General features: G+C 40.5%; 63 protein-coding genes (1 of these 63 running past the window's edge). 20 read left to right on the forward strand and 43 right to left on the reverse strand.

Translation table 11 applies throughout. The features are described 5' to 3' along the window. The 3 genes from ACRRMM_RS05225 to ACRRMM_RS05235 all read left to right on the forward strand — a co-directional run. Window positions 1–317 (forward strand): arsenate reductase (locus ACRRMM_RS05225; RefSeq protein ID WP_432450800.1); only part of this gene is annotated, 317 nt, incomplete at its 5' end. A gap of 198 nt (window positions 318–515) precedes the next feature. Next, a complete protein-coding gene (locus ACRRMM_RS05230) occupies window positions 516–1,079 on the forward strand; it encodes a Pycsar system effector family protein (protein WP_106035476.1) in 564 nt (187 codons plus the stop codon). Between the two features lie 3 nt (window positions 1,080–1,082). Next, window positions 1,083–1,841, forward strand: a complete 759-nt coding sequence (locus ACRRMM_RS05235; protein ID WP_432450801.1) for an adenylate/guanylate cyclase domain-containing protein — start codon at window positions 1,083–1,085, stop codon at window positions 1,839–1,841. Window positions 1,842–2,319: 478 nt separating this feature from the next. On the opposite strand, the gene ACRRMM_RS05240 is transcribed toward ACRRMM_RS05235, so the two are convergent. Together ACRRMM_RS05240 and ACRRMM_RS05245 are read right to left on the reverse strand one after the other, a co-directional pair. Next, a complete protein-coding gene (locus ACRRMM_RS05240) occupies window positions 2,320–2,874 on the reverse strand; it encodes a sugar O-acetyltransferase (protein WP_046527314.1) in 555 nt (184 codons plus the stop codon). A 2-nt stretch (window positions 2,875–2,876) separates the two neighbouring features. After that, window positions 2,877–4,040, reverse strand: coding sequence for an isocitrate/isopropylmalate dehydrogenase family protein (locus ACRRMM_RS05245; protein WP_046527313.1), 1,164 nt, complete (start codon window positions 4,038–4,040; stop codon window positions 2,877–2,879). Window positions 4,041–4,117: 77 nt separating this feature from the next. On the opposite strand from ACRRMM_RS05245, the gene ACRRMM_RS05250 reads away from it, so the two are divergent. The 3 genes from ACRRMM_RS05250 (at window position 4,118) to ACRRMM_RS05260 (ending at window position 5,988) form a co-directional block, all read left to right on the forward strand. After that, a complete protein-coding gene (locus tag ACRRMM_RS05250) occupies window positions 4,118–5,290 on the forward strand; it encodes an MFS transporter (protein WP_046527312.1) in 1,173 nt (390 codons plus the stop codon). A gap of 195 nt (window positions 5,291–5,485) precedes the next feature. Further along, the gene (locus ACRRMM_RS05255) at window positions 5,486–5,833 is read left to right on the forward strand and encodes a hypothetical protein (protein ID WP_008343786.1); all 348 of its coding nucleotides are present in this window, start codon (window positions 5,486–5,488) and stop codon (window positions 5,831–5,833) included. Window positions 5,834–5,862: 29 nt separating this feature from the next. Next, window positions 5,863–5,988 carry a hypothetical protein gene (locus tag ACRRMM_RS05260; RefSeq protein WP_008343787.1) on the forward strand — a complete coding sequence of 42 codons (126 nt, stop codon included), beginning with the start codon at window positions 5,863–5,865 and terminating at the stop codon, window positions 5,986–5,988. A 52-nt stretch (window positions 5,989–6,040) separates the two neighbouring features. On the opposite strand, the gene parC is transcribed toward ACRRMM_RS05260, so the two are convergent. From parC to ACRRMM_RS05275, 3 genes are all read right to left on the reverse strand, one after another. Continuing rightward, complete coding sequence (gene parC / locus ACRRMM_RS05265; protein WP_052320280.1) at window positions 6,041–8,482, reverse strand: DNA topoisomerase IV subunit A; 2,442 nt, start codon at window positions 8,480–8,482, stop codon at window positions 6,041–6,043. A gap of 2 nt (window positions 8,483–8,484) precedes the next feature. Continuing rightward, the gene (gene parE / locus ACRRMM_RS05270) at window positions 8,485–10,452 is read right to left on the reverse strand and encodes a DNA topoisomerase IV subunit B (RefSeq protein ID WP_017367329.1); all 1,968 of its coding nucleotides are present in this window, start codon (window positions 10,450–10,452) and stop codon (window positions 8,485–8,487) included. Window positions 10,453–10,867: 415 nt separating this feature from the next. Next, the gene (locus ACRRMM_RS05275; protein WP_052320281.1) at window positions 10,868–11,281 is read right to left on the reverse strand and encodes a CoA-binding protein; all 414 of its coding nucleotides are present in this window, start codon (window positions 11,279–11,281) and stop codon (window positions 10,868–10,870) included. Between the two features lie 154 nt (window positions 11,282–11,435). Between ACRRMM_RS05275 and plsY the strand changes: the two genes are divergently transcribed. Next, window positions 11,436–12,017 carry a glycerol-3-phosphate 1-O-acyltransferase PlsY gene (gene plsY, locus ACRRMM_RS05280; protein WP_008343794.1) on the forward strand — a complete coding sequence of 194 codons (582 nt, stop codon included), beginning with the start codon at window positions 11,436–11,438 and terminating at the stop codon, window positions 12,015–12,017. 96 nt (window positions 12,018–12,113) lie between these two features. Next, complete coding sequence (locus ACRRMM_RS05285; RefSeq protein WP_008343795.1) at window positions 12,114–12,401, forward strand: HesB/YadR/YfhF family protein; 288 nt, start codon at window positions 12,114–12,116, stop codon at window positions 12,399–12,401. Window positions 12,402–12,442: 41 nt separating this feature from the next. Here ACRRMM_RS05285 and ACRRMM_RS05290 read toward each other — a convergent pair whose 3' ends face one another. The 7 genes from ACRRMM_RS05290 to acnA form a co-directional block, all read right to left on the reverse strand. After that, window positions 12,443–12,751 (reverse strand): hypothetical protein, encoded by a 309-nt coding sequence (locus ACRRMM_RS05290; protein ID WP_008343798.1) that lies wholly within the window; start codon window positions 12,749–12,751, stop codon window positions 12,443–12,445. Window positions 12,752–12,754: 3 nt separating this feature from the next. After that, window positions 12,755–13,177 (reverse strand): acyl-CoA thioesterase, encoded by a 423-nt coding sequence (locus tag ACRRMM_RS05295; RefSeq protein ID WP_008343800.1) that lies wholly within the window; start codon window positions 13,175–13,177, stop codon window positions 12,755–12,757. Between the two features lie 103 nt (window positions 13,178–13,280). Next, window positions 13,281–13,523, reverse strand: a complete 243-nt coding sequence (gene tlp / locus ACRRMM_RS05300) for a small acid-soluble spore protein Tlp (RefSeq protein ID WP_017359579.1) — start codon at window positions 13,521–13,523, stop codon at window positions 13,281–13,283. A gap of 15 nt (window positions 13,524–13,538) precedes the next feature. Next, the gene (locus ACRRMM_RS05305) at window positions 13,539–13,682 is read right to left on the reverse strand and encodes an acid-soluble spore protein N (protein ID WP_008357830.1); all 144 of its coding nucleotides are present in this window, start codon (window positions 13,680–13,682) and stop codon (window positions 13,539–13,541) included. 51 nt (window positions 13,683–13,733) lie between these two features. Next, window positions 13,734–13,859, reverse strand: coding sequence for an FbpB family small basic protein (locus ACRRMM_RS05310; RefSeq protein WP_003211002.1), 126 nt, complete (start codon window positions 13,857–13,859; stop codon window positions 13,734–13,736). Between the two features lie 76 nt (window positions 13,860–13,935). Further along, a complete protein-coding gene (locus ACRRMM_RS05315) occupies window positions 13,936–14,439 on the reverse strand; it encodes a TlpA family protein disulfide reductase (protein ID WP_052320282.1) in 504 nt (167 codons plus the stop codon). Window positions 14,440–14,505: 66 nt separating this feature from the next. Next, window positions 14,506–17,235 (reverse strand): aconitate hydratase AcnA, encoded by a 2,730-nt coding sequence (gene acnA / locus ACRRMM_RS05320; protein ID WP_008343808.1) that lies wholly within the window; start codon window positions 17,233–17,235, stop codon window positions 14,506–14,508. 220 nt (window positions 17,236–17,455) lie between these two features. Between acnA and sspO the strand changes: the two genes are divergently transcribed. From sspO to ACRRMM_RS05340, 4 genes are all read left to right on the forward strand, one after another. Beyond that, window positions 17,456–17,602: a small acid-soluble spore protein O gene (gene sspO / locus ACRRMM_RS05325; RefSeq protein ID WP_017359581.1), complete on the forward strand. Its 147-nt coding sequence runs from the start codon at window positions 17,456–17,458 to the stop codon at window positions 17,600–17,602. A 17-nt stretch (window positions 17,603–17,619) separates the two neighbouring features. Continuing rightward, window positions 17,620–17,766 carry a small acid-soluble spore protein P gene (locus tag ACRRMM_RS05330; protein WP_003211331.1) on the forward strand — a complete coding sequence of 49 codons (147 nt, stop codon included), beginning with the start codon at window positions 17,620–17,622 and terminating at the stop codon, window positions 17,764–17,766. 102 nt (window positions 17,767–17,868) lie between these two features. Continuing rightward, window positions 17,869–18,258: an Hsp20/alpha crystallin family protein gene (locus ACRRMM_RS05335; protein WP_017359582.1), complete on the forward strand. Its 390-nt coding sequence runs from the start codon at window positions 17,869–17,871 to the stop codon at window positions 18,256–18,258. Between the two features lie 260 nt (window positions 18,259–18,518). Continuing rightward, window positions 18,519–18,947, forward strand: a complete 429-nt coding sequence (locus ACRRMM_RS05340; RefSeq protein ID WP_007499335.1) for a DUF2621 domain-containing protein — start codon at window positions 18,519–18,521, stop codon at window positions 18,945–18,947. A gap of 21 nt (window positions 18,948–18,968) precedes the next feature. Here ACRRMM_RS05340 and ACRRMM_RS05345 read toward each other — a convergent pair whose 3' ends face one another. Both ACRRMM_RS05345 and ACRRMM_RS05350 read right to left on the reverse strand, forming a co-directional pair. Then, complete coding sequence (locus tag ACRRMM_RS05345; protein ID WP_007499337.1) at window positions 18,969–19,451, reverse strand: CcdC family protein; 483 nt, start codon at window positions 19,449–19,451, stop codon at window positions 18,969–18,971. Window positions 19,452–19,545: 94 nt separating this feature from the next. Next, on the reverse strand, window positions 19,546–20,253 hold the full coding sequence (locus ACRRMM_RS05350; protein ID WP_008343813.1) for a cytochrome c biogenesis CcdA family protein: 708 nt from the start codon (window positions 20,251–20,253) through the stop codon (window positions 19,546–19,548). Window positions 20,254–20,461: 208 nt separating this feature from the next. Between ACRRMM_RS05350 and ACRRMM_RS05355 the strand changes: the two genes are divergently transcribed. Further along, the gene (locus ACRRMM_RS05355) at window positions 20,462–20,635 is read left to right on the forward strand and encodes an aspartyl-phosphate phosphatase Spo0E family protein (RefSeq protein WP_369810454.1); all 174 of its coding nucleotides are present in this window, start codon (window positions 20,462–20,464) and stop codon (window positions 20,633–20,635) included. Window positions 20,636–20,903: 268 nt separating this feature from the next. On the opposite strand, the gene ACRRMM_RS05360 is transcribed toward ACRRMM_RS05355, so the two are convergent. The 6 genes from ACRRMM_RS05360 to yneA form a co-directional block, all read right to left on the reverse strand. After that, on the reverse strand, window positions 20,904–21,122 hold the full coding sequence (locus ACRRMM_RS05360; protein WP_003212379.1) for a YneF family protein: 219 nt from the start codon (window positions 21,120–21,122) through the stop codon (window positions 20,904–20,906). Between the two features lie 84 nt (window positions 21,123–21,206). Then, window positions 21,207–21,653 carry a sporulation inhibitor of replication protein SirA gene (gene sirA, locus ACRRMM_RS05365; protein ID WP_007499339.1) on the reverse strand — a complete coding sequence of 149 codons (447 nt, stop codon included), beginning with the start codon at window positions 21,651–21,653 and terminating at the stop codon, window positions 21,207–21,209. Window positions 21,654–21,851: 198 nt separating this feature from the next. After that, window positions 21,852–23,855 (reverse strand): transketolase, encoded by a 2,004-nt coding sequence (gene tkt / locus ACRRMM_RS05370; RefSeq protein ID WP_052320284.1) that lies wholly within the window; start codon window positions 23,853–23,855, stop codon window positions 21,852–21,854. 188 nt (window positions 23,856–24,043) lie between these two features. Continuing rightward, window positions 24,044–24,274, reverse strand: coding sequence for a DUF896 domain-containing protein (locus tag ACRRMM_RS05375; protein ID WP_008343816.1), 231 nt, complete (start codon window positions 24,272–24,274; stop codon window positions 24,044–24,046). 69 nt (window positions 24,275–24,343) lie between these two features. Then, window positions 24,344–24,991, reverse strand: coding sequence for a YneB family resolvase-like protein (locus tag ACRRMM_RS05380; protein WP_025207396.1), 648 nt, complete (start codon window positions 24,989–24,991; stop codon window positions 24,344–24,346). A 17-nt stretch (window positions 24,992–25,008) separates the two neighbouring features. Then, window positions 25,009–25,320, reverse strand: coding sequence for a cell division suppressor protein YneA (gene yneA, locus ACRRMM_RS05385; protein WP_007499348.1), 312 nt, complete (start codon window positions 25,318–25,320; stop codon window positions 25,009–25,011). 158 nt (window positions 25,321–25,478) lie between these two features. Between yneA and lexA the strand changes: the two genes are divergently transcribed. Beyond that, a complete protein-coding gene (gene lexA, locus ACRRMM_RS05390) occupies window positions 25,479–26,099 on the forward strand; it encodes a transcriptional repressor LexA (RefSeq protein WP_007499350.1) in 621 nt (206 codons plus the stop codon). 47 nt (window positions 26,100–26,146) lie between these two features. On the opposite strand, the gene ACRRMM_RS05395 is transcribed toward lexA, so the two are convergent. Further along, window positions 26,147–26,590, reverse strand: a complete 444-nt coding sequence (locus ACRRMM_RS05395; RefSeq protein ID WP_008343821.1) for a hypothetical protein — start codon at window positions 26,588–26,590, stop codon at window positions 26,147–26,149. Between the two features lie 296 nt (window positions 26,591–26,886). Here ACRRMM_RS05395 and ACRRMM_RS05400 point away from each other — a divergent pair, with 296 nt between their 5' ends. Next, window positions 26,887–27,429: an IseA DL-endopeptidase inhibitor family protein gene (locus tag ACRRMM_RS05400; protein ID WP_007499353.1), complete on the forward strand. Its 543-nt coding sequence runs from the start codon at window positions 26,887–26,889 to the stop codon at window positions 27,427–27,429. 32 nt (window positions 27,430–27,461) lie between these two features. On the opposite strand, the gene ACRRMM_RS05405 is transcribed toward ACRRMM_RS05400, so the two are convergent. The 8 genes from ACRRMM_RS05405 to ACRRMM_RS05440 all read right to left on the reverse strand — a co-directional run bounded on the left by ACRRMM_RS05405 (window position 27,462) and on the right by ACRRMM_RS05440 (window position 39,321). Further along, window positions 27,462–28,310, reverse strand: coding sequence for an STAS domain-containing protein (locus tag ACRRMM_RS05405; protein WP_017359585.1), 849 nt, complete (start codon window positions 28,308–28,310; stop codon window positions 27,462–27,464). Between the two features lie 143 nt (window positions 28,311–28,453). After that, window positions 28,454–28,834 (reverse strand): NucA/NucB deoxyribonuclease domain-containing protein, encoded by a 381-nt coding sequence (locus ACRRMM_RS05410; RefSeq protein ID WP_224559893.1) that lies wholly within the window; start codon window positions 28,832–28,834, stop codon window positions 28,454–28,456. 227 nt (window positions 28,835–29,061) lie between these two features. Beyond that, window positions 29,062–31,056, reverse strand: a complete 1,995-nt coding sequence (locus tag ACRRMM_RS05415) for a glycosyltransferase family 39 protein (RefSeq protein WP_428828951.1) — start codon at window positions 31,054–31,056, stop codon at window positions 29,062–29,064. Window positions 31,057–31,202: 146 nt separating this feature from the next. Beyond that, window positions 31,203–32,111, reverse strand: a complete 909-nt coding sequence (locus ACRRMM_RS05420) for a trypsin-like serine peptidase (RefSeq protein ID WP_045034804.1) — start codon at window positions 32,109–32,111, stop codon at window positions 31,203–31,205. Window positions 32,112–32,354: 243 nt separating this feature from the next. Further along, a complete protein-coding gene (locus tag ACRRMM_RS05425) occupies window positions 32,355–35,498 on the reverse strand; it encodes a bifunctional cytochrome P450/NADPH--P450 reductase (RefSeq protein ID WP_428828950.1) in 3,144 nt (1,047 codons plus the stop codon). A 21-nt stretch (window positions 35,499–35,519) separates the two neighbouring features. Then, entirely contained in the window at window positions 35,520–36,101 is a 582-nt protein-coding gene (locus ACRRMM_RS05430; protein WP_428828949.1) for a TetR/AcrR family transcriptional regulator, read from the reverse strand. 228 nt (window positions 36,102–36,329) lie between these two features. Further along, a complete protein-coding gene (locus tag ACRRMM_RS05435) occupies window positions 36,330–37,040 on the reverse strand; it encodes a DUF421 domain-containing protein (protein WP_017359590.1) in 711 nt (236 codons plus the stop codon). 64 nt (window positions 37,041–37,104) lie between these two features. Continuing rightward, on the reverse strand, window positions 37,105–39,321 hold the full coding sequence (locus ACRRMM_RS05440) for an RNA ligase (protein WP_052320289.1): 2,217 nt from the start codon (window positions 39,319–39,321) through the stop codon (window positions 37,105–37,107). Window positions 39,322–39,428: 107 nt separating this feature from the next. Between ACRRMM_RS05440 and ACRRMM_RS05445 the strand changes: the two genes are divergently transcribed. Continuing rightward, window positions 39,429–39,620, forward strand: coding sequence for a hypothetical protein (locus ACRRMM_RS05445; protein ID WP_052320290.1), 192 nt, complete (start codon window positions 39,429–39,431; stop codon window positions 39,618–39,620). A 13-nt stretch (window positions 39,621–39,633) separates the two neighbouring features. Here the strand turns inward: ACRRMM_RS05445 and ACRRMM_RS05450 are convergent, their stop codons facing one another. From ACRRMM_RS05450 to ACRRMM_RS05485, 8 genes are all read right to left on the reverse strand, one after another. Further along, the gene (locus tag ACRRMM_RS05450) at window positions 39,634–40,542 is read right to left on the reverse strand and encodes a DMT family transporter (protein ID WP_039167701.1); all 909 of its coding nucleotides are present in this window, start codon (window positions 40,540–40,542) and stop codon (window positions 39,634–39,636) included. A 330-nt stretch (window positions 40,543–40,872) separates the two neighbouring features. After that, window positions 40,873–41,595, reverse strand: a complete 723-nt coding sequence (locus ACRRMM_RS05455; protein ID WP_428828948.1) for a LutC/YkgG family protein — start codon at window positions 41,593–41,595, stop codon at window positions 40,873–40,875. Further along, a complete protein-coding gene (locus ACRRMM_RS05460; protein ID WP_060781072.1) occupies window positions 41,592–43,016 on the reverse strand; it encodes a LutB/LldF family L-lactate oxidation iron-sulfur protein in 1,425 nt (474 codons plus the stop codon). Before ACRRMM_RS05460 ends, ACRRMM_RS05455 begins: the two co-directional genes overlap by 4 nt. Window positions 43,017–43,037: 21 nt before the next feature. Next, window positions 43,038–43,754 carry a (Fe-S)-binding protein gene (locus ACRRMM_RS05465; protein ID WP_144740177.1) on the reverse strand — a complete coding sequence of 239 codons (717 nt, stop codon included), beginning with the start codon at window positions 43,752–43,754 and terminating at the stop codon, window positions 43,038–43,040. Between the two features lie 247 nt (window positions 43,755–44,001). Next, window positions 44,002–45,540 carry a M48 family metallopeptidase gene (locus ACRRMM_RS05470; protein WP_428828947.1) on the reverse strand — a complete coding sequence of 513 codons (1,539 nt, stop codon included), beginning with the start codon at window positions 45,538–45,540 and terminating at the stop codon, window positions 44,002–44,004. Between the two features lie 284 nt (window positions 45,541–45,824). Next, window positions 45,825–46,676, reverse strand: coding sequence for an SDR family oxidoreductase (locus tag ACRRMM_RS05475; protein WP_008343941.1), 852 nt, complete (start codon window positions 46,674–46,676; stop codon window positions 45,825–45,827). A gap of 135 nt (window positions 46,677–46,811) precedes the next feature. Continuing rightward, complete coding sequence (locus ACRRMM_RS05480) at window positions 46,812–47,225, reverse strand: Rrf2 family transcriptional regulator (protein WP_035700902.1); 414 nt, start codon at window positions 47,223–47,225, stop codon at window positions 46,812–46,814. Window positions 47,226–47,273: 48 nt separating this feature from the next. After that, entirely contained in the window at window positions 47,274–47,747 is a 474-nt protein-coding gene (locus ACRRMM_RS05485) for a VOC family protein (protein WP_051626170.1), read from the reverse strand. 159 nt (window positions 47,748–47,906) lie between these two features. Between ACRRMM_RS05485 and ACRRMM_RS05490 the strand changes: the two genes are divergently transcribed. After that, the gene (locus ACRRMM_RS05490) at window positions 47,907–48,350 is read left to right on the forward strand and encodes a DUF2188 domain-containing protein (protein WP_098680466.1); all 444 of its coding nucleotides are present in this window, start codon (window positions 47,907–47,909) and stop codon (window positions 48,348–48,350) included. 28 nt (window positions 48,351–48,378) lie between these two features. Here the strand turns inward: ACRRMM_RS05490 and ACRRMM_RS05495 are convergent, their stop codons facing one another. Next, window positions 48,379–49,227 (reverse strand): Ku protein, encoded by an 849-nt coding sequence (locus ACRRMM_RS05495; protein ID WP_007499384.1) that lies wholly within the window; start codon window positions 49,225–49,227, stop codon window positions 48,379–48,381. A 115-nt stretch (window positions 49,228–49,342) separates the two neighbouring features. On the opposite strand from ACRRMM_RS05495, the gene ACRRMM_RS05500 reads away from it, so the two are divergent. Beyond that, entirely contained in the window at window positions 49,343–51,208 is a 1,866-nt protein-coding gene (locus tag ACRRMM_RS05500; protein WP_057079497.1) for a DNA ligase D, read from the forward strand. Between the two features lie 34 nt (window positions 51,209–51,242). After that, the gene (locus tag ACRRMM_RS05505; RefSeq protein WP_008343947.1) at window positions 51,243–51,938 is read left to right on the forward strand and encodes a YoaK family protein; all 696 of its coding nucleotides are present in this window, start codon (window positions 51,243–51,245) and stop codon (window positions 51,936–51,938) included. Between the two features lie 39 nt (window positions 51,939–51,977). On the opposite strand, the gene ACRRMM_RS05510 is transcribed toward ACRRMM_RS05505, so the two are convergent. The 5 genes from ACRRMM_RS05510 to ACRRMM_RS05530 all read right to left on the reverse strand — a co-directional run bounded on the left by ACRRMM_RS05510 (window position 51,978) and on the right by ACRRMM_RS05530 (window position 56,632). After that, window positions 51,978–52,199: a hypothetical protein gene (locus ACRRMM_RS05510; protein WP_008343948.1), complete on the reverse strand. Its 222-nt coding sequence runs from the start codon at window positions 52,197–52,199 to the stop codon at window positions 51,978–51,980. Window positions 52,200–52,661: 462 nt separating this feature from the next. After that, complete coding sequence (locus tag ACRRMM_RS05515; RefSeq protein ID WP_035391960.1) at window positions 52,662–53,774, reverse strand: tetratricopeptide repeat protein; 1,113 nt, start codon at window positions 53,772–53,774, stop codon at window positions 52,662–52,664. A gap of 244 nt (window positions 53,775–54,018) precedes the next feature. Continuing rightward, complete coding sequence (locus ACRRMM_RS05520; protein ID WP_432450803.1) at window positions 54,019–55,515, reverse strand: BclA C-terminal domain-containing protein; 1,497 nt, start codon at window positions 55,513–55,515, stop codon at window positions 54,019–54,021. A gap of 44 nt (window positions 55,516–55,559) precedes the next feature. Next, on the reverse strand, window positions 55,560–55,904 hold the full coding sequence (locus ACRRMM_RS05525; RefSeq protein ID WP_008343952.1) for a DUF3992 domain-containing protein: 345 nt from the start codon (window positions 55,902–55,904) through the stop codon (window positions 55,560–55,562). Between the two features lie 74 nt (window positions 55,905–55,978). Beyond that, window positions 55,979–56,632: a CotZ-related putative spore coat protein gene (locus ACRRMM_RS05530; RefSeq protein WP_017367305.1), complete on the reverse strand. Its 654-nt coding sequence runs from the start codon at window positions 56,630–56,632 to the stop codon at window positions 55,979–55,981. A gap of 386 nt (window positions 56,633–57,018) precedes the next feature. Between ACRRMM_RS05530 and ACRRMM_RS05535 the strand changes: the two genes are divergently transcribed. Continuing rightward, window positions 57,019–57,308 carry the 5' portion of an iron chaperone gene (locus ACRRMM_RS05535; protein ID WP_008343954.1) on the forward strand. The gene runs 82 nt beyond the window's last position, so the window shows 290 of its 372 coding nt (coding positions 1–290); its start codon is at window positions 57,019–57,021; the stop codon falls past the right edge of the window.

Genomic DNA, 57,308 nt, shown 5'->3' on the forward strand with positions numbered 1-57,308 from the left:
ATAGTGCTGGTATCGAAGCTCATGGATTAAATCCGAATGCTGTAAAAGCAATGAAAGAAATAGGGATTGATATTTCTAATCAAACGTCTGACCTGATTAATCAGAAAATATTGCATCACGCTGACTTAGTCGTAACACTATGCGGGGACGCAGCTGATAAATGCCCGATGACTCCACCTCATGTCAAACGTGTCCATTGGGGCTTTGATGATCCAGCAAAAGCAGAAGGAACAGAAGAAGAGAAGTGGGCATTTTTCCAAAGGGTAAGAGATGAAATTGGAGATCGATTGAAACAATTTGCTGAGACTGGAGAATAAGTTTTGAGTTTGACACAAATTCAATTAAAAATTTAATAAAAAAGAGGACTTAGACATATTGCTACTGGCAAATTGTCAAAAGTCCTCTTTTTTAAATTTTTGATCATTTTGATCCTCTATATTTGAAAAAATATCCATAGAACAAAGGAATAAGGTATAATAATAGTCTACATAATATACTGGAAGAAGTGATTGATAATGCCAGAAAATAGTATTAAAGATAATTTGATTCAAAGACTAGATAGACAACTTGATTGGATAAAGAGTTGTGATACAAAAGCATCTATTGTTTTAGCAATGGTTGGCATATTTTTGACTTTATTTTTATCTGAGCAATCTTTGGTAATGATTAAAAGAATATTAACAGAATCAATCTTTAGTATTAATTTCTCTAATGTGTTATATCTCACCTTTTTTATATGCTCCTGGTCACTATTTATTTACGGAGCTCTATCATTAGTTAAAGTCCTTGTTCCTCAAAATAAAAAAGTATTGGATGGGGAAGGCCTGCATCAGGAATCTCTGTATTACTTTGAAACAATTTCAGCAAACAGTTTTAATGAATTTAAACAAAGAGTGCAGTCGCAAAATGAAGATGAAGAGGTAGAGGATATTCTGAGCCAAATATATGTAAATGCACAAATCTGCACACTGAAATATAAATACTTTAGTAGAGGAATTAAATTCACTTTTATAGGTATGGCCAGTACTGTTGCAGTTTATTTAATTGGAGTTCTTTTAAGTTATTCAGGAGGTTTCTAATCAATGAAGATTAAAGGATATGACTACTTGACGAGAAAAAAGAAAGTAGAGGAAATTTTAGATAATACAGATGCCGTAAAAGAAGTTGAAAAATTCCCTCAGAATGATGATGATTTCACCTATACCAATGGATATAAGGCGTGGGCTGGAGCAATCTTTGTAGATTTGCGAGACTCTACAAAATTATTTTCACAAGATGAGGTGGAAGTTGCTAAAGTTATACGCGGTTTCACCTCTGAAATTATAGAAATTCTAAAAAAAGACACTGATGACAACTTGATTGAAATAGGAATAAGAGGTGACTGCGTTTATGCAATTTATTCAGTACCGTATAGGCAAGATATTCTCGATATTGCTCACAGGTCTTTTTACATTAATACTTATATGAAAATGTTAAATAAATTATTAGAAGAAAGAAAGTTACCTAATATTAAGGCTGGAATAGGTTTAGCTGCAAAAGAAACTTTAGCTGTAAAAGCAGGAAGAAAGTCTTCGGGGATAAATAATTTAGTATGGATCGGAGAGGCTGTGACACACGCGTCTAAATTATCTGATTTAGGTAATAAACTTCTTGTAGGGCCAATAGTTATGTCCAAAATCTTTTATTCAAATTATATAGAAGAACAAATGAAGAATATTGAGAATGCTGAAAATTGGTGGAAACTCAAGAACGACCAAAATTTAGGTGATATATATCATGGAAGTGTAATTATTGAGGATTTTAATGATTGGATTAATAATGGAATGAATGAGACAAATTAAATTAACCTTATACATGGCCCTGAACATTAAACGGGTTTTAGAGGGACAAAGATTTTATTGTTAATTCAAAAATCGCCGCAGGTTCGTAGATGTTAATATTATGGGGATTTTATTCAAGTCCTATAGGTAACTCATTTAGGCAATAATTAAATTCAAAAACTTTTATGGCTGATTTAATATATTGGACATAGAGGTTTTTGATTTTTGATATTACATACAAAAGGGTAGTTGGAGATGGATAAGAGGGAGTGCACAATGGATCCACATTTACCTTCCGAATGGATCTACATTTACCTTCTAGTACAACAAACTGTTCATAAACAAAAATGTAAACTAGGTTAAATTTTCACTCAGTTTACATAATATATATTCTAGGAAGTTAAGAAACAATTGAATTTTCTTTGTCTCATTATTAAGTATACTTATCTTATTGAGATAAAATAAAAAATGAAAATCCAACGGTTGATTCGTCAGATTTTCATTCCTCTAAATGTTTTAAGATTTTTGCAGGATTCCCGCCAACAATCACATTTGACGGAACATCTTTTGTCACAACGGATCCTGATGCAATGACAGCATGATCTCCGATTGTCACACCTGGATTGATAATGGCACCACCGCCAATCCATACATGATGTCCAATTGTGACTGGTTTGCCGAATTCAATACCTGTTTGACGTTCTTCTGGATTTAACGGATGTCCAGCTGTATATATATGGACATTCGGACCTAACAAACAATGATCTCCAATTGTAATCTTGCAAACATCTAATAACACAGCATCAAAATTTGCAAAAAAATGCTCGCCAACCTCGATATTGTATCCATAATCACATTGTATTCTGCCTTCAAATACCACATCATCTCCGCAAGCGCCTAAAAGCTCCTTTAAAATGGCCATTCTCTGTGATGGCTCATTTGTTTGCTGATAGGCAAATGTCAATTGTCGCGCTTTTGCTCGATCTTTCATCAATGTGTGGTCATTTGGGTGATAGTATTCTCCCTTGATCATCTTTTCTTTTTCTGTTTTCATGTTCATCTCCCTTTTATTGAAACTTCATTCATCGTTTGAATGAATGCCTCGGTGAATTGTGTCGTCGTCTCATTTCCTCCTAAATCCTTCGTTTTCAAGTTCTTTTTTAAGGTCTCACCAAGAGTATGTTCGATCAGACTGGCTGTCTGTTTTAATCTTTCATCTTGATATTTCACATGTAGCCAGTTACAAAGCATCACTGTAGAAAGAATCATGCCCATTGGATTGGCGATATTTTGACCAGCTATATCAGGTGCTGATCCATGTGCCGCCTGTGCCATCGCTTGATTTTCGTTACAATTTAATGAGGGTGCCATTCCTAAACTGCCGACTAGTTCCCCTGCAAGATCAGATAATATGTCGCCAAACATATTTTCTGTCACAATCACATCAAAATCACCTGCACGTCTCACTAAATGAGCAGCCATCGCATCAATATGAATATCCTCAACCTCCACTTGTGGATATGCTTTCGCTACCTCTTGACATGTTCGTAAAAACAAGCCAGATCCTAATTTGATCACGTTCGCTTTATGAACAATGGTGACTTTCCCCCTCCTCTCCACTGCACGTTGAAAGGCTGCGTGGGCAATACGGGTAATTGCTTTTTTTGTAAACACACCTGTAGATATGGCGACATCTGGTGTAATCATCCACTCTCCTGTCCCCTGATACATATTCCGGTCTGGATAAAAGCCTTCTGTATTTTCTCGAAAAATGACAAGGTCGACGCCACTGGCAACGCTTTTCACACCTGGCAGCGATTGCGATGGACGAATATTTGCAAATAAATCAAATGTATGACGCAGTTCTCCACTTGGATTTCTTCTTTCTTTCAATTGATCAGGATATGAAGCTGAATCATGAGGTCCTAATATCCAGCCATGGCATTTTTTCAAGGCGGCTATAGTAGATGCTGGCACTGGATCTTGATGAGAATGAATGGCTTCAGCACCGATAGGACACTCTACAAATTCCACAAATGGTTCATTGAACTGTGACAGCGCTGTCTTTAAAATACGCATACTAGAATTAACAATTTCCGGTCCAATCCCGTCTCCCTTTAAAACACCTATTCGATATGACATATGTATCGCCCCTTTTGTCTTTATTCTATCAAAGAATGATGAAGTTGGAATATTTTCTTCATGATGATCCTCCCTCATGTTATTTACGAATCAGGAAGTCTCCTTTATAATCGAGTAGATTTGTTCTGTATGACTACATAGATATGAGGGATTAGATGAAATTAAAGTGGTATAAAGCGATCATTGTTATTTTTACGATGTCTGGGATCTCCATCTCCACTTGGTTTTCAAGAACACCAGAAGTGAGAGATTTGTTGCAAGCAGATACAGGCACTATGGGACTCATTTTACTCGGCCTATCTGTAGGTTCCATTGTCGGGCTGATTCTTTCCAATGTATTCGTTCGCAAAAAAGGCGGCCGAGTGGCGATTGTGGTCAGCGCTTTTTTGATGTTTATTGGATTCTCAACCCTTGCAATCGGAGCCGCCCTCTCTTCTACGCTAATTGTCACTGCTGGCCTTTTTCTTTTTGGTTCAGGATCAGGCATGTGCAATGTAGCCATGAACTTAGAAGGAACGGAGATTGAGTATCAGATCAAGAGAACGATCCTGCCGATTTTGCATGCTTCTTTCAGTATTGGAACGTTAATTGGTGCAGGTGCCGGAATTCTCTTTATTTATTTAGGTGTGTCTGTCCTCATTCACCTTCTCACCATTGCACTCCTTTTCTTTCTCAGTATCCTGATTTGTACACGGTTTATTCCGCACGGGACAGGAAAAGATCCGGATGAGACGCAGTCAGAATCAGTTGAGGCTTGTCAAACATCATGGCTGAACAAACGGACGATCTCATTAGCGATGATTGCCTTATGTCTCGCATTTGTAGAAGGTTCTGCAAATGATTGGATTCCACTAGCAATGGTTGATGGCTATCAGGTTTCTCATTCAATGAGTACGGTCATCTATGCATTATTTTTGTGCGGGATGATTAGTGGCAGACTACTGAGCGGACGTTTCATTGATCGCTTTGGCAGGGTGCTATTGCTAAGAATCGCGATCTTATCTGCTGCCGCCGGACTATTCTTGGTGATTTTAAAGATTTCACTCGTCGTGTGTATGATATCTATCTTTTTATGGGGACTTGGCGCGTCCTTAGGCTTCCCGCTGACCATTTCAGCAGCTGGTGATGATAGCCGCTATGCTGTCAAGCGTGTCAGTATCGTCACTTTATCTGGGTATACAGCCTCTCTATCAGGGCCCCCTGTTTTAGGACTGCTCGCCAATCAAGTCGGTCTGCTTCATGCGTTTATTTTTGTTCTGTTTGCCATTTGTATTGCAGGAATCTTTACAAAAGCTGTTGCAAAACCGACATCAATACATTCTTTTTGAAAAGTGCCAGATCTTTGATCTCGGTACTTTTTTTAAATTTAAAAAATAAAATTGAAACCTTTCATGAAGTGAAACAGTCCTATAGATGTCTTGATGTTTAGCGCTTTTTTAAAGAGGGAAAGTAAAAAAATAAGACTTTTCAAATAACTGAAAACGTGGTAAGATCATGAAAATAAACAGGAAGGGGTGAGAAAAATGAAAAAAAATATGCTGTTAAAATTAGCAGTCTTATTCATAGCACTTGCAAGTTTTCATTTGTTCTCAATGCCTCATTCCGTTCAGGTGTACCATCATGCAAAGGTGGTTGCTGATCAAGAATCACATGAAATGAAAATCGTTCAGACAGCAGGCGATGAAAAGAAACAAAAACATGTGAACGCAGTATTTGCGGCATTTACAGCACTGCTAGTCATTGGCAGTATGGCAGCTGGATTTGCACGCATCACTTATACTGATCGATTTGACCGGAAAAAGAAGCATTTACTTGCAGTGTTCTACCAGTCTTCGAATTTCCGAGTAGCTCGTGTTAACCCAACCATTTAAATCAAACAAAAATTGGGAGGTTTTACACGATGTTATTTTTCTTAAGAGTATTCATTCTAGGTCTGTTCTCTGTCACTTCACTTTCTCTTTTCGTTTACCAAGGAATTGAAGTAGTGCATGCCATCACAAGCATGTTTGGCAATCACGAGAGTTAAATTGACCTCATCATAAAAACCCCCTGCCTTACGCAGGGGGTTTTCGTTATGCTTATTTATTGTCATATTGGTCAGATGCAGCAGGTGATAAAAGAACTTGAGTTACTTCTCCCTGCTCTTCCTCATCTAAAATAAACGATCCATTGCTATAACGATCATTCGCCCTTAGTGTGGAAATATCGAGCGGGATCGTGGCACCCTTTTCCGTATCAATCTCAAGTGTATCGTGCAGTGAAGCAGCAATCACAGCAACAATTCTGTGAGGGTTTTTCTTTAATTCTCTTAGCATGATCACTCCACGTTTTGCTCTTGATGTCTTATCAAATTCAGAGAGGTTCATCCGCTTCACAGCACCTCTTTGTGTCGTGAGAACAAGCACATTGTTCTTCGGATCAATGATTTGTCCAGAAACCACCTCGTCTCCGTCCTTCAAATTGATGCCTTTCACACCAGCCGCTCTCGGACCGACCACACTCACTTCTTCTTCATCAAACCATAATCCATAGCCATTTTTCGTTGCAATAAACAATTCTTGCTGACCTGTTGTAACATGAACATCTACAAGTTCATCATCACCTTTTAAATTCAAGGCGACAAGCGGTTTTGAATAGCGCTGCGCTTTATATTGGAGAAGCTCTGTTTTCTTCACCATACCGCCTTTTGTGAAGAACAGGAGATACGATGATTCATCAAATTCTTTAATTGGGATCGCTTTTTGAATGGATTCATCGCGATCAATCGAAATAATATTCGTAATGTGCTGCCCCATGTCTTTCCAGCGTATATCTGGCAACTGATGAACTGGACAGTAAATGTAGCTCCCTTTATTCGTAAATAGCAGAAGAACATCTGTTGTATTCATTTCAAACTGGTGAATCAGTCGGTCTGTATCCTTCATACCGAAGTCCTTACCGTTTGATGCAGCATATGAACGCTGGCTTGTCCGTTTGATGTATCCATCTTTTGTGACTGTGACGTACACGTCCTCTGATGCGATCATCACTTCAAGGTTAATCTTAATTTCTTCAATTTTTTCCTCAATGACAGATCGTCTTTCATCAGCATACGTCTTTTTCAACTTCTTCAAGTTGTTCGTAATGACTTTAAACAGCTTTTTCTCATTCGCTAAAATGTCTTCCAGCTCTGCAATTCGCACGTCAAGCTCTCTTGCTTCGTCTCTTAGTTGAGTGATATCTGTATTTGTTAAACGATATAACTGGAGAGAAACAATCGCTTCTGATTGAGCTTCTGTAAAATCATATTTCTCCATCAAATTGTTTTTCGCATCACGCTTATCATTAGACGAACGAATCGTCGCAATGACTTCATCTAAAATGGAAAGAGCTTTAATTAATCCATCTACAATATGATGACGTTCTTTTGCTTTTCGAAGCTCGTATGCTGAGCGGTTCGTCACCACTTCTTTTTGATGAGCAATGTAAGCGTCTAGTACAGTTGTAAGCGTCATTAAAGTCGGTCTTCTGTTATGTATCGCGACCATATTAAAGTTATATGGGATTTGCAGATCAGAATTTTTATATAAGAAATTCAAGACACCATTCGCATCCGCTTCTTTTTTCAGCTCTACAACAATCCGAAGGCCGGTACGATCCGTCTCATCCCGAACCTCAGAAATTCCTTCTACTTTTCTTTCAATGCGGAACTCGTCCATCTTTTTGACAAGATTGGCTTTATTCACTTCATAAGGAATTTCTGTGATCACGATTTGCTGGCGTCCACCGCGGATGGTTTCAATCTCCGCTTTTCCGCGAATCATAATCTTTCCTTTTCCTGTTTCATATGCCTTCTTAATACCATCCACACCTTGAATGATCCCGCCTGTTGGGAAATCAGGCCCTTTGATGACTGTCATTAAATCTTCAACCGTACAATGCGGCTGTTCGATTCGCTTAATCACGCCATCAATTACTTCTCCTAGATGGTGCGGCGGAATATCAGTCGCATAACCGGCTGAAATCCCTGTTGACCCGTTCACAAGAAGGTTGGGAAACATCGCTGGTAAGACAACAGGCTCTTTGCTTGTATCATCAAAGTTCGCGACAAATTCGACTGTCTCCTTGTCGAGGTCCTTTAAAAGCTCTGATGCAATGGCAGAAAGCCTTGCTTCGGTATAACGCATGGCAGCAGGAGGATCTCCGTCGATACTCCCGTTATTTCCATGCATCTCAATCAGCACATTTCGCACTTTCCAATCCTGGCTCATTCTCACCATGGCTTCATAAACAGATGAATCACCATGCGGATGATAGTTACCAATGACGTTACCGACTGTTTTGGCAGCTTTACGGAAGTTTTTATCTTGTGTATTTCCTTCTGCATACATCGCATATAAAATTCTTCGTTGTACAGGCTTTAATCCATCACGTGCATCTGGAAGTGCACGATCTTGGATAATATATTTACTATAGCGACCAAAACGGTCCCCAATCACTTCTTCTAACGGTAAATCATGAAATCGTTCTTGTTGTGCCATGTTTAAACCTCCTCAGCTAGCGACAAGTTTTCATTTTCAAGAATGTTGCTTTCCTCATCAAGTCCAAAGGCGACATTCTTTTCAATCCATTTACGGCGTGGTTCTACTTTGTCACCCATCAGTGTCGTGACGCGGCGCTCCACCCGTGCAGCATCATCGATCTTCACCCTGACAAGCGTTCTCGACTCTGGATTCATTGTCGTTTCCCATAGCTGGTCGGCATTCATTTCACCTAAACCTTTATAGCGCTGAATCGTATATCCTTTTCCAACTTTCTTTAGTACGTCATCCATTTCTTCATCAGACCAAGCATATTCAATGACTTCTTTCTTCCCTGAGCCTTTGCTGACTTTATATAAAGGCGGAAGGGCAATGAATACTTTGCCATGCTCAATCAGCGGCTTCATATAGCGGTAGAAGAATGTAAGCAATAGAACCTGAATATGCGCGCCATCTGTATCAGCATCTGTCATAATGACAATTTTGTCATAATTGATGTCTTCTACATTAAAATCGACACCAACCCCGCCGCCAATAGCATGGATAATGGTGTTGATTTCTTCGTTTTTGAAAATATCCGCAAGCTTTGCTTTCTCTGTATTAATGACCTTACCTCGAAGCGGCAGCACCGCTTGGAATTTCCGATCACGTCCTTGCTTGGCTGATCCACCCGCTGAGTCGCCCTCTACAAGATACAGTTCGTTTCTTGCCGGGTTTCTAGATTGAGCAGGTGTTAATTTTCCGCTGAGTGTTGCTTCAGATTTTTTCCGTTTCTTGCCGCTCCTTGCTTCTTCTCTTGCTTTTCTAGCCGCTTCTCTTGCCTGCTGCGCTTTAATCGCTTTTTTGACAAGCAGTGTTGCCGTTTCGCGGTTTTCTTCAAGGAAATAAGCCAATTTTTCAGAAATTACGGCATCAACAGCTGACCTTGCCTCACTCGTTCCAAGCTTTCCTTTTGTTTGCCCTTCAAATTGAAGAAGTTCTTCAGGAATTCTGACAGAAATAACAGCTGACAAGCCTTCACGAATATCCGTACCTTCTAAATTTTTATCTTTTTCTTTTAAAAGGGTCACTTTGCGTGCATATTCATTAAAGGCTCTCGTCATGGCCGTTTTTGCACCAGACTCATGCGTACCGCCATCTTTGGTTCTTACGTTATTGACGAACGACAAAATATTTTCTGAATATCCGTCGTTAAATTGAAAGGCAAAATCGACTTCAATGGACTGATGTTCGCCTTCAAACGAAACGACTTCACTAAGTACATCCTTTTCCTCGTTTAAATAAGCAACGAACGCTTCAATACCTGTCTCATAATAAAAGGTTTCCTGCACATCATGGCGCTCATCAATCAGCTCTATTTTTAGCCCTTTTAATAAAAAGGCTGATTCTCTTAAACGCTCTGATAATATATCAAAATTATAGGTGGTGACACTGAACATCGTTGGATCTGGCTTAAAATGAATCAGTGTACCGGTCTTTTTCGTTTTCCCGATTTTTTCAAGTGATGTGACTGGCTTTCCGCCATGTTCAAAGCGCTGGTGATAAATAAATCCATCGCGTTCTATCGTCACGGTGAGCCACTCTGAAAGTGCGTTCACAACGGACGCCCCAACCCCGTGAAGTCCACCACTTGTTTTATAACCACCTTGACCAAATTTTCCGCCTGCGTGCAGGACAGTTAAAATGATCTCAGGTGTCGGTTTTCCAAGCTTATGCATACCAGTAGGCATTCCGCGCCCTTTATCTTGGACGGAAATGCTGTTATCTTTATGTATTTTGACAATGATATGATCTCCATGGCCAGCGAGCACTTCATCGACAGAGTTGTCTACAATCTCATAGACAAGGTGATGAAGACCGCGGGAATCCGTCGATCCAATATACATCCCTGGACGTTTACGGACCGCTTCAAGCCCCTCTAGCACCTGAATAGAATCATCGTTATAATCTACTTGCTGCTTTTTAACCAAATGCTTAATCCCCTTTCACTAACAAACATAACCGGCTAATCATCAATGATCTCTCTAGATTTTAATGATGATCATGCTGCTCATTACTGTCCACTTTAATAAGCTGCATCATCACCATGCATGTGTGATTCAGCGATACATGCTCTTTTGCACGGTTATGAGAATGTTCTACATTCTGCAATCAGAACTAGAAGTCCATTATAAACAAGACTGTTTCATAAGCCAAATGCAATCATATGATGGTTTTAGCAAAACAGAACAAATGTTCTATATTTATCTTATCGCTCTTTTTCTCGATATGCAAGGTCACCGATAGGTCCCTGTCGCCTTATTTTATCGCTTTCTTCTAGAATCGCAAATATATTTCTGCAACAAAAAAGCAAAAATCCTTGAAAAACCAAGGATTTTTGACGATTTAATGAGTTTTTGTCATCGCATGAGCCACTTTGATACATAAATCCATGATGGCGACCTTGCCATTTTCCTCAATCAGCCTTTTCGCCTCTTCATGATGTACGCCTTGCTGCGCCCAAAAAACAGGTGCGTCTATTTCAAGAAATTCTTTCGCCACCTCAGGCAAAAACTCTGAACGTCTAAAGACATTGACGATATCAACAGGCCCATCTATGTCTTTTAAAGAGTCGACCGCTTTTACCCCAAGTGCTTCATCAATCGTTGGATTGACAGGAATGATGTCATAACCGGCATCCTGCATGGCTTTTGAAACCATATAAGACGTTCGGTGCGGCTGATCTGACAAACCAACAACCGCAATTCGCTTACTGCTTTTTAATATGCGCCCAATTTCTTGTTTTGAAGGATGATTCATCCAGACACTCCTTTTCTTCTATTTTAGCGAATTTCTTGTTAAAAACAAAGCTGAATTCATCGGCCATCGTTTTTTTCAAAAAAAGATCGCCATGTTTTTCATAAGATCATGTTAAAATGTAAGACAAGAGGGAGAATATAAAGGAGTTATGCAGATGTTAATTGCTTTGATGTTTATTTTGGCTTATCTTCTCGGCAGTATTCCATCAGGTCTCATTGTCGGGAAAGCTGCAAAGGGAATCGATATCCGTGAACATGGCAGCGGGAACCTAGGTGCGACGAATGCATTCCGTACACTGGGTGTGAAAGCAGGGTCCATCGTTATCACTGCTGATATTTTAAAAGGGACTCTTGCTTCGGCTTTACCGTTTTTCATGCAACTGGACATTCATCCCTTATTAGCAGGAGTTGCTGCTGTTATCGGTCACAGCTTTCCTGTCTTTGCAAAATTTAAAGGGGGAAAAGCGGTCGCTACATCAGGCGGCGTGCTGTTATTTTATGCCCCGTTCTTATTTATCACGATGATCGCTGCTTTTTTCTTATTTTTATACATTAGTAAATATGTTTCATTATCATCTATGCTGACTGGGATCTACACATTCATTTACAGCATATTCACCCAAGATCTATTTTTAATTATTGTTGTTGCCGTTCTTGCTGGCTTTGTGATCTTCAGACACATCGCCAACCTCAAACGAATTCTCAACAAAACTGAACCGAAAATCAAATGGCTTTAGCCGTTTCATCAATTTAAATATGTGGTAAAAGTAAAGAAAAGCTGTTTTTGCATCCTGCATTTAAAAACAGCATGACTTCAAAAAGGGGCGATCACATTGAAATTAACGATAAAAGATGATGCACTCAATTGGTACAAGAATGAACTGGATTTAGAAAAAGGTGATCATGTTCGCTTTTTTGTCAGATATGGCGGGTGCAGTAATGTACAAAAAGGCTTTTCTCTCGGCGTCGCAAAAGATGAACCTCAAAATGCCGGCGCAACCGCTGAAGTAGAAGGCATTACTTTCTTCGTGGAAGAAAGTGATATTTGGTATTTTGACAACCATGATCTGCATATTGATTATAACGAGTCCGTGAAAGAACCAGAATTTCATTATGAATAAACAAAAAAGATACCTCATCCCTCGGGTATCTTTTTTGTTTATCACTCAATATAAAGTCCATACTCCTGAATGTTTCCTAACGACCGCTCTTTTTGCAAAATCCGTTTTTGCGAATCACCGATGAGATCAAAATGAGGAAAACCTTCGCGAACATGGATCCATTCTTTCTTCAATCCATGCTTTTGTCCCCAAGCGATTAATTGCTCCATATCCTGACAGGCTGCCTTTGTAACAGTATTCGCATGCGGAAAACGGTCATCAAGCCAATAGTGTGTCAAAAAGGCCACATTCCCTTGCCGAACAGCTGATTTCCAAGCATGTAGATCCTTTCTTTTAATTCCAAATGCCATGGATCAAACCTGCTTCTTGGACTGTTCGTAAACGCTGTGCCATGCAGGGAAAGCTTTTCTAAATTGAATCGGTCTAAAGGTTTCTTTGTCCACACAAATATGTGAGGTGGTCCCTGTAATAGCCGTTTGTCCATCAGGTTTTTGTATTTCATAGCCATACACTGTTTTCACGCCGTTATATTCTTCTATCCATGTGTGAACTGTAGCCGTTTCACCGTACAGTAGTGGTTTCTTATATTGAACCTGAAGATCGACAACAGGTGCAAGGACACCGTCTGCCTCTAACTGGGCATAGGAAAAGCCTAATTCTTTAATTAACGCTGTTCTGCCGACTTCCATCCAGATTAAATAGTTGGCATGATACACAATACCCATTTGATCTGTTTCTGCATAACGGACTTCTATTTCTTTTTTAGATACATACACGTTTTCATCGCTCTCCTATCAAAACCTAACGTCTCTGACATTTTACCACATTCCAAATGGTTCTTCTAAAAAGAGGCAATAAAATAAACCAGGAATCCCTGGTTTATTCAGTGTAACCGCTCTTTCTTGCTGCTTCCTCGTCCTTTATTTCAGAACGCATTGCGTCAATACTTGTTCTACGGTTTTCATTTTTTTGCTTGATCATCTGCTTTTCTTCCTCTGTTGAAAGACCCATTGCTGCTTCAGATTCATCAATATTTTCAAGTGTGTTTTCGATCATATCCTGCAGCTTCTCAACATTGTCAGAACGATCATCTGGATTGGATTGATATGACTTGTCATTCATCATGCTTCCCTCCTATTATTCGCCCTTCGTCTGTATCACATCAGGCTGTTCATTCGATTTATTATGCATCTTTTTGCCTTTATTTCGTTTGTATGCTACAGGTTTTGTCCCTAAATGGTCTGGTGTAAACTGCGCTTGTTTATCATGCTCTCTACCCATCATTCATCCCTCCCTCTTCTTTAGGATGAACGAAAAAGGTCAAAACATAACTTATTTCTGTCTAAATCGCTCTTCCAACTTTTCTTCAAGCTGGTTTAAAAATTCCTCATTGCTTAATAATTCTTTTTTATTTTCAAGCACAAGTTCTTCAAATGTACGGCGCTTTCTTCTTCTCATGTCTATCACCACCTCCACTCTGTTCATACCATTTTCGCCAAAACATTTAGAAAATAAGCAAAAAAGAGCTGAATCATTATAGATCCAGCTCTTTTTCAATTTCTTTTTTTGTGAGCATTTGATGCTTTACAGTCAGGATACGCCCTTTTTCATCTAGTATGTATGTCGTCGGATAGGAAAGTACCTGATATCTCGCTTGAATACCTTTTTGATCTAATAAAACAGGAAAACTGACCTTAAGTTCATCAATAAAAGAGGCGACGTGATCCACACTCTTTTCAGTGTTCGTCAAATTCACCGCTAGTACCTCAACTTGCTCATTTTCACTTCTAATTGCGTCTAGATCTGGCATTTCTGTTCGGCAAGGCTTACACCATGTCGCCCAAAAATTGAGGAGTACTTTTTTCCCTCGATAATCAGATAACGATGCCGTTTTGCCATCAAGGGTTTTGAGCTCAAAATCAGGGGCTTTGTCCCCTATTTCAAGGCCGATGGCAGGTTCTTTTGGTCCGAATACATTCCATGCAAGTAAACCAATCAACACAAGTAAAACAGCGCTTGCCATTCCTTTTTTCCACATGATTGATCCTCCACTATGTTAAAAAAGAAGAGAAAGCTGTCTAAGCGCCTTCTCTTCTTTGCTTTATTAGTTGCTTGCCAATTTTTCACGCAATACCATTTGAAGGATACCACCATGACGGTAGTAGTCAATTTCGACTTCACTGTCAAAGCGAACAATTACTTCAAATGTTTTCTCGTTGCCATCTGTATCAATTGCTTTTACAGTGACAAGATCACGCGGACGAACTGTTTCATCAACATCTACTTCGAATGTTTCTGTTCCTGTTAGTCCATAAGTTTCTGCACTTTCTCCATCTTTAAACTGTAAAGGAAGTACACCCATGAAGACAAGGTTACTTCTGTGGATACGCTCAAAGCTTTCCGCTAGAACGAATTTAATTCCAAGAAGATTTGTTCCTTTTGCAGCCCAGTCACGAGAAGAACCCATTCCGTAATCTTTACCTGCTAAGATCGCAAGACCAGTTCCATCTTCTTTATAACGCATGCATGCATCATAAATCGATGTCACTTCACCAGTTGGCCAGTACGTTGTATACCCGCCTTCTGTTCCTGGTGCGATTTGGTTCTTAATGCGGATGTTTGCAAAAGTACCTCTCATCATAACATGGTGGTTACCACGGCGAGATCCGTATGAGTTAAAGTCTCTAGGCGATACGCCTCTTTCTTGCAAGTATTTACCTGCAGGTGTGTCTTTACCAATCGCTCCAGCAGGAGAAATATGGTCTGTTGTGACAGAATCACCGAACTTCGCCACTACGCGCAATCCTTTAAGTGGTTCAACTTTACCAGGTTCAACTGATAAGTTTTCAAAAAATGGCGGGTTATCAATGTATGTGGAATTTTCATCCCATTTATACAATGCATCATCCGTCGTTTTAATTTCATTCCAGCGGTCATTGTTGTCAAAAACAGTTTCATACTCTGAACGGAATAGCTCAGGTGTGACAGTGCTTTTCACGACGCTGTTGATTTCATCCATTGATGGCCAAATGTCATTGAAATAAACGTTCTCGCCATTTTTATCGACACCGATCGGATCTTTTGTTAAATCAATATTCACCGTACCAGCAAGTGCATAAGCCACAACTAATGGTGGAGATGCAAGGTAGTTTCCTTTTACAAGCGGGTGGATACGACCTTCGAAGTTACGGTTACCTGATAAAACAGAAGTGATCAGCAGATCATTTTCAGAGACAGCATCTTCAATTTCTTTTTCAAGCGGTCCGGAGTTTCCGATACATGTTGTACAGCCATACCCAACAATGTTAAATCCGAGGTCTCTTAAATATGGAAGAAGTCCCGAATTCACAAGGTACCCTGTTACAACTTTAGAACCCGGTGCTAGTGACGTTTTCACGTAATTTGGCACCTTCATACCGAGCTCACTTGCTTTTTTCGCAACAAGACCTGCTCCGATTAAGACGTATGGGTTCGATGTATTCGTACAGCTCGTAATCGCTGCAATCGCAATCGCACCTGTCTTCATCACAGCCTTTTCACCATTTGCTAGATCAAATTCGATTTGTTTATCCAGCTCTGATTTTTCTAAGCCAAAACCTTGGTTACCAGCTGGGCTTTCGATGTGTTTATGGAACGTCTCTTTCATTTGAGAAAGTGGAATCAAATCTTGTGGACGTTTAGGACCAGATAAGTTTGATTCAATTTGAGAAAGATCAATTTCCACAACATCAGTAAAGATTGGCTCCTCTGCATCTGGCGTATAGAATAAGCCATTTGCGCGAGAATATTCTTCAACGATATTAATTTGCTCTTCATCACGTCCAGTAAGGCGAAGGTAAGCTAGCGCTTCTTCATCTACTGGGAAGAATCCGCAAGTTGCACCGTATTCTGGCGCCATGTTCGCAATTGTTGCACGATCTGCTAACGGCAATTGTGCAACACCAGGTCCGAAGAACTCGACGAACTTGTTCACTACGCCTTTTTCACGAAGAACTTGTGTCACTTTTAAGGCAAGGTCAGTTGCAGTCGTTCCGTTTGGAAGCTCTCCAACTAATTTAGCACCAATGACTTCTGGTACTGGGAAGTATGAAGGCTGACCGAGCATTCCAGCTTCTGCTTCGATACCGCCAACGCCCCATCCAAGTACACCGATACCGTTAATCATTGTTGTATGTGAGTCAGTACCAACTAATGTATCTGGGTAAGTGATGATCTCGCCATCTTCTTCGATTGCATGAACAACACTTGCAAGATACTCTAAGTTCACTTGGTGAACGATCCCTGTTGCAGGCGGAACAGCTTGATAATTGTTAAACGCTTTCTTTGCCCAGCTAAGGAAATTATAACGCTCTGCGTTACGTTCGAATTCTAAATCCATGTTAATGTTTAATGCATCTTCAGTTCCAGCTTTATCGACTTGTACAGAGTGGTCAATGACTAGGTCAACTGGAATTTCAGGGTTGATTTTATCTGGGTCTCCGCCCACATCTGCCATTGCTTTTCTTAAAGAAGCAAGGTCAACGACAGCTGGCACACCCGTGAAGTCTTGTAAAATAACACGAGAAGGTTTAAATGGAACATCAATTTCTTTTACCTCGGCAGTTCCCCATTTTGCCAAGTTTTCAACGTGTTCCTTCTTGATCACTCTACCGTCTACTTGGCGAAGCACTGATTCTAACAGTACCTTAATGGAATAAGGCAATTTAGAAACATTTCCGATTCCTTGTTTCTCGAGTGCTTCTAACGAATAATAGTGATACGTTTTCCCATTTGTCGAAAACGTTTTTCTAGATTGAAAAGCGTCTTGTTTAGCGACTTGCTGCTGTTTCGACATGTCCAAAATCCCCCTTTTGATGATCAAGATCAATTTCAATTCTCAGAAAAATCGTCGTATTTCACCACAATTTTCTCACAATTTCATCTTAAAACAAATTCATACATAAGTAAATAACAATGCTTTTATTAAATTCAATAAGTTTAGCTTATCACAAGGAAATGATTACTCCTCATAAACTGAGCAGCACGGGTTCATACTAATGCTGAGGTGATAGAACATGACAAAAAGAAAAGCAAATCATGTCATTGACGGCATGAACGCAGCCAAAAGCCAAGGAAATGGTGCAGGCTATATAGAAAATGATCAGCTCGTTTTAACAGAAGAACAAAAGCAAAACAATAAAAAGCGTAAAAAAAACCAATAAGAAAGGAGTGAGAAATGATGACGAACAAGAACACTGGGAAAGACATACGTCAAAACTCTCCTAAAGAGCATCAAGGCGGGCAGCCTGAGCCACTATCAGGCAGTAAAAAAGTGAAAAACCGCAACCATACAAGACAAAAGCACAATTCACATCATGATATGTAAACATTTTCTCTTAAGCCCGTGACCAAACGGGATGTTTTAGGTCTTTCACACATTTCAGCTTTCATCATATGATTTATTATGAGATGTGATGGAGGAGTGTTTATGGAGAATGAAAAGCAAGTGAATTCCTCTGATTTTCTTGAAATAGATGATTGGCTGAGTGTATTAATGGATGATCCTTTTGCATGGTATGACGAACAACTCCCAATAGATCTTTACGAAACAAGCCGTGATTATATTATTGAGATCGACCTCTCCACCCTATCGATCACTGATTTAAAACTGACCTTTTCCGGATGTGAGCTCATCCTCGCTTATTTGATTGATGAAAGAGAACAGCCGATTGAAAAAAGTGTCATGCTCCCTTTTTATTTGAATGACAAAGACATTGATACAGATTACGAAAACAGAATCATATCAATAAAAATCAAAAAGGAAGCCCATCGTCAAGACGGAGCATTTTCCTTTCAAATGCCGCACTTCAAACATTAAGAGCCCACCTGTATACAGGTGGGCTCTCTTCCGTTCGTTTCAAGTCAATACCTTGTGCGAACCACCATGGCCAAATAGTAGAGTCGCTATACAATAATGTATTCCTTTTCTACTAAATGGTTTGGGTCATTCTAGTAAATGGGCGTCTCTTTATCAAAAAAGGCATTTATAGAGAAAAAAACACATAGATTTTTGTTATTTTCTTCTACCTTCTCTTCATGTAAAATAGAATAGAGAGAAGGGATATAGGGAGTGAGAACATGTTAAGCGGCTGGTTTTTGTGGTTCATTTTATTTTGGGGTACAGTGATGATTGGATTACTAGCAATCGGTGGCTTTTTTATGTTTCGCAAGTTTTTAAAACGATTGCCGAAAGAAGACGGGAAATCAGAGCTTGATTGGCAGGATGAATATATTCAAAAGAGCCTGCACCTATGGCGCGATGAAGACAAACAGCTATTAAATGAGCTAGTATTACCGGTTCCAGAGTTGTTTAGAGATGTCGCCAAAGAAAAAATCGCCGGTAAAATTGGCGAACTGGCACTAAAAGAACAAGCGGCCAGCATTAATTTAGACTTAATCATTCGCGGCTATATTATCGCTACACCGAAGCGGGATCATAAATTTCTACTAAAGCGCCTTCAAGAAAAAAAGATCGACCATTCACCATATGAATCTTTATTAAAATAACCTCCTTTTTAAAAAGGAGGTTTAATTTATTTGGGCCTGCTGCAGATCTAATTGTTTAGACATCTTTCTAAACGACAAATACATCGCAACCCGCCATGGGACAATCATGCCAAAGGCTAGAATCCAAAACATCCCGCTGAGCGCACCATAATCAATGGAAGAGCTTAAAATCGTCTTCATTCCGATACGAAGGACAAGAAGGCCAATGAGAATAAACACAAATGCTTTTGAACGTTTCAAATAGATTTCATTGCCTCTAATTTCAAATTTCGATGTTTTAATTAAAAAGATAGAGAAAAACATCCCTACAGTAATCGCCTCTAAAAATTCAGCTCCAGTTACTTGAAACATTGGCACAAAAAACATCAGTGCACCAGTGCTCATAAAGATAGGAGGTAATATAATTTTTTTCGCGGTTGCAGGTTTTGCAGATGATTTAATGCGAATAAACATGACGGCTACCGCCATACATACCGCCACTATAGAAGAAATTATGATCATCATATCAAATCATTCCTTTATTCTTTAAGGTCAGTCTATGTATAATATACTCCAATTGACGAAAAAAAACCATTCGCCGCGACTGTAGAAAACGATTTCAAAAACCCGTAAATCCTCCAAATAATGATGAGAACATAATAATGATCCATGTCAGAAGATCAAAGAACAGCAAGATCCCTACTACGATCATAATAATCCCGCCAGTTTTCATGATGAGCTGCTGACGCTTTCTGATCCAAGCCATTTTTGTGATGAAAAAGGAAAGAACAAAAAACGGGATAGCAAAACCTAATACATACGCAATCATGTAGGTCACAGCGGACTCTGGCTTGTTGCTGGCAAGTGTGATGACAGCTGATAAAATCGGGCCGGTACATGGTGTCCAACCAGCAGCAAAACCCATTCCGATGAGAATCGATCCAAAAAAACCGGCTGGACGATTTTTAAACTGCAACCTCTTTTCTCCCATTAAAAAAGAAGGCTGAAATACACCAAGAATCATAAAGCCAAAGAAAATAATGAGAATAGCACCAATTTGACGAATCGCATCTTGATATTCAATGAAAAACTTCCCAACAAACGATGTCCCAAATCCAATGGCAATAAAAATGAGAGAGAACCCAATTAAAAAGAATAATGTATGAAGAAGACTTCTTCTTCTCAGCATCACCTTCTCAGATTTCACTTCATCTATACTAACGCCCGTAATATAGGATAAAAAGGCTGGATAAAGTGGCAGACAGCACGGTGAGATAAAAGATAGAAACCCTGCTCCAAAAGCTAAAAAGTAATTCAAATCTGACAAAAGAACACCCCCTTCTTACAATATACAATAAGAGATGACAAATTCATTTCATTTTTTTTACATCATCTCAATAAAGATGGTCTAATCTCTTAAAACCTTATATAATTTAATTTGACATCAAGATACCAAACCCTTTAAATTTGAAAATAAACCTTAAAATGGATATAATAGAATCGATTCTTTTTATCAAGATTTGCATGAAAGGAACATGACTTTGGTAAAAACATCATTATTAACTCAAATTGAAGAAAAAAGAGAAGAGCTGATGAAAGTTGTCTTGCATAATGGGATGACATCAACAGTGACCATCGAACATAGCCAGCAGCTAGATCATCTCCTCTTACAATATCAACGACACTTACACTCAAACTCAGCCAACTAATGATATCTCAAGATAGAAACAAATGCCGCACGATTTTAGAAAAGTTGATATGTGTGACAATAAAAGAAACGAAAACCTCTGCTCACAGGGGTTTTTTGTTTTGTCTTTAACGGACGGTTCACGGCAAAATAAAAACCACTTTCCCTGCTTTATTCATGCAAGTACAGTGGTTTTATGCGTCTGATGAAGGTGACTTCAATAAAGAAAGGACAACGCTTGTCCAATCTTTAGGGACCATGTTCCATCTATGATCATAATAACGTACGTATTATTTCGCTTGGTTGTTCATGGCTTTCATCATTTGATTGATTTTCTTTTGGGACGGTTTCATGCCCATTTGCATCATCATCATTCGAAGCATTTGTTCATTAATTGGTGGATTCTTTTTCAAGTAGCTCATCATATACTTACGAGCAATAAAGAATCCGAGTGCAACTCCTGCAAGCAGTGCAACAACGCCTACAAGGATGACAACCCATAAATCCATAATTCTTCCTCCTTCATGTTGTCTCGTATAAAGTGTACTAAACAAAAGGCTATTATACAACATTTCACGTTCAATTTTATTTTTTTAAACAAAATTCCTCACTTTTACCGGATTGAGCCACCCGTGCTTCTTTGATCCAAAGTCCATAGCCAGGAAACAAGGACTAATTTTTCTGAGTACTTCAAAAAACACCGCTTCTGCCTCATAACTGCCTGTGGCAGACATTTGAATGTAACGGTCTTTTATAATGAATGCGGCTGTGCCTTTTCCATCTGGCAGCGATGCACTGTATATTGAGCCTATTTGTGTATAGTGAATGTTGGTTAAATTGTTCATTAAACGCTGGTGCATATGAAAAGCAGGGATTCGTTTCGTTACATAATCCACTTGCTTAACAAGCATGACTAATTCGTCATCACTGCGGTTCGTCCAGTGTAACGATTCAAACAAATGAAACAAAATAGATTCTCTACCAAAATAATGATGAGCAAACTCATCCTCAATCCAATAAATATAATAATGGCGTTCCATGTCTATCCCTTCCTTTCACATTTCGTCAATCTCGCTTATTGCTTGTATTATACAAAAATGTGAAAGAAAGAATTGTCTATATATGAAGCAAGAAGAAACTAGTTTTGTCAAAAAAACAAGAAAAAAGAAAAAAGTTTGCAGAGCATAGTGAAAAGCTCTGCAAACCGACTGCAAAAAAGCATGATGCTTGGAGACTGATTATTTATTCAGCTTTGCTTTTACGCGGCTCACCACGTTGCTGACAGTGAAACCGTATTTTTCAATAATGGTTTCGCCTGGTGCAGAAGCGCCAAATTTATCAATCGCAATCACATCGCCATCAAGGCCAGTGTAACGTTCCCAGCCAAGTGAAGCACCCATTTCGATTGCAACACGTGCTCTCACTGCTTTAGGAAGAACGGACTCTTTGTATTCGTCTGACTGCTCATCAAAGCGATCCCATGCAGGTAAGCTCACGACAGAAACGCGAATGCCTTCTTTTTCAAGTGCTTTTTGCGCTTCAATGGCTAAACCTACTTCAGATCCTGAAGCAAGTAGAAGAGCTTCTGGCTGTGCATCAGCTGCTTCAACGACGACATATCCACCTTTTTCTACGCCTTCATACGCCTTCTCTGGTGATTGATCAATCGTTGGAAGGTTTTGACGAGTAAGAACAAGCGCTGTCGGTTTATTCGTTGAAGATACAGCAATTTTCCATGCTGCAGCTGTTTCGTTTCCATCAGCTGGACGAATAACAGAAAGGTTAGGCATCGCACGTAATGAAGCGAGCTGTTCAACTGGCTCATGCGTTGGTCCATCTTCCCCAACCGCAATGCTGTCATGCGTAAATACATAAGTGACAGGAAGTCCCATTAATGCAGCAAGACGAATGGCAGGTCTTAAGTAGTCTGAGAAAACAAAGAATGTTCCGCCGAATACACGAAGTCCACCGTGAAGTGCCATACCGTTTAATGCTGCACCCATTGCGAATTCTCTCACACCAAACCAAATGTTTCTGCCAGCATAATTCTCTCTGCCAAAGTCAGTTGTATCTTTGATTGTTGTTTTATTTGATCCAGCAAGGTCAGCAGACCCACCAATAAAGAATGGTACTTGTTTTGCAATGCCATTTAATACTTCTCCAGAAGAAGCACGAGAGGCAAGGCTTGAACCTGCTTCATAAACAGGAACCTCTTGATCCCAATTCTCAGGAAGTTTTCCTTCAATCGCAAGCTTCAGCTGAGCTGCTAGTTCTGGATATTCTTTTTCATATTGCTCAAACAGTTCATTCCACGCTGCTTCTTTTTTCTGTCCAGCGTCTTTAACAGCTGTTTTGAAATGATCGTACACTTCAGAAGGTACATGGAAATCTTCTTCAAACGTCCAAGAATAAGCTTCCTTCGTTAGCTTCGCTTCCTCACTGCCAAGCGGTGCACCGTGCACCCCAGACGTTCCCGCACGGTTTGGAGATCCGAAACCGATTGTCGTCTTCACTTCAATAAGTGTAGGTTTGTCTGTACTTTGTTTGGCTTTTTCAATGGCAGCCGTCACTTCTTCAATGTTATTGCCGTCTTTTACATAAAGAACTTCCCAATTCATCGCTTCAAAACGATTCTTCACATTTTCAGAGAAAGAACGATCAAGGTCGCCATCTAAAGAAATGTCGTTTGAATCATAAAGAACAATTAAACGGCCTAAGCCTAAATGACCAGCAAGTGAAGCAGCTTCAGAGGAAATGCCCTCCATTAAGTCTCCATCTCCGCAAATGCTGTATGTATAGTGATCCACAACATTAAAGTTGTCTTTGTTATACGTTTCTGCAAGATGTCTTTCTGCAAGTGCCATTCCTACAGCCATCGCAATTCCTTGTCCTAAAGGACCTGTTGTCGCATCTACGCCCTCTGTATGTCCAAACTCAGGATGTCCAGGTGTTTTGCTTCCCCATTGGCGGAATTGTTTTAAATCTTCGATGCTCAGATTGTATCCGCTTAAATGAAGCATGCTATATAAAAGCATAGAGCCATGTCCCGCAGATAACACAAAACGGTCTCTGTTAAACCAATTTGGATTTTGCGGACTTACGTTTAAGTGATTCGTCCATAAAGCGTACGCCATTGGTGCAGCGCCCATCGGCATTCCAGGGTGACCGGAATTCGCTTTTTCAATTGCGTCTATGGAGAGAGTACGTATTGTTGCAATAGATTTCAATTCAATCGTTTCCATATAAATCCCCTTCCGTATCTTGTGTACACCATTATCATAAATCTACTGTCCTTTTTTCACAACTATTTCACGCCGAAAAAGAAGGATTTTGTCACATTTAGTTTATCGATCACCTAAAAACTTATACAAATATGAAAAAAGATGAGAATATTCCTCCCATCTTTTCAAAAATCAAGAAATGATGACCTTTAGTGAAGATTCTGGTCTCTTTCTCTTTTTAATTTTTCTGGTGTGACATCGTTTCCTTCTGGATCGACGATTTTCACGGTTTTGAGTGTATTTTTCATAGAAGAACGAAAAGCCTTTAAATATTCCTCTCTTAATTGCTTCTGTTCTGTTTTCTCAGCGTCCGACAAACCGGCCTCTTTCGACTTTTTTGAAAGCTCATTGATTCTTGCAAGCTGTTCTTTAGAAATCATGACAAACTCCTTTAAAACATTTTCTCTACATACTACTAAATATCAGTCATTTTTACAACAAATCACGCTTTAAGTCGCAAGCCCTTTTTCATATTCTTGGTACCTTCTATGGACGGTTGCTTTTGAAATGTCAAAACCAAGTGCCTGCAATGTCACTGCAATTTCAGCGAATGTCATGTTATTTTTTCTTAATCGAACAATTTCAGAAATCGGTACTTCAATACGTTCGCGGCCAGGCGCCTGTTCTTGGTGTTTTAAATTTAGTTCGGGTTGATACCCTCGCTCAACAGCTTTTTTCATCCCACGCTTAATTTTTAAATTATGAATTTTCCGCTGATACTCTTCTACAACGCCTACAATTTCAATGACCATTTCGTCTGCTTCTGAAAGCTCAAGCTCTCCTCTATGAAATACGCTGTACACCTTGACTTTCTCTTTAAACAGACAATGAAGAAGAGCGATTTTCGCCTGCCCTCTTCCAAGGCGTGTCTCATCTTGAATGAGAACAGCATCGATTTCTTCCTCTTTCAGCGTAGCCAGCATGTCAAAAACACCGTCACGATCAAGATCGTATCCACTCGCTTTTTCTTTAATCACTTTGACTACATTCATCTTGTGCGCTGCAGCTAAGGCAAGCAGTTCTTCTTCTTGTCTTTTAAGCGAGGTTTCTTGCTCTTCTTTGGCAGTACTTACTCTCGCATAAATGATTGCATTCATGTCTTCAATCGACCTTTCTACTGTACTGTTGCAAGTTGATATACGACTGGATGCTCTTTTTTAACTGGAATGACAAGGATATCTCCAGGCTGGATGTCAGTTGAAGCGAGATCATTGTGTTCAGTTACCCAGTCAATAAAAGCATTTTTATCGATTGATTTACTGTCGTTTACTTGATCAGCTAATCCCCAAAGAGTATCACCTGATTGAACCTCTATTTTAACATATTGATTTGGATCATTATGGCTAGTGACTGCAATAAGTGAGAGAAATATGCCAACGATGAATGAGAATAGCCCAATAAAAATAATAGATTCCTTTAACCTCATAATGTCATCTCTCCTAATAGAATGTGTGTTCGTTCTTTCTGACACTTATTATAAATACGAACAAACGTTTCTGTCAAACGTTTTTTCGAACCTATGTTTGTACTGTTAGGAAAAACATGCTATAATTTCTTTAAAATTGACGTTTTGAGGTGCAAAAGATGACGAAGCTATCAAAAAGACAACTCGATATCCTGAAATTCATAAAAGAAGAAGTAAAAAGCAAGGGTTATCCCCCATCCGTTCGTGAAATTGGCGAAGCTGTCGGTCTAGCATCAAGTTCAACTGTCCATGGACATTTAGCTAGACTAGAAACGAAAGGTTTAATTAGAAGAGACCCAACGAAACCTAGAGCGATCGAAGTACTAGATGAAGAGGAAATGAATATTCCAAAGAGCGCTGTAATGAATGTTCCAGTCATCGGAAAAGTCACAGCAGGCCTGCCTATCACGGCTGTTGAGAATGTAGAAGAATATTTCCCACTTCCAGAAACTTTTGCAGCGCCAGATGAACAAGTATTTATGCTTGAAATTATGGGAGAAAGTATGATCGATGCAGGTATTTTGGACAAAGACTACGTCATTGTGCGTCAGCAAAGCACTGCCAACAATGGAGATATTGTGGTGGCTATGACAGAAGAAGATGAAGCAACAGTGAAACGTTTTTATAAGGAAGATACACACTTTAGATTACAGCCCGAGAATCCATCAATGGAACCGATTATTTTACAGAATGTGAGTATACTAGGTAAAGTGATTGGCGTATTTAGAAATATTCATTAAAAAAAGCCGGTATTTCATCAACTGCTGATGAGAGCCGGCTTTTTCTTTTATGAACAAGAATATGCAAGAATACTAGAGCTTGGGAACGAGCCAAATGTAAAGTTCGGCCATATGAAACCCGTTGTACGGCCAAAAGGCTGCGAGGAAAGAACATACATGAGAAATACTTGACCGTTTCTAAGGAACACAATGGTCCACCTTCTATTACATCCAGCTGCAAATTGAACCGTTTGCTGGCTTCCGCCTACACTCTGCCCTGCAATGAGCGGCTGCATACTTTGAGGCTGAGAGACTGCTTGTTGATATTGCGAGATGATATGCTGCGGCGGGGCTGGCGGGACCGATTGTCCTCCTGCACCTTGCCCTTGCCCAGTCCCTCCGAATGGCAAGCCGGGAAACCCTCCAACTTGAGAAATAGGAAACGCCGGCATGCTTTGGACCTGCCGATCGTATAAGTACCCATTCCACGTACCTTCATATGGATTATACATACTAAACACCACTTTCTTAGACATTCATCACGACAGTATATGTCATACATAAAAAAAGAGTGTTGAGGAGACAAATAGAAATCTTTCCAAAAGACGTTTTATTCTTCTTTAGAACGGTTAAATACTAATGAGGAAGAAAAAAATAAAAAAATGAAAACTTTTTGTCTCCCTCAAACGTTATATAGATAGAAAGAAAAGAAATAAAAAACATTTAGATTTAATACTTGTAATATCTCTGTAACTATTGTAACATTTGTAACATAAGAAGTTTTCATTGAGAAAAGGAGGCAATTGCCTTGAAAAAATTATTTGTTTTATTAACCGCTATTATGCTTATGATCTCATTACAAACAACAACACTGGCCGCTTCCAAAAAATCAGCCGCTTTGACAAATAAAGAAGCGTTACATATTGCCCTTGATGCAAGAGAACACTTTTGGAGTGCGATGTCAGGCTACAACATTAAAGAGCATTCAGATTACAAATTAAAATCATTTACTTATAAAGATATGACTTACAACTACCTGTCTAAAACATTTGATACAAAGAAAAAACTAAACAGCTATCTATCTCAAGTGTTCACAAAAGATGCCATTACTCACGGTTTAAAAGACTATCAGTTCATCGTTCATAAAGGAAAAATGGCTGTGCCAGTTGGTGACGGAGACAATATGCTTAATTGGGATAAGGCAACACCTAAACTCGTCTCTAAGAAAAGTACAATCCGCACATACGAATTCACAGTTCCAACACTTGATGGACGCAAAGTAAAACGTACTGTCACTTTCGAGAAAGTACAAAACGATTGGAAAGTAACAAAAATTGACGCTGTAATTTAAATAAAAACCAGGCCTAACAAACGGCCTGGTTTTTATATGGATGAAAATTCAGTCATACGATCTAAAGCGTGAGCAAGTGATGAAGCCGTTTGAAATTCATTAAAAGGAAGTCCAAGCTGTACAGCCGTTTGAGCAATTTCTGGTCTAATCCCTGAAATGGTCGTATCAACCCCAATTAACCGAAGTGACGTGACAAGATCAAAGATTTGATGTGCTACCATCGTATCAATGATGACGACACCTGATAAATCAATACATAAATGTTGAACACCTTTTTGCGAACACTGTTTTAATGTATTTTCTAAGATAATCTTTGCTCGCGCAGTGTCAATATCTCCAACTAAAGGCAATAAGGCAACATGACTTTTTAACACAATGACTGGGGAACTCAGCTCATAGATCATGTCTCTTTGTGCAACGAGTTTTTTGGTGGTATTTTTCACATATTGCTGAATAAAGACATGAATTGAAATGTTAAATGCCTCAGATATCAAATCATACCAATAAAATATTCGGTCAATGTCAATATCACCTTGATGCTGTTTTATAAACTCTTTTAAGTAATGAAGAACCACTCTTTGATTGGACATATATTCTCTCACGACGTAATCTAATGGCGTGTTCAAGTGCTTCGGATCACTTGCTAAGTCTTCAGACCATTTTTTAAATTTCGTATGTAAATACGTCTTGTCTTCAATAAGTGCGCGTATAAAATGCTGATAATAATCTTGATTTTGCCGTTTTAGCTCTGCTATGATGCTGGAATCTGTTGAACGATAAATGGATTCTGGATCATCATCCTCAATTGATTCATACCATGTTTCAGTCAGTTTCTCTGCATGTTGCATGAAAAAATCGTATAATGCACGGTTCTTTTCCATAAGCATATGTCCCTTCACATTTTCTACTTGTCAGTCTTTGTACCTGATGGATTGATTGTACCACTGAATCTTTTGTACCTGCTAGCTCGAATACGCTCCTGTTGAACAAAAAGAGCCCCTCTCAAGGAGCCTCTTGTCTATGTTTATTTGACAATAAATAAAATTCGTTTCCCGTCAGGATACCCACTGATTTGATGCCCGACCCATGAGCCAGCGCCTCTATTATCTGATGGACTGACATATTGAACGCTCGCCCCCTTTCCTCCTTCAAGACACACCGCCATCGGCCATTCATCCCGGTCAAAACCAGGTTTTGTGGGAATTCCTTTTAATGATTCTTGCCTGCGGGCATCTGCCCCATTTCGGTCAATGGTACACACATCTGAGTGCCCTTTTCGAATAGCTTCTTGAATATGACTGCCTGTTTCAGGATACCGTTCCTTAGGAAATTGAATCACATGATCATAACGATCTGCCCCTTTTGCGGAACGATCCTCTCCAAAACCACCTAATAACGCACCCATCCAAATGACAAAACAAAGAACGACAGCAGCGATCCAGCCTTTTCTCATCTTCAAAAGCTCGTGACCTCCTCATACTTTTGATGAAATGATGTTGACTTGAAGGAAATGAGTCATTTTTAATGTATGAGTGGCTGCGTGATGACATGTGAAAAACATGAGCTGAATCTTCCTAGATACTGATCCATAAGAAAAAACGAATGATCTCTTCATCATTCGCCTTGTTCTACTTAAGATATTTCATCTACTCTATATAATGTTTCGTTTTGTGAAGACATCTCGGACGGCATCCCCTCTTCAGCTGATGAGGATCGTTTATATTCTTCAGATGAGATGACTGTACCATGTGATTTAATCCAGCTAACCAATTTGCTGTTAGCTGATGACTGATTGTCTGGTAATAAAAAGTATTTCACCTTTCCTTGTTGAATAAGTGTTTTTAATTTGTTGACAGTCAAAATAGGATCTGTCCCATTAAAACCACCTAATGCCATGACATTCTCATCTTCATCAATGATATATGGCGCTGCGGTAACAGTCGTAAGCGTTGCAAATAAATACGTTTCACCTGTTTGATGAGCCTTTAAATAAGTGAGTAAGCCTTGATCGACACTAGATGTAAACATGTTCCCTCCTCGTGAACTAGCCAGCTGTACACCTGCTTCTGGAAGAACAGCATTTCCACCATATATGATTGGGGTGGCGGACCAAAAACCTGGAAACAGTAACAGCGTTGTCAAAGCAGTGATGAGCAGTCGTTTCATGATCAATCGTTTTTCTCTGTACATCAGCAATAGGATAGCGATACTTGTTCCCGCAATCGCAATGGCATACATCCAAATACTACTGATTTGAGTCGTATAGTTACTCAAAATATACCCTTGGAAGATGGCTGTAACAGCGATTGCTGCTGGAAGCAAATACGCAGATACTCCTTTGTTTGCCTTAAATAACTCTCCCATCTTCTTAGCTCCTATGCCGCATAGTGCTGCAATAGGCGGGGCAAGCATAATGAGATAGTAATGGTGAAAGAAACCCGCAATACTAAAGAATCCGGCAGCAGGAATCAGCCATGCTGTCCAAAACATCGTTTGTTTCCATTCATTTAATTGAGCTTTTCTCTCCTTCCACCAACTGATGATCATCCCTAAAAGCCCAAACAAAGCAAACGGCAGCATCCAGCTGATTTGACCTGACAATGCAGATTGAAATAAACGAAATATACCGGGATTCCCCGTGCCATACATATTCATACTTTGTTGACCTACAGCACTTCCAGGCGGAGAACCACCATCTGGACCATGTTGAGGTGGCATCATTTGATTTTGGGATGGAGGCGGCTGATTTCTGTTTGACTGATCCTCTGACGAATCGCCTAATCCAGAATGATCTGGCATCACCATACCTGCTTGCTGGTTCATGTCTCCAAAGGATTTCCCTGTCGTCTGACCAAGCAGCCGTTCCGTGCCATTATAACCAAAGGCAAGTTCTAACACTGAATTTGTTTGGCTGCTTCCCACATAAGGGCGCTCACTTTCAGCTGTCATATCTACAGCAACTGCCCACGATAGAGATAAGCAGACTAATACGACCATAGAGCATAAGAGAGAGAAAATTTTCTTTTTTAACGGTACGCGAGCAGCAATGAAATAGTAGAAAATAAATGCTGGAACGACCATAAACGCTTGCAGCATCTTCATATTAAATCCTACCGCTACCAAAGCGAAGGCAATAAGAAGCCAGCGCAACTTCCCTCTTTTTACAGCACGCATCAAGAAATACGTACCCGCAAGTAATGTGAAGACGAGCATACTGTCGATATTGTTCGTTCTGCTCACAGCTGCGGCAATTGGTGTGAGAGCCATAACGGCCGCTGACACCCTTGCAGCACCTTGACCGAAAGCCGGTTTTATCATGAGATAAAGAAGAAGAACAGACCCCACTCCAGCAAGTGCCTGCGGCAATATCACACTCCATGTATGAAAGCCAAAAATAAGTGCACTGATGGTTTGAATCCATAAAACGACGGGTGGTTTATCAATTGATACGAATCCAGTTGCATCAAACGAGGCATAAAAAAAGTGATGGAAGCTTTTGGACATACTTTTGACTGCAGCTAAATAATATTGATTGGCACTGTCATTCTGCCAAATTTGATAAGTGTAGAGAAAAGCTGCGATCAGTAAAATCAACAACAATATCATATCTATTTTTTTATTTTTCACTCATATCTCTTCTTTCTTTTTCATTTATTTCATTCAGCATAGCTTTTAAATATGAAATAGTGATGAACAAAAAAAGAAACTTTTCTGCATTTGACGATAAAAAAAGCCTGTCCCCTGTAAAGGAAACAAGCTGAATGCCCTATTTTTTATTGCGCCTTCGCATAGTTGATAAATTCAACAAAAGCAGCAGTCGCTTTTGGTCCGCCGTTGATCGTTCCGTTTGAATAACCCGCATTATGGACCCCGACGATTTGTTGGTTCTGATCTAGCATCGCAGAGCCAGAGTTTCCGCTAAATGTATCGATCGTATAGTATGCGAGATTCGTATCTTCTCTCGTGACTGGACCTGACATTTCCCATTGTGACACTTTGCCAGTCGATCTCATTTTATCACCTGGATATCCAGAAATTTTAATTGTTGTACCTGTTAGATTTGTCACTTGACGAATGGAGCGATAGCCGACCGTATTTCCAATGTTCGTATCTGTTTTAATGACGGCAAAATCATATTGACTCGCCCCCGTGTTGATATATCCGCTTGGTACATAGAATTCGGTCATGTTTGCTGAGCCGTTCACGGCCGTGCTGTCATTCATGCCTGGGTAGACAGACCCTTTTGCACTATAGCTTCTTGTAGCTGTATTGTAGACGCAGTGTCCGTTTGTCAATATTTTGTTTGGAGCAATGAGTGTTCCGGTGCAGCTAGATCCACCAAATGTAATATAAGCAATAGAATTATAGGGGGCTACTCTTGTATTCGTCACTTTTGTTCTACCATCGTCTCCAATGACTACTTTTGTTTGAAAGTCTTTTAAATATGTTGTGAGTGGTTTTACTTTTTCGCCAATAGTAGAAGAGAGATCATCCACTTTGTCAAAGGATGAGGGGGTTTTCATATCGTTGTGGAAGTCAGCTGAAGAAATCACCTTTCCGTCAGAAGTCACCATGTCATAGTCAGACGTAAGTACTGAATCAGATGCTGCATGGGCAAAACTAGGCACACTTAAAGCACCAAAAACGAGTAGAGAAGGGATTAATTTTTTCACCTTTTTCATCATATTCCTCCTTTATGTCCTATATCAAAAATGATACGATTGTTTCATATTGGAGTAAATGAGAGAATATTCTTATTTTTTACAAAATATTTCATTTGTAAATTAGGTGTTTCGTATCTTCCAAATATTTATTCTAGCGATCTCTCTATGAAAAAAGAAAAACCGCCATTTTGGCGGTTTCAGATTGTTGACAAAGGGCTAAAATGTGATTTATTTTAGCCCTTTGTCTTCTTTTCAGTGAGATCAGCTCCATACATCTTTTACATATCTGTTGTCATTTGCTAGAGATGTCAGCCATTGTTCAGCTGTTTCTTTCGCACACTGTTTCTCAGTCTGATACAGTTCAATAAGTGTTGCCTCGACATCTGGTGCCATGACCTTTCCATCCCCGCAAATATACAGGTAGGCGCCTTTGTCGAGCAATTCAATGAGCTTGGCTCCATCATTTTTAATGAAGTGCTGGACATACACTTTTTGCTCCTCGTAGCGAGAGTAAGCACGGTGGATGGTGACGACTCCTTTTTCTTGTGCAAGCTGCAATTCGTCATAATACAGATCATCTTCATGCGGGTGGCGGCAGCCAAAATAAAGATGGGCTTCACCTAAAGACTTCCCTTCATTTTGCCATGCTTCCCTTGCCTGAATGAACCCTCTAAACGGGGCGATACCTGTTCCTGGTCCAATCATGATCATTGGTATTTCAGGAGAAGGCGGCAATTCGAATCCTGCTTGAGCTTCATGAAGGAAGCAGGCCACTTCATCTCCTTCTTGCAGTCCGCATAAATAGTTTGATGCGACGCCTGCGTATTCACCGCGTCCACTCCATGATTTTCCTTTCACAACAGCTACTGTGATACTAAGCCTCTTTTCATCCACCTTTGGCGAACTGGAGATCGAGTAATAACGAGGCTTCAATCCTGGTAAAAGGGCTAAGAAATGATCAAATGGCAGTTCACATGCTTCGTATTGTTCTAGTAAATCCAGCATGGTCACACGCTTCTTTAATACAGCTTCTTGATAAATTTCTCCCGCCATTTGTTCAAGTTCAATACGATGAGGTGGGCATACCGTATATTTTGCAAGTTCTCTTAGCTGAGTACGTGTCACAGGCTCTTGCAGCTCTACATGTGACGCCAGCAATTCTCCGACTTGAATTGGCTGATTTAAAGGTAAATGACTTGCTTCTTTTTCCGAAGAGAGTATCATGTGCTGCTCTGGATCCAGCTTGAAACGATCGGTCACTCGCTGAACGAGTGTTGCACTATTTTTTGGCACGATTCCGATATGATCTCCTTCTTTATAGTGCTTGCCTTCAGGTAATTGAAGTTCGATATGCCTTGTTTGGCGGGTACTTTTTTCAGATTGTAATTCTTGATTTTTCAATACAACAGCTGAAAAGGCACCGTATGTTTTAGCTACAGGACGTTCCACTAGCTCATTCGTATATGCAATGGATAGGTTTGGCTTTTCTTGGCGTTTCTCCTGCAAGGTTAAATTGAATTCTTTTGCAAGCTCATCGAAGACTGTCTTCTGGAATGTTTCTTTATCTTCATCCATATCACCGCTCGCATCGCCTTCACCAATATCCGTTACACGCTTCGCCCCTTTTCTTTCAAGTGCTTCATCAATCAGACGAGGAATACGCTGATATGTGCTCGCCCAATTTCGATCCCCGCACCCAAAGACTGCAAATGTCACGTTTGATAGATCTTGCTCCTCATCCTGCGTCACCCAATCCACAAACTGTTTCGCATGGTCAGGCGGATGACCGTTGTATGAAGCCGTTACAATTAAAACTGCGCCTGACTCTGGTAACTTTCGAGTATAATCATCAAGCGGTGCCGTTGTCACGTCAAACCCTTTTGCTTTCCCGTCTTCAGCAAATTCGTTTGCCATCTGCTTTGCTGTGCCAAGATTTGATCCGTACAAGACCAATAGCGGTGTTCCATGACTCGCTATTTTTGCTTCAGCAGATGCCGTGCTTTTTGTTGGTTCTTCTTTCGGAGGCGCCATAAAGAATTGCTGCTTTCTTGGCCGTACTTTGATTTTAAAATCATTCGGCTTAATCGTCAGGGATTCTTTTAAATCCAGTTCATACGACGTATGGTCAATCAGTTCAAGGTTGTGCAGAACCATTCCCAGAACCATCGTGGCTTCATGAAGGGCAAATTGCATCCCAATACATGCACGCTGGCCATTTCCAAAAGGCTTGTAGGCATGTTGCGGGATTTTTTCAGGGTGCAGAAACCGCTCTGGTTTAAATTCTTCCGCATCCTCTCCCCAAACCGCTTGATCACGGTGTAATTTAGGAAGCAGCACAGTCACACTTTGGTTTTTCTCAATCGGAAATTCCCCTCCGATTACTGTGTCCTCTTTAGCGTAAACTGAGAAAGAAGGCGCAGTCGGCCAAAGTCGAAGTGCCTCATGTAACACCATACGGGTGTAGCTTAGCTGTTGCACCTGCTTAAATGTCGGCAGACCGTCCTGTAGCACCTCATCTGCTTCATGGACGGCTTTCTTTAGTTTCTCTGGATTCTTTAATAAGAAATAAATCGCAAATGATAGCAGACCACTTGTCGTTTCATGCCCCGCAATTAAGAAGGTAATGATCTGATAACGGATATTTTCATCGGACAGACGCTCACCTGTTTCAGGGTCCGTCGCATGCAGCATAAGGGACAGCAAATCATCGCCCATTTTATCTTGTTTTTTCCGTTCCTGAATAATATCATCTACTAATCGCTTCATAAAATCGACATTTTGCTCAAATTCTTTTCTTCTTTTGATCATGAGTTTATCTGCAATCGGCCATCTTTTCGATTGGTCCATCGCTTCATTTAAGCCTTTCAGCATGCTTTCGATAAATGGATGCTGATTCTCTTTATAAAAGCTGTTAAACCGAAAATCAAAACCGCAAAGACCAATTGTATCTAAAGTGAGTTTTGTCATGTCCTCTGCTACTTCAATTTCTTCATCGCGGCCTGTTCTTTGCCATTTTTGCACAAGCTGCGTTGCAATATCGAGCATCATCTCGTGATAGCCCTTCATCGCCTGCTGACTAAACGCCGGCATCAAGATTTGATGAGCTTTTCTCCAGTTTGGTTCTTCTGTCCAGCTTGTAAATAGGCCATCTCCTGCAAATGCTCTTGCTTTATCAAGACTAATCCCGATGAATTTATCGAATCGGCTCTCATCACATACTTCTTGGACAAGCTCATGACTGGAAACAAAAACACCGGTTATATCTGAAAATTCAAATTGATAAATCCCTCCCAATTCATCTGCCAGCCGCCAAAAGCTTTGAGAAAGCTCTCCTTTTTTGATATGAGGAATATTTTTTAAAGGTCCGTATGTTTTTGGTTTTGGAATGATTGATGTTTGTTGCATGTGCCCACTCCCTTTATTTCTTTATGATGCAACTCTAATGGCACGCCATAAGCATTGCTCAATATCTTCTAAAAATTCAATCGTTGGTTCAATTTCCTCTGCTAGAATCTGTTTATGAAGCTGAACGAACGCTCCAAATACAATGGATAAAATCGTTCTCCCTGAAAGATTTGGATGAATTCCATCCTTTTTGCCTTCTTCAAAAATATGAAATAGCTCATTTAATAGCTGCTGCATCTTCTCTTTACTTGTCTCATCTAAATAGTGTGAGCGTTTGTCAATTTCTAAGAAGTACAGACCACTTGGGTTCTCTTTTGTAAAGAGCACTAAGCAGTAAAAGACATGTTTGAAATAAGCCCTGATACTTGCTTTAGGGTCTGGACTGTTTGTATTCACCTTGTCGATAAATGCAGTCAGGCTTCGCTGGTATAAAATGTTCACAAGAGCCTCTTTACTATCAAAATAACGATAAATGGTTCCTGCTCCAACATTGGCTCTTTTCGAAATCATCGGCATCGTTGTACCGTCAAAACCCCGTTCAATAAATAAGTCCAGAGAAGCCTTCATAATCTGCTCCTGTTTATCAGTAGTTGCTGCGGGCATTTCATCCTCTCCTTTCGTTTTATCAGGAATGAATGTTCATTCCGCTTGATGTATATTATATTAATATTTTAAATTCTTCTATTTATACTTAAACATACTTATTTTTCTCCGTCACTACATTTTCTGAAAATAATAATAATTGAGAAATGATACCTAGATAGATGACATCCAAACGACTTATAAATATTGGCAGTTCTGTGACGCGCGGGTGTCGTCTGAACTATATGTTCATTCTTGGTCAATTGGAGAATGGATGTGATCGTCATATGTATCAATATATAAACTGCCATTACTTGAACGAACCGCATAAACAATGTCTTTTAAAGACAGCTGCCTTTTTTGAATTTCTTCATAGATCCACTGCTCCGTTAATTGGTTTTCATGAAGGTTTTTCAAAATGAGCTTTCCGTCCATAATGACTTCAATGGGCATGTAACGCTCTGCCTGCATCCACAGGTTAAGATCTTTTCGCGTGACATAATCAAATGAAGGGTATTTTTTCACTGACATATGCCCATCTGTTTCAATCATTGCAAATTCAACTTCACTAATGTCAAACACATTCTTTTCTCTGAGCTGTTGATTTAAATAATCAAGTGTATACCTCATTCCTTTCATATTCTCTTCAAGGATTTTGCCATTTTGAATCACAAGCGTTGGTTTACCGGCCATAAAACCTCTCACCTTCCGGCTTCTTAAAGCAAGTAAAGAAATCACATAAATAATGATCACAAGTGTCACAAAAGAAATGGTTGTGTGATGAAGCGGAAGCGTAGTATTAAACGCCAAGTTCGCCGCAATTGAACCTAGACTGATCGCCGCAATGAAATCAAAAATATTCATTTGTGCAATGGTTTGCTTTCCAAGAAGACGGGCACCGCCGAATAAAATAGCAAAAGCAAATATGGTTCGAAGTATGACTTCAATATGATCTGGCATTTCAGCTTCCACCTTTCGATTTCATGAAAAAAAGCCTTTTCTCTAGAAAAGACTCTTTGTTAGACTATGCATTTATTCCGTCATTATTCAAATGGCCCGCTTCCGTTTGCTCAAATTGTGAACGCAGCTCAATGATTGAGCTGTTTCTCACGTTTACTGGATCTTGCTCGAGCAACCATGTATAAAATCTTGCTTGCTCTGCTGTTTGCAAAGCCTGCATATATTTTTGGGTGGAGCGCTTATCTGCAACACGCTGTTTAATGGATCGCATTTGCTTCCAAAATTGATAATAAGGAAGCTTTAACTTGGTCATAAAGCCGCTGTTATCCTCAATGACATAGCCTTCTTCTTTGATTGTGTCATCATGTGATACAGATTGATACCATTTATAGAAGGAGGTCCAATCATGAAACACTGCCACTTGCTGTTTGCACCGCATGCCAAGCTGTTCACTGAGCCTTTTCACTTCAGCAAATGGTTCTTTTTCATAGCTCAGCTGACGCTTCACGATATCAAGTAAAATGAGTTGATCATGATCATATGTGATAATATGCGGGTCTTTCTCTGGCAAAATGACTTCAAATACAAGGGATACATGGTTGTCGCGTACGTATGATTTGATGTAATCGACCTGCACATCGTCAAAGGTCGCATAAAATAGCTCTTCGACCCAAGCAGCATGCTGATTTTGTTTCACATGTGACGTATACGATTTGGACGTAAACACCAGTTCATGTTTTATGTCGTTAAACCCAATCGTACCTAAGTATCCATTTGCTTTATCATAGACCGTCACAGGAAATTGAAGATGATTCACTAGATGCTGCATTCTGGTTTCAGGACGTTCATCAATATTAAAGAACTTATTATAACTTCTAGACACAATCTGCTTTGAAGTCATATTGATAAACAACCCTCTTGCTTTGACATTTATTTCATCCCATTGTCTTTCACTAAATGCTTTTTTGGTGAAATTAAAAGATGAAATATCGTGTGGCAGCTTTAATTCTTGTACATATTCATGCTGATCTAAATGGGCTAAGAAATCATCCAGCGTCACATTGGGCTGAACAAAGACCGGTTGTTTGTTTTCAGAAGCTCTGTAGACAGGATTATCAATTTCATGTGTCTCAATCCCGCCTGCTGTGATTTTTAACACACGCAGCTGTCCGCCAAATTCAACCTGACCTTCGAGATTATAAGATCTTTCCGCCGCTTGGATAGGCAGTCTATATAAATTGCGATGACCGTGAATTTGAATGATATCTAATCCAGCAGTATTTTGCACAAATAAGTGGTCAATGTCATCTGAATATTCACCTACTCCGTGAATAAGCTGCTGCGTTGAGACATGCAGAAGCTCTTCTGGCAAATGGGCAAGCCCACCATGGGTGACAAGAAATGTCTGACCATGATACGTAAAATAGGTGAGCTGATGAAATGTTCTGACAAACTTCCTTAATTCTTTTAGGTCAAAACCTGCTTCCGCAATTTCAGGCGCAGTATGACGGTTAAACATATTACTTCTCACTTTTTCTTCATGTGCATATTTGTAAAGATGCTGATCATGATTTCCTTCAATGACGATCACATTGCGGCATTCTCTATGTGCCAGCATCCATTCTAAAACTTCCTTGTTTTCTATTCCTCTATCAAGCAAATCACCTGCAAAGATATAAAGCTCGTTTTCTTTCAAGTCTCCTTGCAAATAAGTATTTAGAGCTGTGTAACAGCCGTGAATATCACCGAAGACGTGAATGGCCTCATACTGATCAAAAGACCTGGGCTGATACGTCATAATGGCTGGATATTCCTCAGGCGTCAAAACGGTTACCCATGAAGGCACCTTCTCTGTCTTTAACCGTTCATTCATTTGATATAACACAGATTCCTTCACTACTTTGTGCGGCTCTCGACCGCGATTTTGCAGCAGGGCTGTTTCAAGAGGCACTTGCGTAAAATCGACGACATACACTCTATAGCGATATGAAGTAGCCAATGACTTATACTGCGAAATGGACTTACTTGTGACATGTGTTGCATCAATGACAGTAAAGTCTCCTCGTTCCATTCGGGCTGTGAGGAGTTCAAATAATAAAGACCAGACTTTATGATCATGTTTGCTTGAAATTTCCGGTTTCCCATTGACTGATAACTGCGGAGGCTGGGTTAACAGACGGATTTGATCCGCTGATAATGTATATGGTTCTAAGCCTTGTTCTTTGATCCAAGTTGATTTACCTGCACCTGGGAGACCTCGTAAAAGGACTAAAGTTCTCATAATGGTTCTCCTTTAATGAGTGATATTTTACCTATTATAGATAAATTATGGATAAATCTCAATCTTTTATTGATTATGGTAATATATAGATATAAGGAGGGTTACACATGCCTAATGAAGCGAATACTGCATTCAACATTGGGGATATCGTATTCCAAGTATTTTCTCTTCTATTCATTGCGTTGATCGTGACCATCATTGTGATTGCCATTCGAATGATAAGAAGAAAACAAGTGGAATTGAAGACAGTCGAGGCTAGATTAAACAAAGTAATTGAAAAAAATCATTTAAAAGAGTGAAAAAATCCGGGAGTTAACCGGATTTTTTTGTTTTCATCACGATTCCTTGTCGCTGCTGCATCAAAAAGAAAAAGACACCTAAAAGGACAAGAAGACCACCGAACATTTGTAGCAGCGTGACTTTCTCTCCAAGCAGTAAAACAGCGAGTATCGTTGCCCCAACAGGTTCGCCTAGAATACTCATTGAAATAGTTGTCGCATTCACATAGGTTAACAGCCAGTTGTTAATGACATGGGACATGGTAGGGATAATGGCGAGCAGTAAGAAAATCCCCCATTCTTTACCCGAATAGCCTACAAAAGGCGTTTGCTGTATAAGGTTAAATAAAATTAAAAAAAGGCCGGCAAAACCAAATACACAAAAACTATAAATCCAATGAGATATCTTTCTCACAGCTTGTTGACCGATTAATAAATAACAAACAACAGCGATTACACTGAAAAAGGATAAAATGTCTCCTATAATGGCGTCTTGGCTATGTCCGACATCCCCCCATCCAATCATGAGCGCACCAACAATCGCCGCACACATTGTGAAAATGGCTGACTTCGTTGTTCGTTCACGAAAAATGAGAAATCCGCCTAATAATGACACCATCGGTTGAAGTGCAATGATGATTGTAGAGCTCGCCACTGTGGTGAGCTTCAATGAGCCGAACCACAAAACAAAATGGAGCCCTAAAAAGAAACCTGACATACATAAGAAAAACCAGTCTCTCCGCTTTAACGAGACAAACTCTTTTTGACGCGGCAGAATAAAGGGAAGCATCAAAACCGCCGCAAATATCATTCGATACATACTTAAAATAGCAGCAGGCGCACTTGACCACTTCACAATAATGGCCGAAAACGAAATCGCAATGATGGAGATCACAAGCGGCACCGCAATCGACTTCTTTGGAGCATTTGTCTTCATTTCCATTAGCAGCTTCCTTTACATCAGCAGTAGATGAGCTTCTCATCTTGTATGACGTCATCTTACTATGACTATTCGCCTAGAGGCAAGATGAATTTTAAGAATGTTTACATAAAAAAGGCTTTCTTCACGAAAGCCCCAGATTGTTGACAAAGGGCTAAAATGAACTTTATTTTAGCCCTTTGTTTTCTTTTCAGCGTGATAGAAAACCTTTGCAGCCCTAGGAAGGACGAGCATCGGAGCGGAGCGAATTTAACATTCGTGAGCACCGAAGCGCAGGACTGACACCGAATGCGAGGGTTTGCCTACACGCTGAAGCTTTCTTCACGAAAGCCCTCATTCATCATCTATTAATACATACACAGCCCGCACCGGCCCATGAACACCAACGACTAAATTCATTTCAATATCGGCAGAATTACTTGGACCTGATATAAAATGAATGGCGCCTTTCGTCTGCTCTCCTTCTTCTACTAGGCGATGAAGAGCTGAAACAGCATGAATCATCCGCGGGACAATTGTGCTTTTTTCAATACATACGATATACATCATCGGTAAAAAATGAAGTGCTCTCCCTTGACCTTGATGGGAGGAAAGAACAACGGTTCCGGATTCTGCAAGTGTGTAATCGCTGAATACCAATGCATATTTCGCTTGTTCTGCCTGCCTTATATTTTCTTCTCTTGATGTATCTGCATTCCAGCTAGTGACTGAGATTCCTTCTTTCCGCAAGGCTTGAAACATAGGATGACATTCATATTGTGCAAAACGTCTATCGCTCGAAGTCATCACAGGACCTTCTCCATACTCTTTCATCAATAATCGTAACGTTGAGGCTGCTTCTTTCGGCGTTGTTTCTACCACTCTCGTATGAATTTGCTGACATTGCACCTTCAATTGCTCTACCAATTCTTCTTTCGACAGACCTTCATTTGTTTCCCAATTGACTCGATGCTTCCAAACCGGACGCCGAATAGATGCAGGCTTGGAGGAGCTTTTGCCTAATTGTTGCTGGATATGTGCTAAAAATGAATCCCGATGAGAAATGGTTCCTTTCATTGCCGCTCCTCCTTTTGTTTCTTTTTAAACCAATCCCGAAACCTTTCTTTGCTTGGCGCTGGGAGGTCACGAATTTCTGTCCAATTCTTTAAAGGACCCGCACCTTTTGAAATCTGTCCGTTTGAAGTCATACGTTTCAAGAGCACAGGGGCTGCTTTTGTGCCAAATCGATACATTCTAGGAGTGGATGCGCCCATTCCGAACATTTTCATTGCCATCATTTCCGCTTTAGGCGCTCTCCCCTCTTTTTCAACGATGACTTGTCGATGTTTGATTAATAATTCGTGAAGTGGAATTTTCACTGGACAAGCATCTGTACAGGCTGCGCACAAACTTGAGGCGAAAGGAAGCTCTTGGTAGTCGTCATATCCTCCAAGTAGCGGCGAAAGAACAGCACCAATCGGACCCGGGTAAATTGATCCGTACGAATGACCGCCAACATGCCGATAAACGGGGCACACATTGATACAGGCTGCACACCGAATACATTGCAAAACTGGCTGAAATTCCGTCCCTAATATGTTTGACCGTCCGTTATCCACAATGACCAAATGAAACTCTTCTGGCCCATCAACTTCTTCTTCTCCTTTTGGCCCCACGACAGAGATATAGCTTGTTAACTTTTGACCTACTGCGCTTCTGCACAATAGACCGACAAGGACATCGAGCTCCTCCATCGTTGGTACAAGCCGCTCCATCCCCATGACTGCGATATGTGTCTTTGGAATGGACGTGACAAGATCCGCATTCCCTTCATTCGTCACAAGACAAATCGATCCTGTGTCAGCCACAGCAAAGTTACAGCCCGTCACACCAATGTCTGCTTCAAGAAATTTTTCTCGTAACAAAGCTCTTACAAATTTGGTCATTTCTTCAGGAGTCTCTGACATATCATATCCAAGCTTTTCGTGAAAAACTTCCCGTATTTGTTCTTTCGTCATATGAAGGGCTGGTGCCACGATATGTGAAGGTGGTTCATGGTCATCAACTTGAAGAATATATTCTCCAAGATCGCTTTCAACTACCTCGCAGCCAATCTCTTCTAGCGCTTGATTCATTTCAATTTCTTCTGTGACCATTGATTTTGATTTCACGATCTTTTTTGCTGCTTTTTTTTGTGCTACATCTTGAATGTACGCCGATGCCTCTTCCTTTGTTTTTGCAAAAAACACATGACCTCCACGTCTACTCACGCTCTCACTTAATTGATATAAATAGTCATCAAGATGGGCCAGTGTATGCTGCCTGATGTCCTCTCCAAGTTCACGCCACTTTTCCCAGTTTCCAAGCTCTTCACTTGCAGTCATCCGTCTTTTATACAGACGCTCTTGTGCAGAGGAAACAGCTCCTCTCATCACAGCGTCTTCTAATCCTTCGCCGATCCGCTCTTTAAAAGCCTTCTCTCCAATTTTCATACTCATGTGCCGTTCCCCCTCTTAGCTTCAGCGGCTATTCAACACTTCTGCGATATGCATCACTTTGACAGGCTTATGAAGACGATTCAGTCTTCCTCCGATATTCAGCAGACATCCACAGTCAGCACCAATGATATATTCAGCGCCTGTCTCCTCTATGCTTTGTACTTTTTCATCAACCATCTGCTCAGAAATGGGTGTCATTTTGATTGAAAAAGTTCCTCCAAATCCGCAGCAATTTTCAGCGCGAGGCAATGGTTCCATCACTAAATCTTTGACATTTGACAACAGTGTGAAAGGCGCTTCCTTAATTCTAAGCAGTCTCGTCATATGGCAGGAGGTATGATAGGTGGCTTTTCCTTTCAAACTCGCACCTACATCTGTTACATGTAATATATCAACAATAAATTCCGTTAATTCATATGTTTTCGCAGCAAGTGCCTGAGCACGGGCGAACCACGCTCGGTCTTCTTTAAAAAGGTGCGGATATTCTAAAAACATGGCCTTACAAGAACCTGATGGTGTGACGACATATTCAGCTGATTCAAAGGCTTTCATCATATTTTTGGCCGCTTTGATTGTTTCTTTTGTATAGCCGCTGTTAAAGGCAGACTGCCCGCAACACACTTGTGCTTCAGGGAATTCTACTTCAACACCGAGCCGCTCTAACACCTCAACAGTCGCCTTTCCTACATGTGGCTGCATCGTGTCAATGATACAGGTGACAAATAAACTGACTCTCATCGGCGAACTTCCTTTCTTTTGCTGCACCTTGATTTATGTCTGGTCATCTGATGACTAAATAATGACCCTTCATTTCATTTTAATCCCAAATTTCTGAAATTTCAACGAACGGATTTGTTTAAAATTTGGATATCGTGCTTGTGAAGGTACATGAAAAAAACGCCATTTTTACAGGGCGTTTGAGAACATTCATGTTTTTATTTCTTCATACTACCGAAGGAAGTGTCGTCATTCACACAAACCGCCTTCACTTCATGATTTTCTTTATGTGATGAATTCGTTTTTCAAAAGAAGGATGACTTTCACGCCATTCAGATTTTCTTCCGTCATCTCCATCTTCTTCAATCAAATGACTTAATTTTATCAAAGTATTGAGATATAGAGTTTGATTCTCAAGATGGTGAACAGCAAAGCGATCCGCCTGAATCTCAAATAACCGACTCATTTTCTTTGGCAACCACTCCGTCATAAATATCATGATCAATATCCCTGCTGGGAACAACAAAATATATTGCCACCAACCATTGGCAAGCATCACCTGTCTGGCATAATACATAATGATTCCCATAAGTAAGGTGACAATCACAGTGAGGTAAATGGTGAAATGCGCATGTTTTAATTTTACATGTCCCATTTCGTGGAATAAGATCGCACGAATTTCCTCTGTATCAAACTTATCTAATAACCCTTCCGTCACATATAGATTGACTTTTCTTCTAAATGGAAGTTGAAATGAATATATCCAGGCATTCACATCATGTCGTGAGTCTTTTTTTACCCATATTTTTACCTTTTGGTTCGTTTGATGCTCAATATCTGTGCAAATATTTATGAATTCGTCCGTCCGTAAGACTTCATACTTATTTATCATTTTTTGAATGAATGAGTAACCCATAATAAATAAGATGACTAGGGCGAAATACCAAGCACAAAATAGAAAAAGGTGATCCATAACCTTCGCTTGAAACGCCAAAGGCATGACTAAATAAGAGCCGAAATATATCAAGGATAATGTGATAGCACCAAATAAAACGGCTTGCTCCCTAACGTTCAGGAAGAATGAATTTCCTAAAGTGTCTTCATTTTCTCCTAATACATCAGAAGAATCTTTTGTCACATACTCAAATGAATAAGCTGTCAATAAGACTGACAGGAAACTAGGCACAAGTATAGAGAGAATCATACTCAACACATAAGATCCTGTAACTGATAGCACGTATCCCATTAAAAAATAATAATTTAATCCCAAGGGAAGAAAAATGGCTAGAACAAAGGGAATGAATAATGTGAATAGGTTTTTCATCGATTCATGAAGGTTAAATAGGAAAAATAACAAAGCGGGCAAAAGAATTCCCATTAAAGTCATGAATGTAACAAATGCGATGCTATACTTAAAGTTTGTGTTGATCTTAGTTGTTTCTGTTAGATTCGTTAGATTGTATGTAGAAAAGAAGGGATTTTGCGTTACCTGTTCCATCATGATCGTATCATCATGGATAGGTACAAAGCCTTTTCTTAGAAAAACCAATGCCTTATCATTCATTATTTTGTTTGTTTCAATCATACTGATTCCATTCGCAGATGGGATCTGTGTGAGATTTATGTACTTTCCACTTAATTGAAGGGATGCTTCTGATGGGCCATTGAAAGAACCGTCTTGATAGGTTAATAAAACGTCACCCTGATATAGCGAATGAGCGACGAATACTTTTGGGTTGCTTTCTTTGTTCGAATCAAGTAAAACAAATGGTGAAACAACAGCTGAACGAAAACCGAGTTCAATCATAATGACGATGATTGTGATCATACTGGCAGTCAAATAAGAGAGGAAGGCTTTGCGTAACATGTCATCACATCCTGCTGTTTAATAGGATTAAAACAAAATGAATATCTTGAATAATGTATTTCATAATAAAGTAAGCGTCATTCATTTGCTGGAATCATCTCATAAAATTCTAACATCTACATACAAGAATATGTACGACAAAATGGACATTACACCTATATTTTCAAAAGAATGGCTCAATGAGGATAGAAAAAACGCCCTTTTTACAGGGCGTTTTTACATGTTTAGTTTGACATCATTTCTCGTATTCTATCTTCAATAGGTGTTAAAGAGCGGCCTAATAGTTTTTCGAAATCATGGCTTTCGACTGCTAATGCCCCATCGCGGATTCCGCTTTGCATCGCTTTGACAAATGGAACAGCTTCTTTCGGTACACCATTTGACGCTAAAAATTCTCCAAATGTATCTACATCCATGTGCTCTACTTTGATTTCTTTCCCGCTCACTTTGCTGACCATTTGTGCAAGTTCAGTGTGTGTGCGAAGCGGTCCTGACAATTCATAGATTTCCTGATCATGTGCCGGCAGTGTTAACGCATTTGCTGCTGCTTCTGCATAGTCATTTCTTGTTGCCCAGCCGACTTTACCTTCACCAATTGGGCTGATAAACGGCGCTCCGTTCACTGATGCCAGAATCGTATCTTTTTCATTTTCCACATACCAATTGTTTCTTAGAAAAACATGAGGTATGCCAGAGGCCAAAATTGCTTCTTCTGTTTTTGCATGGTCATGTGCTAGGTTAAGCTGACTTTCTCTTGCATTGACAACACTTGTATAAGCAATAAATGACACATTCGCTGCTTTCGCTGCTTGGATGGCATTGATATGCTGCTTCACGCGATCTCCATCCCCAGACGAAATGATCAAAAGGCGATCAATCCCTTGAAACGCTGATTGAAGTGTATCCGGCTGTGTGAAGTCTCCCTTGCGCACATCCACCCCAGCTTCCTTTAGATGAACTGCTTTTTGCGGATCTCGAACACTGACCGCCAATTGTTCAGCTGGTACTTTTGCGAGCAAATGTTTGACGACGAGCGATCCAAGTTGTCCTGTTGCACCTGTCACTAATAATGTCATTGATTTGACCTCCTCATTTTTCGTTCAACGGTGATGTTTCATGTATGAAGCAGCTGGTTTCTTGCATCAGATCATTCGTTATAATCGAAATGGTTACAACGAAGGGGTAAAAAAAGCTCTATGTATGAGCTTTTTCTACTCCGCCTCGATTAATAATTGCTTAATTGTCACTTGTTTAAGGTGATGCTCAAGTGCGGACTGTGCTTCTTTAAGTTCTTGCCGCAGTCTCGTATCCATGGCTTGACCAATTGGACATGCAATGACTGGTTGATGAAAGTTAAATAACTCTTCATCTTCGCTTACATCCACAGCCCGGTACACATCTAGTAGAGTAATGTCCTCTGCCGGCCTTTTTAAAGAAGCACCGCCAACTCCTCGGCGAATCTCAATGAGATCCGCCTTTTTGAGCATAGCCATCATTTTTCTGATAATGACTGGATTTGAATTAACACTTTCTGCAATAAAATCCCCTGTGCACTCTTTTGAAACACCCGCAATAAAAGACAAGATATGAACAGCAATGGTATATCTGCTGCTAATTTGTTTCACATTCCTTCACCACCGTTGTAATCAATATAGTTACAATAAGCGGTTTTGTCAATCAATAAACGGATGTTTCTTTCTTTCCCAATCTTCAAATGTCATCATCTCATGATGTTCTCCTGCATCGATTTCAAGCGGTGCAATGCATTCAAGCAAATTGCCATCTGGGTCAAGAAAGTAAATCGCGGCATGAAATTGTGGCGGATTATCAAGTACTAAAGGCTGTTGCTCTTCCGAAAAGCCAAACATCGGATGTATGCTGATCCCTTTTTCTATCAGCCATTCTTTGATCTGCTCAATGCTGGATGTTTCTATTTGGAACGCAACATGTCGAGTGGCTGGATGATATGGAATAGTGGATATATCAGCCTTCCATAAGCCAAGCCAGCTCTTTCCTTTCTCAATCCATAGAAAAGCCACTCGTTCATTTTCATGAGCAAGTGTTAATTCCAATTTTTCATAAAAAGAAATGGATGCCTTCAAATCACTCACAGGTAAATGTGCTTCATACAAGCCTTTCATCATCATTTCAATCACTCCTTTACTATCTTCTATTGTGCAGGAATTGAAAACATTCTTCCTCAGCAAAACGATGTATTTCAACCAAGCCATTGGATTGAGATGGTTAAATGTTTGATCCATTGCATATGGGGGAAGGTGTTCAAATAAAAGAAAGGAGCGTTCAATATGCCTTGGACAATGGAAGATTATCCAGCTTCATTCCAATCACTAGACAAAGTCATTCGAAAAAAAGCACTTGAGATTTCCAACAAAATGGTGCAGGAAGGCTATGAAGAAGGTAGAGCGATTCCAATTGCGATCAATCAAGCGAAAGAGTGGAAAAAGAATGCGACGGAAAAAGAAATGGAGGACTTTCACTCTCATGGTTCTGTGACTCCTTCTAAGAAAAGCAGCTCTGCACGACCTGAGCTCATGGATCATGCGCAGCATGTCGTGAAACATGATGAAAGCTGGGCGGTTCAAACTGAAAAAGCGAAGCGTGCAAGTGAGGTAAAAGAAACGAAACAGGAAGCCATCGACCGCGCGAAAGAGATTTCATCTAAAAAAGGAACAGCAGTTGTCATCCACCGAACAGATGGGACGATTCAGGATGTGGTGAAGCCCAAATAAGACCGCCCTTTGGCGAGCGGTCTTTTCTTTATGCATTCTTTTCTTTTTTAGCGGGTGCTTTTCTTTTCTTAGGTGCTGCTTTTTTCGTTTTTTCTGGTTTTGATCGATCGATAGAAGCCTGCAAAGCGGCCATCAAATCAGTGACATTGGATGAAGCCTCTTTTTTACCTGTCGTTGCTGGTTGAACGGTATGTTCTCCAGAAATTTTGTCTCCAATGACATTCATCAGCTGCTCTCTGTATTCATCCCGATAAGCGGCTGGATCGAATGTGGTGGTCAGCTGCTCAATTAAAAGGAGTGCTGTATCTAACTCTTTCTTCACGATGTTTTCCTCTTGCGGGATATTGGGGACGTCTGATACTTGCCTAATTTCGTCAGGGAAATGAATGGTTTCCATTAGTAAAATATGTTCGTAGCACCTAACAATCGCTAATTGCTCCTTTGAGCGAATCATGATCTTGGCTACACCGATTTTCCCTGATTCTTGCAACGCTTTTCTTAATAATGAATAAGCCTTTGCTCCGCCGGTATCTGGAGATAGAAAATAACTTCTTTCATAATAGATGGGGTCGATTTCTTCTATCTTCACAAAATCAATAATTTCGACGGCTTTTTCTTCATTTTCTTTTCTCAGCCTTTCGAGTTCTTCCTCATCCAATTCAATGAATTTATTTTTGGCATACTCGTACGCTTTTACAATTTGCTCTGGCGCTACCTCCTCGCCGCAGTTAGCACAAACCTTTTTGTAGTTAATCGGCGTATGGCATTCTTTATGAAGCTGTCTTAATTTAATATCTTTGTTTTCTGTAGCGGTAAACAGCTTGACTGGAATATTCACCAGTCCAAAGCTAATGCCGCCCTTCCATACTGTATGCATCGTAACGCCTCCGTTCTTTTCTCCTTACTATGTAATGTTTTCATCAGAGTTATGTATGTTTATGAAAATTTCATCCCACCATAAGAACACATGATGTAAGGAAGTGAAAAACACAATGAAACCGATGCGTTTAACGTCTGCACATGGTATTCCTGTTGGAGCAGACTGGCTGTATGAATTAAAATATGACGGCTTCAGGGCCATTCTTATTTGGGAAAAAGACGCCATCCATTTAGAGAGCAGAGCGGGAAAACGATTAAACAAACAATTTCCTGAAGTCATTGAGCAGTGCCAGCAACTAACAAAGCAGCTTGCACCTATTTTACCGCTGACCCTAGATGGAGAATTGGTCTTTTTACTGAGTGAACAAGAAAGCGACTTTACTAAAGTTCAGCAAAGAGGCCGCCTGAAAAACACAGAAACCATTCAACGCCAGGCTAAGCGGTTTCCATGTCATTTGATTGCATTTGATCTATTGAGATGCAAAGGGAAATCCCTCGTTGATTTACCGCTGATTGAAAGAAAAGCTGAGCTGCATGAGGTGTTCCAAGCTGCAAATCTTCCTCCCTCCGTTCAGCTGAATCACCCCTCTCTTCTTCAAATCATCCAAACCGATAGCAGCCCTGATGACATGAAAAAAATCATGCTGACCTATTTAGCGGAAGGATTAGTTGCTAAAAAGAAAATGAGTAAATGGCAGGAGCATACCCGCTCGAAAGAATGGCTCAAAATCAAAAATTGGCGGTATGTATCTGTCATCGTGACTCGTTTTGATAAAGACAATGGCTATTTTCAAGGATGTCTTTATCAAGAAACGAATCTCTTAGAGGTTGTCCAATTTAAGCATGGTTTTTCTAAAGAAGAAGAACAAACCCTGCGCACCTTATTTCTAACCAAAGGTCAAATGACTGGAGCATCACATTATGAAATCCCACCATCCATTGTCGCAAAGATTGCCTGTATCTCTTTTGATGGATCAGCCTTACGAGAGCCCCGGTTTTCTTCGTTTTTATTCGCTGCAGATCCAGCAACGTGTACCTTTCAACACATGCTCAAACAGCTTTATCCGCTCCCAGCTTTGATTGACGTCACCCACCCAGAGAAACCGGTTGTACCTGCCCTTCATATCACAAAGGCAGATTACTTACTTTATTTGAGGCAAGCCGCTCCCTATTTATTGCCCTTTTTACGTGAAAGACGTCTTACGTTAATACGCTTTCCTCATGGCACTGGTGGAGAATCTTTTTATCAAAAGGCAACGCCCGATTATGCGCCTGATTTTGTTGAGACAGATCAAGCGCACGATATGTCTTACACAATCTGTAATGATCCTAATACGTTGCTTTGGCTTGGTAACCAGCTGGCGATGGAATTTCATATTCCTTTTGAAACGAGAGATACAGATCGGCCTGTAGAAATTGTATTTGATTTAGATCCGCCTTCTGTTAAAGAGTTTCACCTAGCAATAGAAGCAGCCAAACGAATCAAGGCCATTTTAGATGGACTCTTTCTCACCGCATTTATTAAAACAAGTGGTGGGAAAGGGCTACAAGTTTATATCCCATTGAAGAAAAATGCCTTCACATATGAACAAACTAGACAATTCACTGCGTTCATTTGCCAATTTTTATGCGAACAAGCACCCGAGCTGTTTACGCTAGAGCGTCTAAAGAAAAACCGCGGCAACCGTTTATATTTAGACTACCTTCAACATGATGCTGGAAAAACAATCATCGCCCCGTATTCCCCGAGAGGAAACGAGCTTGGACTTGTTGCAACACCGATTGAATGGGAAGAATTAAATAGCGAAGACTGTCACCCTTCTTTATTTACGATGCCGGCTGTTATGAAACGTCTAAAGGAAAAAGGCGATCCATTCCGGAAAATGAGGCACCATGTGAATGATGATTCTTTTCGACAAGTTTTATATCAGCTGCAGGACATGTTACCAGCTCATAAAATGGACATACGCGGTCATTAAGCGTTACACTTATTCATTAGATAGGAAGAAAGGGATGACTATTTTGACCGCACACTCAATACGAAACATTGCCCTGATGTTCTTATGTCTTACCGCAGGAATAGTGGATGTTATTGGCTATTTAAGCCTGGGGCATGTGTTTACAGCAAATATGACGGGAAATATTGTACTGCTTGGCATTGCAGCAGGCAGTTCATTGCAGTTAACCGCTCTTCATTCCATCACGGCACTTAGCGGATTTGTTCTAGGTGTTTTACTAGCTGTTGTCATAGGTGGAAAACAAGAAAAAACATTTTGGCCAAAAGCCGTTACACGCATCTTTATCATAGAAGTCATCATCTTGCTTCTATTTGCTCTTATGACCATTTTTCCTTATACGCAAGGTGCTTATTTTATGCTGATTATCCTTTTAAGTATGGCGATGGGCATGCAAACGGCGGCCGCACGCAAATTAAATGTCGCTGGCATTTCTACAACAGTTTTAACGAGTACACTTGCTAACTTATTTGAAGATTTGGCGCAGCGCTTATCAAATCGGGAAAAAAGAAAAGCCCCTATTCAACATGTGAGCTTGCTGCGAATCGGTTCTATTGTCTTTTACTGCCTAGGAGCTGCTTTAGCAGCATACACAGATGCGTACGATCCGTTTATCATCATTTGGCTGCCTATTTGCATCCTAGGGGTTATCGTGATCACAGCTACATTTAAGCACTTTCACCAATTGAAATAGCCAATCTTAGATGGCTATTTCAACCACTGTGATAAAACATTAATAACTTCTTACATAAAAACCAGGAGGACGCCCCATAATGAATGTGGAGCCATATGGAGAATATCCAGAAAACGTCCCGAACCCTCCATATCCAGGGTAACCTCCTAAGCCCGAGAATACGCCAGGGCTCACATAATACCCGCCAAAGCCAATATGAGGGCCCACTGCACCTCCGCTAAAACCGCCGCCATGAAAGCCTCCATATACCCGAGGATCCATACAATCACCTGCCTTCAACTTACACTTCATCTCATCATATGCGTGACAAATGGAGCGGTGTTCCCACTTTTGTAACAATTTCTATGTACTATAGACCAATTTGATGAAATTTGAATGAAAAGTCCTGCAAAAAATTAAATTAAGCAAAGAAAGGTGACCTTTTTAACTTGTTGCTCTGCCCTATATTTATTTAGAATAATGGAGCAGGTAACAAATTTGCACACCCCCTTTGTTGCGAATTCTTCTTATTAAACGTTCTTGCAGCGTTTAATAAGAAGAGCCTATTTTCACACATATAAAAAACCCTTGCTGATCATCATCAACAAGGGCGAGAAATGATTGGGTGATTAACCACCAATGATTTTTTCTGCTACTTCGAAAGAACCCGCTACATTTTCAGTTAAAACAGCCGCAGCGACCGCTAAACCCACAACGAATAATACTTTTAATCCTGTTTTCATCTTATATCAACCCCATTCTTTTCATATGTAAATCCGCTTCTAAACTTTTATTCAAGTAAAAAACAGACTGCTCATAAAGTGCTTGCTTTTCACAATACTTTGCAGCAAAGTGAGAAAGCTCTTTCACTTCATGATATTCATTCTTTTCTTCTAACTTTCTTAATTTCTCATTAATTTGCTGAAATCTTTGTGGCACATTCGTTAAGTAAAGATCATGTACGATGCCTATTTTGAGCTGAAACACTTCATGAGAAGCTTCTTTCATTCGGGCATATGCAGCATCTATATACTGACTTGCACGCTGCTTTTCACCAATCACACAGAGTTCCCGGCTGATCAGATACGTAGAATGGAAAAAGAAATCTGAATCATAATACTCTTGATGAGACAATGCTTTTTCAAGATGTCGTATAGATTCTTTCGGTTTATTCCAAAATGAATATAAAATGGCGACATTATGATGGTGCTGAGCCAGCATAAAATCATCCTGTTCGCTCGTCAACACCTCTTCCGCCAAACGATAATTCTCAAGCGCTTCTTCGTACCTGCCAATCTCTGTAAGGTTGGCTGCAATAAGAGAATATGAAAGTGCAGTTCTTCTTTCATAGTGCTTGTGACGTTTATAGACGTGTAGAGCCCTGCGAATATAACTTAATGAAAGCATGATATGACTCAGGCGATAGTAAAGCCACGCGACCTTAAAATCGAAATCAGCGCGTTCGATTTCACTTGGAATTTTATCTAAGAGCTTTTCCGCACTTTGATACATCTGTAATGCAACCTCATAATTCCCCTGATGCTGTTCATACACACCCTCATAAAAATCAAAATAGTAAGCAAGGCGATTAGACAAATCATCATCTTTTTTCCCATAATGGCCTTCTTTACTTTTCGTTGAAACATTGCCTTTTTGCCCTCTTAAATTGTACATCAGAATATGATGCCTTTTCTCAAGAAGAGAATAATACATGAGGATGTCAGCATCATCAATTTCCTCTACTGCTTGTTTCGCTTTAGCAAATAGCCGTTCTGCCTCATCTGCATGATCTTTTTTGATTTCCATGTTCCAGTCATTTAATAGTGATGCCAATTCCGCCACAGGAACTTTGCTCATTCTACACCCCCAATCACCTTCAGCTACACCACATGATTTCACTAAATATGGAACTTCTATTAGCAATTGCTAATTCGTCCATTTGACATCATTTTAATATGAATCACTTGAATCTTCAATAACCGATTCCTTTGTTATTGCGTTTCTTTCTCCTAGTCAATGATGCATACACTAAAAAATCCGTCTTTTTTCTATTAAAGGACACGGTTGAATTGAAAAAAAGCCCTTATTGGGCTTTTTGGATTTATTCCAATCTGATAATGGTTAATGCCGCTCCAACAGATCCCCCGCCAAGTAATACTACGGTTGCGACTAAACCGAATATTTGAAGAGAAATTTGATTCCCTGCTGCAAGTGTTGTAATGAGAGATACATTGTAGGTAGATGTAGATAAAGCAGGTGTTAAAATAGACCCTGCTATGGGGGTTCCGTTGTTAATTACTCTTGTTCCTGCCAGAAGTGCAGCGTTTGTATTTACTTGATACGTGATGAAATATCGTCCTGAAACAGGTACAGTAAACACCGTATTACCACCACTTACGGTAAATCCATCTAAACTTTGGTTATTAGGCAGCGTCACTGCCGTTCCGCCCAAAACAACCAGCACCGTACTTCCCGACGTATTGGATGCGTACATCGAGTTAGTTGTTAAACTAGTACCGGTTGGACCTGTGTCACCTGTGGCTCCGGTTGGACCAGTTACTCCTGTTGGACCTGTGGCACCAGTTGTGCCCGTTGCACCGGTTGAACCCGTGGCTCCAGTCGGGCCGGTTATTCCTGTTGAACCCGTGGCTCCCGTTGGGCCAGTTACTCCCGTTGGGCCAGTTACTCCCGTTGGACCCGTCGATCCCGTTGAGCCCGTGGCTCCCGTTAAACCCGTCGATCCCGTTGAGCCCGTGGCTCCCGTTGGACCGGTTATTCCTGTTGAACCCGTGGCTCCCGTTGGGCCAGTTACTCCCGTTGAGCCCGTGGCTCCCGTTGGACCAGTTATTCCTGTTGAACCCGTGGCTCCCGTTGGACCAGTGACTCCGGTTGAACCCGTGGCTCCCGTTGGACCAGTGACTCCGGTTGAACCCGTGGCTCCCGTTGGGCCAGTTACTCCCGTTGAACCCGTGGCTCCCGTTGGACCAGTGACTCCGGTTGAACCCGTGGCTCCCGTTGGGCCGGTTACTCCCGTTGGACCCGTGACTCCGGTTGAACCCGTGGCTCCCGTTGGACCAGTTATTCCTGTTGAACCCGTGGCTCCCGTTGGGCCGGTTACTCCCGTTGGACCCGTGACTCCGGTTGAACCCGTGGCTCCCGTTGGGCCAGTTACTCCCGTTGAACCCGTGGCTCCGGTTGAACCCGTGGCTCCCGTTGGGCCGGTTACTCCCGTTGGACCCGTGACTCCGGTTGAACCCGTGGCTCCCGTTGGACCAGTTATTCCTGTTGAACCCGTGGCTCCCGTTGGGCCGGTTACTCCCGTTGGACCCGTGACTCCGGTTGAACCCGTGGCTCCCGTTGGGCCAGTTACTCCCGTTGAACCCGTGGCTCCGGTTGAGCCGGTTACCCCCGTTGGACCAGTTACTCCGGATGAACCCGTGGCTCCCGTTGGGCCAGTTACTCCCGTTGAGCCCGTTGCACCGGTTGGACCAGTTACTCCGGATGAACCCGTGGCTCCCGTTGGGCCAGTTACTCCCGTTGAACCCGTGGCCCCGGTTGGACCAGTTATTCCTCCACACATATTAAGTTGGGCGCACATGTCTCTCACTACTTTCAAACTGTGGAATCATCAAGACATACACACTAATACTGATAATTGAGAGAAAACGAAACGACAATACTTCCAGTCGAGGTTCCACCAGTAGCTAAAATCCCAATTGAGTTCAGATCACTGAGCGTAATGGATCGACTCTCTCCTGGCGGTACCGTGAAATCAGGAACAGCTGTACCGTTTACCTCTAAAGCCACGGTAGGTGCCACAGCCACAATCCCATTGTTTTCCACCATGATGGTTCCGTTTATGACATAAGGTGTTCCATCTGTCCAGACGACAACTGCATCAGCTGCTGCTGCTAAATCAAGTGTGAAGCATACTGCATCATTTACAAAGCCCGCTTGTTCATTACTACATCCGCCTAAAATAGCCATTTTAACCCTCCTTCAACCTAATCTTGATAGACTATGATCCATTGATATTGGATGATTGTGCGATTATCACAGCTTCAAAGCTTTATTTTTCTTCTTTGCACCATGTTGATTTGCATGTCTAATCGTGCTTGCACACTTTCAGTTGATGGAGATTTCAAGATAAATTTCACATCTTTCACAGTAATCGCACGACTTTCTCCTTTTTGGACAAGAAGATCATAACAAAATGTACCAGTTTGAATCCTAATTGCGACTGGTACATCCTGATGATCTTGATGATGCAACACAACAGTTGCCGTATTGAGAAATTTTGTTCCATTCCGCCATACTTCCACCGAACTGGACGATGTGGAAAAACAAAGAAAGATGTGGTGAGATTCTATGTTTTTTAAAATAAGCGCATCATATACAGGAAGCTCTACTTCAATCATTCCACATAAAAAAGAAAGATCGACAAGAATTTTCGAACTAGATCGATACAAAACTTTTTGACAGCATGTTGATCTATTGCAGCACGGTACAAGAAGTTCCAACAGCACACAATTTTGCTTTTCATTGATAGAGCTCAAAGAAAAATAGCAAGTCTTAAACACACTTCTTTCAAAAAACACCCATGAGTAAAAAGGTTCCCCATCTTCCATGGTGAGCAAAAAGGGAGAACTCATCGAACGTTTGTGAGTAAAGCCTTCTAATTTTGTTTGATTGTTTATCTCTTTTAGTTTACTCATCAACAGGTTTGTCACTTACAATCAGCCCAATTCCATGCTGTATACATAACTATATGGTCTTTTATCATATGTGCCTTTGACTATTTTGTGCGCGATTGGATTAGATGATGAGCATAGCTTTTCATTTTTCAAGTTTCTCTATATAATATGAACAAGAACTTCCGTGCCTCAGTAGCTCTAGAAGGGAAGAGCGCCGTAAAACAATTGTAGCTGGCGGGTCGCAAGGCAAGGGTTTCAGAAGCACCGAAAAGCAAATGAGCTGAGACAGGTGAAACTCCTGTCGGTGAAATTCCGTAGGGAAGCGTGTTGCCCCCTAGCCTATGCTTACGAAAGGAGTGCGGGTTCGAATCCCGTCTGAGGCTTGATGAATATGGAGGATGAAAACAATGCAGGTTTTTGAAGAATATGTAAGCAACATCGGTCATCCAGAGCTGAAACAGCGCATGCAAGACATCTTACAATGGATTTCAGACACATTCCCTCAATTAGAGCCCAGAATTGCTTGGAATCAGCCCATGTTCACAGATCATGGCACATTTATTATCGGATTTAGCGTCGCAAAACACCACATTTCTGTCGCACCAGAAGGAAAAGGGATTGATCACTTTTCAGCAGATATTGTACAAGCTGGTTATGACCATGGAAAAAAGATGTTTCGGATGAAGGAAAGCTTACC

The sequence above is a fragment of the Bacillus sp. XT-4 genome (assembly GCF_050864245.1).
Classification (GTDB): Bacteria; Bacillota; Bacilli; order Bacillales; family Bacillaceae; genus Bacillus; species Bacillus altitudinis.

Coding starts and splice junctions, on each gene's coding strand:
- tlp (WP_017359579.1), bottom strand. CDS start 13,523: ATGAATGACAAGTCATATCAATCCAATCCAGATGATCGTTCTGACAAT.
- ACRRMM_RS05470 (WP_428828947.1), bottom strand. CDS start 45,540: ATGATTGAACTCGGTTTTCGTTCAGCTGTTGTTTCACCATTTGTTTTA.
- ACRRMM_RS05510 (WP_008343948.1), bottom strand. CDS start 52,199: ATGGATCCTCGGGTATATGGAGGCTTTCATGGCGGCGGTTTTAGCGGA.
- ACRRMM_RS05240 (WP_046527314.1), bottom strand. CDS start 2,874: ATGAAAACAGAAAAAGAAAAGATGATCAAGGGAGAATACTATCACCCA.
- ACRRMM_RS05515 (WP_035391960.1), bottom strand. CDS start 53,774: ATGAGCAAAGTTCCTGTGGCGGAATTGGCATCACTATTAAATGACTGG.
- ACRRMM_RS05520 (WP_432450803.1), bottom strand. CDS start 55,515: ATGTGCGCCCAACTTAATATGTGTGGAGGAATAACTGGTCCAACCGGG.
- sspO (WP_017359581.1), top strand. CDS start 17,456: ATGACAAAAAGAAAAGCAAATCATGTCATTGACGGCATGAACGCAGCC.
- ACRRMM_RS05525 (WP_008343952.1), bottom strand. CDS start 55,904: ATGGCTATTTTAGGCGGATGTAGTAATGAACAAGCGGGCTTTGTAAAT.
- ACRRMM_RS05260 (WP_008343787.1), top strand. CDS start 5,863: ATGTTATTTTTCTTAAGAGTATTCATTCTAGGTCTGTTCTCTGTCACT.
- tkt (WP_052320284.1), bottom strand. CDS start 23,855: ATGGAAACGATTGAATTGAAATCTATTGCAACAATACGTACTCTCTCC.
- ACRRMM_RS05465 (WP_144740177.1), bottom strand. CDS start 43,754: ATGAGAGTCAGTTTATTTGTCACCTGTATCATTGACACGATGCAGCCA.
- ACRRMM_RS05360 (WP_003212379.1), bottom strand. CDS start 21,122: ATGGATTTATGGGTTGTCATCCTTGTAGGCGTTGTTGCACTGCTTGCA.
- ACRRMM_RS05460 (WP_060781072.1), bottom strand. CDS start 43,016: ATGAGTATGAAAATTGGAGAGAAGGCTTTTAAAGAGCGGATCGGCGAA.
- acnA (WP_008343808.1), bottom strand. CDS start 17,235: ATGTCGAAACAGCAGCAAGTCGCTAAACAAGACGCTTTTCAATCTAGA.
- ACRRMM_RS05235 (WP_432450801.1), top strand. CDS start 1,083: ATGAAGATTAAAGGATATGACTACTTGACGAGAAAAAAGAAAGTAGAG.
- ACRRMM_RS05505 (WP_008343947.1), top strand. CDS start 51,243: ATGACTATTTTGACCGCACACTCAATACGAAACATTGCCCTGATGTTC.
- parC (WP_052320280.1), bottom strand. CDS start 8,482: ATGGCACAACAAGAACGATTTCATGATTTACCGTTAGAAGAAGTGATT.
- ACRRMM_RS05335 (WP_017359582.1), top strand. CDS start 17,869: ATGGAGAATGAAAAGCAAGTGAATTCCTCTGATTTTCTTGAAATAGAT.
- ACRRMM_RS05485 (WP_051626170.1), bottom strand. CDS start 47,747: ATGATGATGAAAGGCTTGTATGAAGCACATTTACCTGTGAGTGATTTG.
- ACRRMM_RS05500 (WP_057079497.1), top strand. CDS start 49,343: ATGAAACCGATGCGTTTAACGTCTGCACATGGTATTCCTGTTGGAGCA.
- ACRRMM_RS05315 (WP_052320282.1), bottom strand. CDS start 14,439: ATGTGGAAAAAAGGAATGGCAAGCGCTGTTTTACTTGTGTTGATTGGT.
- yneA (WP_007499348.1), bottom strand. CDS start 25,320: ATGAGGTTAAAGGAATCTATTATTTTTATTGGGCTATTCTCATTCATC.
- ACRRMM_RS05290 (WP_008343798.1), bottom strand. CDS start 12,751: ATGGCATTTGGAATTAAAAGAAAGGATCTACATGCTTGGAAATCAGCT.
- ACRRMM_RS05355 (WP_369810454.1), top strand. CDS start 20,462: ATGACTTTGGTAAAAACATCATTATTAACTCAAATTGAAGAAAAAAGA.
- plsY (WP_008343794.1), top strand. CDS start 11,436: ATGTTAATTGCTTTGATGTTTATTTTGGCTTATCTTCTCGGCAGTATT.
- ACRRMM_RS05425 (WP_428828950.1), bottom strand. CDS start 35,498: ATGCAACAAACATCAATCATTCCAAAACCAAAAACATACGGACCTTTA.
- ACRRMM_RS05440 (WP_052320289.1), bottom strand. CDS start 39,321: ATGAGAACTTTAGTCCTTTTACGAGGTCTCCCAGGTGCAGGTAAATCA.
- ACRRMM_RS05495 (WP_007499384.1), bottom strand. CDS start 49,227: ATGCATACAGTATGGAAGGGCGGCATTAGCTTTGGACTGGTGAATATT.
- ACRRMM_RS05405 (WP_017359585.1), bottom strand. CDS start 28,310: ATGGAAAAGAACCGTGCATTATACGATTTTTTCATGCAACATGCAGAG.
- ACRRMM_RS05250 (WP_046527312.1), top strand. CDS start 4,118: ATGAAATTAAAGTGGTATAAAGCGATCATTGTTATTTTTACGATGTCT.
- ACRRMM_RS05395 (WP_008343821.1), bottom strand. CDS start 26,590: ATGTATAATCCATATGAAGGTACGTGGAATGGGTACTTATACGATCGG.
- ACRRMM_RS05245 (WP_046527313.1), bottom strand. CDS start 4,040: ATGAGGGAGGATCATCATGAAGAAAATATTCCAACTTCATCATTCTTT.
- ACRRMM_RS05475 (WP_008343941.1), bottom strand. CDS start 46,676: ATGACATTATTAGTGACAGGTGCAACAGGACAACTTGGATCGCTCGTC.
- ACRRMM_RS05305 (WP_008357830.1), bottom strand. CDS start 13,682: ATGGGTAGAGAGCATGATAAACAAGCGCAGTTTACACCAGACCATTTA.
- ACRRMM_RS05230 (WP_106035476.1), top strand. CDS start 516: ATGCCAGAAAATAGTATTAAAGATAATTTGATTCAAAGACTAGATAGA.
- ACRRMM_RS05255 (WP_008343786.1), top strand. CDS start 5,486: ATGAAAAAAAATATGCTGTTAAAATTAGCAGTCTTATTCATAGCACTT.
- ACRRMM_RS05410 (WP_224559893.1), bottom strand. CDS start 28,834: ATGGGTGCGTTATTAGGTGGTTTTGGAGAGGATCGTTCCGCAAAAGGG.
- ACRRMM_RS05420 (WP_045034804.1), bottom strand. CDS start 32,111: ATGAAAAAGGTGAAAAAATTAATCCCTTCTCTACTCGTTTTTGGTGCT.
- ACRRMM_RS05490 (WP_098680466.1), top strand. CDS start 47,907: ATGCCTTGGACAATGGAAGATTATCCAGCTTCATTCCAATCACTAGAC.
- ACRRMM_RS05310 (WP_003211002.1), bottom strand. CDS start 13,859: ATGAGAAGAAGAAAGCGCCGTACATTTGAAGAACTTGTGCTTGAAAAT.
- ACRRMM_RS05455 (WP_428828948.1), bottom strand. CDS start 41,595: ATGAAAGGAACCATTTCTCATCGGGATTCATTTTTAGCACATATCCAG.
- ACRRMM_RS05435 (WP_017359590.1), bottom strand. CDS start 37,040: ATGCCAGATCATATTGAAGTCATACTTCGAACCATATTTGCTTTTGCT.
- ACRRMM_RS05430 (WP_428828949.1), bottom strand. CDS start 36,101: ATGCCCGCAGCAACTACTGATAAACAGGAGCAGATTATGAAGGCTTCT.
- ACRRMM_RS05380 (WP_025207396.1), bottom strand. CDS start 24,991: ATGAATGCAATCATTTATGCGAGAGTAAGTACTGCCAAAGAAGAGCAA.
- ACRRMM_RS05445 (WP_052320290.1), top strand. CDS start 39,429: ATGCCTAATGAAGCGAATACTGCATTCAACATTGGGGATATCGTATTC.
- lexA (WP_007499350.1), top strand. CDS start 25,479: ATGACGAAGCTATCAAAAAGACAACTCGATATCCTGAAATTCATAAAA.
- ACRRMM_RS05345 (WP_007499337.1), bottom strand. CDS start 19,451: ATGATGATCATAATTTCTTCTATAGTGGCGGTATGTATGGCGGTAGCC.
- ACRRMM_RS05275 (WP_052320281.1), bottom strand. CDS start 11,281: ATGAATCATCCTTCAAAACAAGAAATTGGGCGCATATTAAAAAGCAGT.
- ACRRMM_RS05340 (WP_007499335.1), top strand. CDS start 18,519: ATGTTAAGCGGCTGGTTTTTGTGGTTCATTTTATTTTGGGGTACAGTG.
- ACRRMM_RS05330 (WP_003211331.1), top strand. CDS start 17,620: ATGACGAACAAGAACACTGGGAAAGACATACGTCAAAACTCTCCTAAA.
- ACRRMM_RS05375 (WP_008343816.1), bottom strand. CDS start 24,274: ATGATTTCTAAAGAACAGCTTGCAAGAATCAATGAGCTTTCAAAAAAG.
- ACRRMM_RS05450 (WP_039167701.1), bottom strand. CDS start 40,542: ATGGAAATGAAGACAAATGCTCCAAAGAAGTCGATTGCGGTGCCGCTT.
- sirA (WP_007499339.1), bottom strand. CDS start 21,653: ATGGAACGCCATTATTATATTTATTGGATTGAGGATGAGTTTGCTCAT.
- ACRRMM_RS05530 (WP_017367305.1), bottom strand. CDS start 56,632: ATGAGTAAACTAAAAGAGATAAACAATCAAACAAAATTAGAAGGCTTT.